Below are 55,437 nucleotides of genomic sequence, written 5' to 3'. Positions count from 1 at the left end.
GACGATGATCCGGAGCAAAGGGCGGCCGCCCTGAAATTCGGTGAAGGCATCGGCAGGGATTATCGTGGATTTCTCTCGCTTCTGAACCTCTTGGAACTGGATTGGGCGCTGCGCGCACGGTTCGGCTTCAAGAAAAAGGACGTTGTCGAGGCAATCGGCAAGTTGACACGCGTCAGGGGATTGGACATCGAGAACCAGACCCTCGTTATCAAGGCCCTGAGGGCCGTGGAAACGCGAAACGCCGATTTTGCCGATGCCTTGATCGGCTACCGCGCCGCGGATGAGGGATGCCCGGCGACCAAGACATTTGACCGGCACGCGTTCAAGACCGTGCCAGGTATGGAGCTTCTTTCATGAGCGAATCCGCCCGCCTGATATCGCCGGAAAAGCGGGGCGAAGACCTTGATATCACGTTGCGCCCGCAATCGCTGGATGAGTTCACCGGCCAGGCGGAAGCGCGCGCCAATCTCAAGGTCTTTATCGAGGCGGCGAAAAACCGCGGCGAAGCGCTGGACCATGTGCTCTTCGTCGGTCCGCCCGGCCTCGGCAAGACGACGCTGGCGCAGATCATGGCCAAAGAACTCGGCGTCAACTTTCGCTCGACGTCGGGCCCGGTGATCGCCAAGGCCGGCGATCTCGCTGCCCTGCTGACCAATCTCGAGGAGCGCGACGTGCTCTTCATCGACGAAATCCATCGGCTCAATCCCGCCGTCGAGGAAATCCTCTATCCGGCCATGGAAGATTTCCAGCTTGACCTCATCATCGGGGAAGGCCCTGCCGCTCGCTCGGTGAAGATCGACCTGTCGAAATTCACGCTGGTGGCGGCCACCACCCGCCTCGGCCTGTTGACGACGCCGCTGCGCGACCGGTTTGGCATTCCGGTGCGCCTGAGCTTCTACACCGTCGAGGAGCTGGAACTGATCGTGCGCCGTGGCGCCCGGCTGATGAACCTGCCGATCACCGAGGAAGGCGCCCGCGAGATCGCAAGACGCGCCCGCGGCACCCCGCGCATCGCCGGCCGGCTGCTGCGGCGCGTGCGCGACTTCGCCGAGGTGGCAAGGGCGGAAGCCGTCACCCGCGAAATCGCCGACGAGGCGCTGACCCGCCTGCTGGTCGACAATGTCGGCTTCGACCAGCTCGACAAACGTTACCTCAACATGATCGCCATCAATTTCGGCGGCGGCCCGGTCGGCATCGAAACCATCGCCGCCGGCCTTTCCGAGCCGCGCGACGCGATCGAGGACATCATCGAGCCCTACATGATCCAGCAGGGTTTCATTCAGCGCACACCACGCGGCCGTGTTCTGACCGCAATCGCGTGGAAACATCTGGGAATGCAACCGCCCAAGGATATGGAGGCTGCACAGTTCCGGCTGTTCCAGGAGGACAACTGAGTGATCACCCGCCGCGGATTTTTCAAGGTTCTGGGCGGCGGTGTCGCAGGCGTTATGTCGCTCGGTGGTTACGCCTTCGCCTATGAACCGCTCGCGCGGCTTGCCATCACCCGCTACCAGCTGACGCCGCCCGGATGGACGCCGGGGCTCAAGCTCCGCGTCGTTGCGCTCGCCGATCTCCATGCCTGCGAACCCTGGATGTCGGCAAGCCGCATTGCCGCGATCTGCCACAGGGCGAATGAACTGGAGGGCGACGTCACCGTCCTGCTCGGCGATTATGCCGCCGGCATGAACATGGTGACGCAGTACGTGCATTCGAGCCAATGGTCGAAGGCGCTCGCCACTTTGCAGGCCCCTCTCGGCGTCCATGCGGTCATGGGCAACCATGATTGGTGGGAGGACAGGACCGCCCAGAAGAACGGCGGGATGGAGACATTCGGACACCGAGCCCTCGCCGACGTCGGCATCCCGGTCTATGGCAACCGCGCCGTTCGGCTCGAAAAAGATGGCCGCGGCTTTTGGCTCGCAGGCCTCGAAGATCAGCTGGCGCTGCTGCCGGGCCGGAAGTGGGGCCGCACGCATATGCTCGGCCTCGATGATCTCGAGGGAACGATGGCTCAGGTTACGGACGATGCGCCCGTCATCCTGCTCGCCCATGAGCCCGATATCTTTCCGCGCGTGCCCGAACGTGTCTCGCTGACGCTTTCGGGCCACACGCATGGCGGACAGATCCGCCTCCTCGGCCGTTCGCCGATCGTCCCCTCGCGTTACGGCAACCGCTATGCCTATGGCCATATGGCCGAGGAGGGGCGTAATATCATCGTGTCCGGTGGCCTCGGCTGCTCCATTGCACCGGTCCGCTTCGGCGTGCCGCCGGAAATTGTCGTGATCGATCTTGGATAAGAATGGCATGGCCAAGCGCACTCTCATCCGCCTGAATGCGGGCGCTGAGCGTTTCAACTATCGCATCGCCGGCCTCGGCTTTCGCGACGGCCACGTGCTCGTCCATCGCGCCGTGCATGAGCCCTTCTGGACCTTTCCAGGCGGCAGGGCGGAAATCGGCGAGACGTCGGAGGAAACGCTCAAACGGGAGATGGTGGAGGAACTGGGCGTTGAGGTGACCGTCCATCGGCTGTTGTGGATTGTCGAGAATTTTTTCCGCTACGAACGGCGCGACTGGCATGAACTCGGTCTCTATTACCTGATGGACCTCCCGCCGGAATTCCCCTTTTTGTCCGGCGAGATCATCCATCGGGTCGAGGACGGCGACAACCATCTCGAGTTCAAATGGGTGCCGGCAACGCGTAGTGCCCTGACCGCACTCGACATCCCGCCCTATTTCATCGCCGATCAAATCGAGGCCCTACCCGTTGCGCCACGTCATCTCGTCTGGCGGGACGGCGATCTCGACGGCAAAGACTGATGCAAGCAGTTGAAAATGTTACAGCGTCCTTGCGCGCCTCAAAAGGCGCCCGGGCGCTGTAGCCAAAAGCGCTTAAAGAGGAGATGCGCCAATGCCGACCTTCGATCCTGTCAGGCCATTCCGCAAACTTGCCTATAACAACGCCCTTGCCAACCGCCGGCTGCTGCAGGCCTGCGCGACATTGAAGCCTGGAGAATTCGAAGCGCCACGCACCAGCTTCTTCCCCTCGATCAAGGAAACCTTGAACCATATCATCACGGTCGACTGGTTCTATGTCGACGGCCTGGAAGGCGGCACGCTCGGGCTCAAGGCCTTCGAGATCGACGAACCATTCGATGACGTCTCCTCGCTGGCGCAAGCGCAGGCGAAGGTCGATCAGCGCCTGGTGGCGCTTTGCGAGGCCCTGACGCCGGACAGGCTCGCCTCGACCGTCAGCCTCCATCGCGGCGCCCGCATCCAGCAGGAGCGGATGGAGGACGTGCTCGGGCATCTCTTCCAGCATCAGACCCATCATCGCGGCCAGGTGCATGCGATGCTCTCTGGCACCAGCGTCGCTCCGCCACAGCTCGATGAATTCATCGTTGCCGACGATGCACGGTTTCGCGGCAACGAACTCGCCGACCTCGGCTGGAGCGAAGAGAGGCTGATGCGCTGACGTCATGACAAAGCGCGCTTAGCGCGTCCTATCGGACGCGCGACGCTTTAATTCTGCAGCCGCCTCCTCAACCCGTCGATGATCGTCTTGGTAAGAAGGTCGTAATTCTCGTCGAAATGATGGTCGCCGGGCAGTTCGATCACTTCGGCGCCGCTCTCCTTCACCGCCGGACAGGCGACATCGTCATCGTCGTCCTTGCCGTAGATGCACTGCACGAGCTTCGGATCGATGTTCTTCAGATCGCTGACGGGATCGCCTCCGGCCCCATCCGTTTTCTGGCCGAGCCAACCGAGAACGGAAATGACGTAGTCGACTTCGTGTGACAGCGACAGCAGCGACAATTGCACCACCGCCGACTTTTCAGCCGGCTTGAGGAGCTGATAGGTGGCCGGCACGACATCGGCGCCGAAGGAATAGCCGACGAGCAGCACATGCTTCACCTTCCACTGCTTGCGGTAGAAATCGATGATCTTCGAAAGATCGGCGGCGGTCTCCTCCGGCTTACGCTCCGACCAGAAATAGTGAAGCGAATCGACGCCGACGACCGGAATGCCTTCCTTCTGCAGCGTGCCGCCGACCTCCTTGTCGATGTCGCGCCAACCGCCGTCGCCGGAATAGATCACCGCCATCGTATCGAAGGCCGGCGTTGTCTCGAGCACCGCCAGCGGCAGGCCGAGCGGATTGCCGAAGGCGCCGGAGGCGGTGACGAGATCGTCGAGCGTATCGGCAAATACCGTCTGCGCATCGTCGGTGGATTCGCGGATCTCGATCTCGGCATGGGCCTTCTTCAGCGCTTCGGCATGCGCCCTGCCATCCTTGTCGGCATTGGGCGTAAAGACGGCGACGATCGGATCCGGCAGAGCGCCGTCGCTGAGGCCATACATGGTGCGTTGGCCGACGACCTGCTTGGAAGCCGGCGTGCAAAGTCCCTGGGCGAGTGGAATGCCGGCCTTCGGATCGACAGCAAGCGTCTGGCCGATCGTCGCATCCGGCGTCTGCGCGGCAATCGCCAGCGCTAAGGCCCCGCCCTCGCCGATGCCGGCGACGATCGGCAGGTGATAGGCACTGTTGCCGGTCGCGCGCTGCACCTGCTGGCTCAGCGATTCGATGTCCGAGACCATGTAGACGCAGCCGTCATTGAGGCTGACGTCGTACCGGTTGAGCGCCTGGATATAGGAGGGGAAGTCGACGCCGATGACGACGGCGCCTTCGGCGACCAGCCTGTCGGCTTCGGCCTTCTCATAGTCGCCCCAGCCGGCCGCATCCGAGATCAGCATCACCGTGCCCTTCACCTCCCCTTCCGGCAGGAAGATGTGCGGCGACGGGATGAGCCCGGCTTCGAAGCTCTGTGTGGTCTCTTCGGCAGCATCAGCCGGTGCGGCCGCGAGCATGCAGGCGCATGCCGTGGCAAGAAGGATTGTCCTGATCATTTTCTCACTACCCCTTTCAATCCGCCCCCGATCAGAAATGTCGCGTCCATCAACGCGATCATCGGATTGCCCCCTCCGGAGACCGCAAGATAGCGCGGTTGCCAGTGCGGATGAAACTTGGATTTGAATGCCCGAAGGCCTTTGAAGTTATAGAAGCGCTCGCCGTGTTCGAAAACGGTGCTGCCGATGCGGTCCCAGACGGGCGCCGCCTCGCGTTTCGACATGCCGGAGAGAGGCGCCATGCCGAGATTGAAGTGGGTGAAACCCTGCCCTCGCAGATATTCCATGATCTGCACGAAGAGAAAGTCCATCGAGCCCTTCGGCGCATCCGGCGAGAAGCGCATGAGATCGATCGTGCCCTCCTGTCTGGATTCGGTCACGAGGATATTGGCGAAGGCGACGATCCTGCCGTCCTTTTTCAGGATGCCGACCGGCTGCGAGGAGACGTAATCGGCATCGAAGGCGCCGAGAGAAAAGCCCTTTTCCTTGGCATTGTGATGCTCGAGCCAGGCCGTGGAAACGGCGGAAAGGTCATCGATGACCGAGCGCACGTCTTCAGGTTCGACGACGGCGAATTCCAGCCCGTCGCGCTGGGCGCGGCTCGCCGTCTGGCGAAGGTTCGCCCATTTGCCGCCCTTCATCTCGAAGGTCCTGAGATCGGCCACCGCCAGTTCGCCGAGCTTGAAGGCGCGCAAGCCGGCATCGGCGCAATGCGACAGCAGCGCCGGCGATATCTGGTAGAACACGGCCCGGCAGCCGGCGGCGCGCGCCGCTTCGACGAAACGCCAGACGAGTTCCTGCACGGCGTGATGGTCGCCGACCGGATCGAACAGCGCGATCCAGGAGCGGCCCTGCCGGCCATACATGATGAAAGCGTCGCCGTTTTCCGAGAACATGATGCTCTTGTCGCCCATGCGCACCAGATTGGCGTCGGCATTACCCTGCTTCATGACGATCTCGACGGCACGCGCCAGGGCCTCGTCCGTCGCCTGCTCCGGCCGGAAGCTCGCCGGCCGGAGCAGGCTGAAGACGGCGATCGCCGACGAGATGATGGTGATTCCGAGAACGGCGCGTAAGCCCCGCGGCGCCTCGGCGGTAAATTCGAACTGCCACCAGAGCTGGTTGCTGTATTCGACGTCGCGATAGACGAAGAGCAGGATGACGACGGCGCCGACGACGATCACAGCGATCGCCATCAGCCAGGACGCCGTCAGCGCCTGGTTGAGCAGCGAGGCCTGGCGGGTAAAGAGCCGGCGGCTGACGAAGAGCCCGAAGATGAGGAAGGCGAGAAACGCGGCTTCGACAAGCGCGATCGCCTTCAACAGCGACAAAGTCAAGGCGGCAAGCGCCGAGAACACGGCCACCCACCAGGCGCCGTCGAGCCGCTGGCCGAGGCCGCGGGCGGCGACGACGAGTGCCAGCCCCAGCAGGCTGGAGAGGAAATGCGCCCCTTCGACCATCGGCAGTGGCAGATAGTTGGAGAGGAATTCGAGGTTCTGGTCCGGCGTCGGCGTGACGCTCGAAAACACCAGCATGACGCCGAGCAGCAGCGCGAGAGCCGACAGCAGCTGCGGCATCAGCCGTCCGCCGATGCGCCGCATGCTGGAGGCGGCCGGATGGTCGACGAAACGACGCAGCTCCGCCGCCGAGACCGCGAGCACCGCGATCAGCAGCGGCAGCACATGGTAAACCAGCCGGTAGAGCACCAGTGATCCGAGCACCGCATCGATGTTCACCGCGCTGCCGAGCGACGCGATGATCACGGTCTCGAACACGCCGAGGCCGGCCGGAACGTGACTGAGCACGCCGAGACCGACGGCGATCGCATAGACGGCGAGGAAGACCGGCCAGCCGATGGCCGTCTGCGGCAGCAGCACATAGAGTACTGATGCCGAGGCTGCGATATCGAAGGCTGTGACGAGGAACTGCCGCGACCAGGTACGCGAATCCGGCAGGCGGATTGCCACGGGCCCGAGATCGAGCACGCGCCCATCGCGGCCGATGATCATCACCGCGCCCAGAATGGCGACGATCGAACCGGCGATCAGCCGCAGAAGGAAGGGGCTCACGCCGACGAGCGGGCCGATCTCATCGGCGATGACGATGAGGGCGATCGCCGCGACGCCCGCAAGACCCAATCCGAAGGACAGCGTGACGAAGGCGATGATGCGGCCGATATCCTCCGGCGAGAGCCCGAGGCGCGTATAGGCGCGGTAGCGGATGGCACCCCCCGAAAGCGCGCCGAAACCGGCGGTATTGCCGACGGCATAGGCACTGAACGCCGTCAGCGCCACATGCGGAAAGGGCAGCTTCTTGCCGATATATTCTATGGCGTTGAGATCGTAGAAGATCAGCGCGAGGAAACTGAGCGCCGTGAAGAACAACGCAAGCAGGATCGCGCTCGGCCTGGTCGCGGCCAGCGCACCGACGACGTCGTCATAGCGCACCTCGTTGGTGAGCTGCATGATCGCGTAACCGACGAGGCAGAAAACCACCAGTGACGCGGCTGCCAGCAGCGGAGTTCTGTACCGTCTGAATAGCCCGCCAAAAGAAAATCCGCCCGATTCTTCCATATTTTCCAAATTGCCATGACCCGACATCTCGTACCTGTCGCAACTGCTAGCGTGGCGGGAATCATTTTTGAAAGGCGTAACATAGGAGGCATGGAAGCTCTATGAAGCCATGCCGCCGCTACCCGCCCCGCCCGTTGCGCCTCAATTATCCTCAATTGGGGCGAATTTGCGCAGGCGGGCGTCACGGTGCATTGCATTTTTGTAAGCTTCGAAAGAACTTGGCCCTGCGATGGGATTTGAGATCCGGGAGAACAATTCGATATGCAGGATGGTCCGGCCTTCATAATGCTTGTCCTCGGCCGCCTGCTGCTAGGCGGCCTCTATGTCGCTGGCGGCATTCATCATTTTTTCGTCATCGTGCCGCTGACCGAGGCGATCGAAGCCCGCGGCATTCCTTTCGCGAAATGGGTGCTGCTCTCGGGCAGCCTGTTCCAGATCGCGGCCGGCCTCCTGTTGATGCTGGGGCTTTTCGTCACGGCAGCGGCATTCGGTCTCATCATCTTCACGCTGGCCGCCACCGTCATGCTGCTGAACTTCTGGGATATGCAGGGAACGGCGCGCGACAGCGCAATCAATACCTGGAAAACCAACATGGCGATCATTGGCGGCCTGCTGATCGCAGCCGCCGGCGCGATGTGAGGGTTTACGCCGCCGGCTCGCTGCCCGCCCGTGCATGCGCGGCATAGCGCCCCACGGCAGCATCGACCTCCGCGTCGCGATCGCCCGCCACCTGCACGGTCGGCACGGCGAATTCGATGCCGTTTTCCTGGAAGGCATTGCGGATCATCGCCAGCGCATTGCGGCGGATGACGAATTGCTCGCCGGGTTTCGTCATCATCGACTGAATTATCGCCCAGCCGAAAGTGAAAGAAGACGAAGTCGCACAGCGCCGGTACCAGAACAATGCGACCGTCGGCCCGGGCATGATCGCAGCGGTGATACCTGCCGTTCTTCCTCCACCCTCGGCAGCCCGATGAGATCGACGACCAGCACGCCGCCGAAGCAGATCGTAAAGCGCCGGACGAGGAGCGCAACGACGCAGACGATCGCGATGCTCTGGCTGAGCGGTGGCCAGCTGAGGCTGAGAAGTGTCAGTACCGTTGCCGCCGCGAAGATCAATGCCGGGATGAGGCGCGGCGCGAGATGCAAGCCCGCCATCTGCGCCGCCTGACGGCCTCGGCTATGACGGCGCGCGCTACGGCGCCACGCGTCTTTTCGAGAGCCGCAGGGCGCTGTAGCACTTTCATTGGTTCAGGATTTCGCGGCTGGCTTTTCCACGTGGCCGCCGAAGCCCGCGCGCATCGCCGACAGCACCTTGTTGGCGAATTCGTCATTGTCGCGCGAGGAGAAGCGACCGTAGAGCGCAGCGCTCAGCACCGGCGTCGGCACGCTCTCGTCGATTGCCGCCATGATCGTCCAGCGGCCTTCGCCGCTGTCCGAGACGCGGCCGGCATATTTCGAAAGTGCGGGATCGGCATGCAGCGCATCGGCCGTGAGATCGAGCAGCCAGGAGGTGATGACGCTGCCGCGGCGCCAGACTTCGGCGACATCCTGCAGGTTGAAATCATACTGGAAATGTTCCGGATGGGCGAGCGGCGCAGTCTCCGCATCGGCCACGTGCGAGGCAGCGCCGATATTGGCGTGTTTCAGAATATTGATACCTTCGGCATAGGCAGCCATCAGGCCGTATTCGATGCCGTTATGTACCATCTTGACGAAATGTCCGGCGCCATGTGGACCGCAATGCAGGTAACCCTGCTCCGCAGTGCTGGCAGCAGCCGCTTCGGCGCTCCGGTTCGGCGAGGCTTCCGTCTTGCCGACGCCGGGCGCCAGCGTCGCGAAGATCGGGGAAAGGTGTTCGACGATGCCTTTCTCGCCGCCGATCATCAGGCAATAACCGCGCTCGAGGCCAAAGACGCCGCCGCTTGTGCCGACATCGACATAGTGGATGCCCTTGGTGATGAGGTCGGCGCCGCGGCGGATGTCGTCATGATAATAGGAGTTTCCACCGTCGATGACGATATCGCCATTCTCAAGCAGCGGCACCAGGCTCGCCAGTACCTTGTCGACGATCGCTGCCGGCAGCATCAGCCAGATCGCGCGCGGATGGGCGAGCTTCGAGACGAACTCCTCGAGCGAGGCACTGCCGGTCGCGCCGAGGCCTGCGAGCGCGGCAACGCTTTCCGGTCTGGCGTCGTAGACGACGCATTCGTGACCGCCTCGCATCAAGCGCTGGACCATATAATTGCCCATGCGGCCCAAACCAACCATGCCAAGCTGCATAATGAATCTCCTGGAAACCGAAATGAAGTATCGAATCCGGAAATTAGCACCCGCAGTGTGACAGGCAAGCGAAGTCTCGGTGATATTGGCGAATGCGACGATTGCGCCGCCGATCTTCTTGACACCGCCGCACGCGTTCAAACATCAGGCGCGCTGGCCGGCTCACCCTTCATTTCGCTTAGGAACATGCCTTCGCGCAGATTGATGCCGTATTCGACGAAAGCCTTCATGCAGCAAAGCATCTGCGTCCAGCCTTCGCAGTTGAGATAGGTGCCGCGCCGGCCGGCCTCGTCCTCGCGCCAGCCGGTCTCGGCGATGGTCACCAGCGTGCCGCCATCTTCCAGCGGCTTGAAGTTCATCTCCACCAGCGTCTTATAGGTCGTCTTGTCTTCGCCGGTGCCGCCATCCCAGCGCAGCACGATGCGGCTTTCCGGCACGAGTTCGACGACCTCGACCGGCGCATCCTTCCACCAAGTCACCGTCGTGCCCATCACGAGCGGTGCGCTCGCTCCGCCGATCGTGGTGAAATAGCTGCTGAGCTTCGTTGGGTTGACGACAGCATCGAACACCTCTGCAACGGGGCGGCCGACACGGCCCGAAACGCGGATTCCGAGAGACATGACACTTCTCCTCTTCTCCAGTGTGTCTGTTCCATTGTCCTTGGCGCCATTATGTTATAAAAATATAACATGTCAAGCGAATCAACCGACGACCCAGTCTTCAAGGCGCTGGCGCATCATCGCCGCCGCGAAATCCTCGATCTGCTCAAGGATGCCCCCCGAACCACAGGGACCCTTTGCGAGATGTTTCCGCAGATGGACCGCTGCACGGTAATGCAGCATCTGAAGGTTCTGGAGGAGGCCGACTTGGTCATCGCCAGGAAGGAAGGCCGCGAGCGCTGGAACCACCTGAACAGCCTGCCGATCAAGCACATCTATGACCGCTGGATCAGCGCCTATGCCGGCCATTCCCTGTCGATTCTCGACCGGCTGAAAGGCGACCTCGAGGGCCAGCCCGAATAATGATCCGGCCGCCCAACAGCTTGCTGCCCGGCCGGCCGAAGCCTTATGCTGGCCAAAACATCATGGGATCAGGCAGATGACGATATCGGGGACCGGCATACGCCGCATGCGGCTGCTGCGCAGCATGAAGCAGGGACACCTCGCCGAACTCCTCGGCGTCAACCAGGCGACGGTCTCGCGCTGGGAGCGCGACCAGCTCGCCCTCTCGCCCGAACAGGCAATCAAGCTGGAACGGATTTTCGCCTCACCGCGACATACGGCAGTCGATGCGGCGCTAAAGCGGCTGGTCGAGGATTCCGTCCGGCCGGTGCATCTGATCTGCGACCGCACCCACCGGCTGCTCTCCGCCTCTCGCCGGCGGCAGGCGGAGTGGCGGGCGCCGCTCGGCGCCTTTCTCGGCTGTTCTCTGTTCTCCTACGCCTCCGCCGAAATCGCCGCCGCCGAGCAGTCGCTCGAAGAGCGCGGCTGGCATGAGGGCAGGCTATCGTCGCTGACCCTCGATACCGGCGCCAACGGCAATGCGCTGCTGCCGATCGCCGCCGGCCGCGTCACCTGGGAACGGATCATGCTTTCCGACGGCAGCGCCGGCCGCCTTGTTACGACCATCTGCTGAGCCTCAAGCTTTCCTGCACGCCTATGCATAATTTATGCGTTGTCCGGAAACGTCAGTCTTTATAGCGTCCCCTGCCGAACGGTCAGGAGACGATGTGATGACGATATTGGTAACGGGAAGTGCTGGCCATCTCGGCGAGGCGCTGATGCGAACCTTGAGGGCCGAAAGCCGCTGGGTGCGCGGCATCGATATCAAGCCCTCGGCTTTCACCGACATGGTCGGCTCGATCAGTGATCGCGCCTTCGTCCGGCAGGCGATGTCTGGCATCAGCCACGTCATCCATGCCGCGACGCTGCACAAGCCGCATGTGGCAACCCACGACAATCGCGATTTCCTCGACACCAATATCGCCGGCACACTCAACCTGCTCGAAGAAGCGGCCGCCGCAGGCGTTGCAAGCTTCGTCTTCACCAGCACCACCAGCACCTTCGGCGCGGCATTGACGCCGGCTGCCGGCGAACCGGCGGCATGGGTGACCGAGGACGTGCTTCCCGTCGCGAAAAACATCTACGGCGTGACGAAACTCGCTGCCGAAGGTCTGTGCGAACTCTTCGCCCGCAAATCCGGCCTACCGGTGGTCATTCTCAGGACGTCGCGTTTCTTTCCTGAAAACGACGACGATCCTGACATTCGCAGCGGCTATTCGGCAGAGAACGCCCAGGCCAATGAGCTTCTTCACCGCCGCGTCGATATCGCCGACGTGGTCGGTGCCCATCTGCAGGCGCTCGAAAAGGCGCCGGCAATCGGCTTTGGCCGCTACATCATCTCCGCCACAACGCCGTTTTCGGCAAATGATCTTGCCGCGATCCGGCGCGATGCGCCTCACGTCGTCGAACGACTGTTCCCGGGTGCAGGCGCCCTTTACGCATCCCGCGGATGGGAGATGTTTCCTTCACTCGACCGTGTCTATGTCAACGAACGCGCAAGACGGGAACTCGGCTGGCAGCCGCGATATGATTTCCGTTTCGTGCTCGATTGCCTGCGCGACAACAGGGAGTGGCGAAGCCCTTTGGCGCTGAATGTCGGCTCCAAGGGCTACCACGATGAGGTCTTCGCCGAGGGGCCTTATCCAGTCGGATAGAGCAGTGAGGCTGATGGCACCATGTTCGTCAGCGACGAATACGGGCAAGCCGATCGCGCCGAAGGGCGTCGTCGATCCCTCGCTGACGCCGGCGACGCTGACGCCCTCATCGACCTCAACGACAAGGCCGATCTCGCCCGCTTCGGTCTGCGCAACGGCGCACCGAACGACCAGAACAATCTATCGGAAAAATGGGAAGCCATGGGTCTGGTGAGCGTTCTCGACCCGAACCTGCCGGACGACTACTTCCTGTTCGTCGCCAATGACAACGACTTCTTGACGCAGGATGGTTTCCAGGTGGGTGCAGCTTACAAGGCAGACGGCGGTGCCGACGTCGACACCATGTTCCAGGTCACCCTTCCAGGCCTGAAGAAATAGCGGACGTGCTGAAACGGACGAACGCGCGAGCCGACATTCGTCGTCATCGCGATGATAAAAGAAAAGGTGCGATCCACGACCACCGATGGATGTTTACGATCCTGGGTGCCTACAAACGTAGGTGGGCGCCGTGTGTCCAGGCCCACGGGCCTGGCCAGGGACAGCTCCCTTTGGATCGAGTATGGCCCCAGGGATTGTGGTTCCTGTCGAGAGGCGCAGACCGCATGGCGATATATAAGGTCGTTTGTGCTGACGCGCCAGTGGTGACGAAAGGCCACCCCTATTTATTTGGGATCAATTGAGTTCCGGGGCAGACCGGCCGTTCAGCTTGTCGGTGATGCCGCGAATGCGGCTCGACACTTCACTCAGCGCCGCCGCAAGATTTTCCTCGGTGCGGGCGGTCGCTGCAAGCACCGTATCGCGGTTGCCGCGCAGCGACTCGAGTTCGGATTCCAATCCAGCGACGCGGCGCGTGAGTTCGGAAATTTCATCCACAACCATGATGCCGGCCATGACGGTGATCCTGAGATCGCCGATTTCGCCGAACTGATCCTTGAGATGGCCGACATAGCCGTCGAAGCGGTTGGCGAGATCGGTCAGGTGATCCTCCTGCCCTTCTTCGCAGGCCATACGATAGGCCTTGCCGTCGATCGTTACCGTCACCTGCGCCATGCCAAACTCTCTCTCATCAGCGATCCAGAACTGCGCGGATCGTTTCCATCGCCGTCACCAGCCGCCGCGATACCTCGCGATTGACCTCTTCCAGCCGGTTGGCGCGGAATTCGGCCTGGTCGAGCTCCTGCGCCAGCCGCGAACGGTCGGCGTGCACACGCCGCACCTCGCCCTCGATCTCGCCCTGCTCGCGCTGCCGCTCGACGCGCATGTCGACGGCGTTTTCGAGGCTCGATATCGCCTGTCTCAATTCGTTGAGCGCTGCTTCCATGGTTTTGCCTGTGGGCATCATGTCTTTCCGATTCCCGCGCAGGATCCGCGAATCGGCACGCCGCGCCGATCCTGCGATTTCAAAAGGATATGCAGCTCGCCGACGGCCCGTCAATAAATCCTGTCACTTGCCCACCGGCCTATCCTGTGGATGAGCGTTTTACATAGGCTCGTCACAGCAGATTCGTCATTTGTACAATCGCGCGATCAAATGTCAAAAATCGCCGCTGCTTGCCCGGATTTGGCCTGCCATTTATTGACTTGCCCGTCCCAACTGCTATGTCTCTGCCGCTTTCACTCGATGGTCTTGGAGGCTCGAGGCCATCCCCCGACACCCGGAACTTGCGGAAAAGCCATGACCTCTCCCGAACAACACGACCGGATGGCGAATGCGATCCGTTTTCTCGCCATGGACGCCGTCGAAAAGGCGAACTCCGGCCACCCGGGCATGCCGATGGGCATGGCTGACGTGGCAACGGTCCTGTTCACCAAATATCTGCGCTTCGATCCCAAGAAGCCGCACTGGCCGAACCGCGATCGCTTCGTGCTGTCGGCCGGCCATGGCTCGATGCTGCTCTATTCGCTGCTGTATCTGACCGGCTACCCCGACATGACGGTCGAAGATCTGAAGCAGTTCCGTCAGGTCGGCTCGAAGACCGCCGGCCATCCGGAATATGGTCACGCGACCGGCATCGAAACGACGACCGGCCCGCTCGGCCAGGGCATTGCCAATGCCGTCGGCATGGCGATTGCCGAGCGCAAGCTGCGCGAGGAGTTCGGCTCCGATCTGCAGGACCACTACACCTATGTCATCAATGGCGACGGCTGCCTGATGGAAGGCATCAGCCATGAGGCGATCGCGCTTGCCGGCCACTTGAAGCTGAACAAGCTGATCCTGTTCTGGGACAACAATTCGATCACCATCGACGGCGCCGTCTCGCTGTCGGACTCGACTGACCAGATCGCCCGCTTCAAGGCCGTTCACTGGAACACCATCGAGATCGACGGTCACGATCAGGCCGCTATCGCTGACGCGATCGAAGCCGCCCACAAGTCCGACCGCCCGACCTTCATTGCCTGCAAGACCGTCATCGGCTTCGGCGCCCCGAACAAGCAGGGCACCCACAAGGTCCACGGCAACCCGCTCGGCGCCGAGGAAATCGCCGCCACCCGCAAGGCGCTGAACTGGGATTACGAGCCCTTCGTCATCCCCTCCGACGTCCTGGACGCATGGCGCGCGGCCGGCACCCGCTCTGACAATATCGTCAAGGCGTGGGAGGAAACCCTCGCCAAAGCCGCCGCCAAGGCCGAATTTACCCGCCGCATGGCAGGCGAGCTGCCGGAAGGCTTCGACGCCGCGATCAGCGCATATAAGAAGAAGCTCGCCGAGACCAAGCCGACGGTTGCGACCCGCAAGGCTTCGGAAGACGCGCTCGAGGTCATCAACGGCTTCCTGCCGGAAACGCTCGGCGGCTCCGCCGACCTGACGCCGTCGAACAACACCAAGACCAGCCAGATGCACTCGATCACGCCGACGGATTTCGCCGGTCGCTACGTGCATTGGGGCATCCGCGAGCATGGCATGGCGTCTGCCATGAACGGCATTGCGCTGCATGGCGGCCTCATCCCCTATAGCGGCGGCTTCCTGATCTTCTCGGACTATTGCCGCCCGCCGATCCGCCTTGCTTCGCTGATGGGCATCCGCGTCATTCACGTCCTGACGCATGACTCGATCGGCGTCGGCGAAGACGGCCCGACGCACCAGCCCGTCGAACAGCTCGCCGGTCTGCGAGCCATCCCAAACCTGATGGTCTTCCGTCCGGCCGACGCCACGGAAACGGCGGAATGCTGGCAAATCGCCATCAAAACGCACAACCGTCCTTCAGGCCTTGCTCTGACGCGCCAGAACCTGCTTGCAGCCCGCACCGAATACAGCGAAAAGAACCTGTGCGAACAGGGTGCTTACACGCTGGCCGGCAATGCCGACGCCAAGGTGACGATCTTCGCGTCCGGCTCCGAAGTCGAAATCGCCGTTGCAGCCCGTACGGCACTCGAAGCCAAGGGTGTCACCGTCCGCGTCGTATCGGTTCCCTGCACGGAACTCTTCTTCGAGCAGCCGGAAGCCTATCGCAGGGAGATCCTCGGCAACTCGCCGGTCAAGATCGCCGTCGAAGCCGCCGTTCGCGAAGGCTGGGATGCGTTCATCGGCCCGGAAGGCACCTTCATCGGCATGAAGAGCTTCGGCGCTTCCGGCCCGGTCAAGGACGTTTACAAGCATTTCGGCATCACCGCCGACGCCGTCGTTGCGGCCGCGGAAGCAAAGCTTTAATGAGGGCGCCTTGGGGCGCTCTCCATCTCCTCAATCCAGGCCCTCACTATCGGGCCCTACTCTATCGGGAGTGAATGAACATGACAGTCAAGGTTGCCATCAACGGTTTCGGCCGCATCGGCCGCAACGTCCTGCGCGCGATCGTCGAATCCGGCCGCACCGACATCGAAGTCGTCGCCATCAACGACCTCGGCCCGGTCGAAACCAACGCCCACCTGCTGCGCTACGACTCGATCCACGGCCGTTTCCCGGCAACCGTGAAGGTCGAAGGTGACACGATCATCGTCGGCAACGGCAAGCCGATCAAGGTTACGGCGATCAAGGATCCGGCAACGCTGCCGCACCGCGAACTCGGCGTCGACATCGCCATGGAATGCACCGGCATCTTCACCGCCCGCGACAAGGCTGCCGCCCACCTGACGGCCGGCGCCAAGCGCGTCATCGTCTCGGCGCCTGCCGATGGTGCCGACCTGACGGTCGTCTTCGGCGTCAACCATGACCAGCTCACCAAGGAGCACATGGTCATCTCCAACGCATCCTGCACCACCAACTGCCTGGTGCCGGTCGTGAAGGTTCTCGACGACGCCGTCGGCATCGACCACGGCTTCATGACGACCATCCACTCCTATACCGGCGACCAGCCGACGCTCGACACGATGCACAAGGACCTGTATCGCGCCCGTGCTGCTGCCCTCTCGATGATCCCGACCTCGACGGGCGCTGCAAAGGCCGTTGGCCTCGTCATGCCGCACCTCAAGGGCAAGCTCGACGGCACCTCGATCCGCGTTCCGACCCCGAACGTTTCCGTCGTCGACTTCAAGTTCGTCGCCAAGAAGGCAACCAGCGTCGGCGAAATCAACGAAGCCATCAAGGCTGCGGCAGACGGCAAGCTGAAGGGCATCCTCGGCTACACCGACGAGCCGCTCGTCTCCCGTGACTTCAACCACGACAGCCACTCCTCGATCTTCGCAACCGATCAGACCAAGGTCATGGAAGGCAACTTCGTGCGCGTCCTGTCCTGGTACGACAACGAGTGGGGCTTCTCCAGCCGCATGTCCGACACCGCCGTCGCGTTTGCCAAGCTGATCTAAGAGCCTGACTATCGACTATCGCAAGCGGCCCGGGAAACCGGGCCGTTTTGTCATACGCGCTCGTGCCGCATGATTTCCCATTTCCAGCACCGGATCTGGTAGGATAGGCGGCCTTGGGCATTCGACATGCACAGACTGCCAGTACCGCCTCGGTTCCGAAGCCGGCTATGGCGTCATCGATAACCCCTGCAGCCGCATCGTCGTCTGGGGGAGATAAAGAGAGATGGATGGATTACTTTACCGTTGAAATCGCCGGCCGCGCCGTTGCCAGTTTTCGCTCGGAAAATCACGAGGAAGCGACGCATTTCTTCGAGGCTGAAGACTTTCGCGACGATCTGACCATCCTGGAATCCGAAGGCAAGCCTCTTTGGGACCGCAAAGCGGCCCTGAGCTTGCGCAAGGCAACGGCTGAGGAAGCAAGCGAAGTCGAGCACGCCTATGAATTCGACGACGATCCCGAACGGACGATCGAGGACGAGTTCGTCGTTTTCCTGGTCCCGGTCGCGGATCTGACCGACGAGGGCGAAGACACGCAAGACTGAGCGAGTTGGCAATCCGCTGGCCAAGCGTGCTAGATTGAGGACATGCACAGCGCTGCACAATGGCTAAAATGAGCCAAGTAGAGGTGATAAATGGCAGAGGCACAAAAACGCTTGTCCCACACCACCCTCAAACGGCGGCAGCGGTTTCACCCCAAGCGGGACGTCAGACCTGCCGTGCTGGCAAAGGCTAATCGTCTGGTCATCTGGGTTGCCGCGTTCATTGGCCTCTCGTTTCTCGCCGTCGTCATACTTCAGGCAGTGTTGGGATAGCAGAGCAAGGGCCGGCCGGCCGCTTCTGACACAAGACTACAGCCGGCTGCTCTCGGCCGGCATTTTCCTACCCGATATCGAAAAATCTCAGCGTGGATTTCCTCGCTCTCCGCATCCGCGCGTGTAATCCAGTCTTCCCGTCATTGGACAAGGCAAACGCGCCGCGTGGCAGGAGCGTGTCTTATGCTGTTGCCATTCGCAGATACCGGCAGGAAAAATCCGTGCCTGTCTCTTTTGCCCTGCTCTCGCCTGATTTTCCTATACATTCTTTATAGAGACTTTCTCCCGTAGCATTCCGTGTCGGTTGGCCGTCCGGCAGCCGTTCAGCAGCATGAAGCAGCATCGCGACGAGGTTAAGCCGCAAGGCCTACCCTTCTCTGGCGTTTTGCCGTTTACTGATGGATTGCCGCGCGTGACGGAGGGGGTTGAATAAAGGCGGATCGGCCGGGGCGGCCGTGTTCGCGAAGCAGTCGATGGAAAGGGGTGGGCATGGAAGCGTTCTATATCGTGGTGCTGGTTTCGACGGCGCTCGTGCTTCTTGCCGCTTTTTCGAGCCTGCTCGCCTTCCGCTTCGGCGCCCCCCTGCTGCTGCTCTTCCTGATGATCGGCCTTGCTGCCGGCGTCGATGGCCTCGGCATCGAGTTCAGCAACAATTATCTCGCCTATATTCTCGGCTCCATCGCCCTGGCCATCATCCTGTTCGATTCCGGCTTCGGCACGCCGATACAGGCCTTCCGGCTCGCGGCCGTGCCCTCTCTGGCGCTCGCCTCGGTCGGTGTGCTGATCACCGCCTCGCTCTTTGCTTTCGCCGCCATGTGGCTTTTGAACTTCACCTGGCTGGAAGGACTGCTGCTGGGCTCGATCGTCGCGTCGACGGATGCCGCCGCCGTCTTCTTCCTGCTGCGCATCGGCGGCATCAACATCCGCGACAAGGTGCGCTCGACGCTGGAAGTCGAATCCGGCACCAACGACCCGATGGCGATCTTCCTCACCATCGCCCTCGTCGAGGTGCTGGCGAGCGGCGAACGTTATGCCGGCATCAATATCGGCATGCTCGCCATGTTCGTGCAGCAGATGGGCCTCGGCGTCATCCTCGGCCTGCTCGGCGGAATGATGATCGTGTTGATCGTCAGCAAGCTCGATACCGATCGCGGCCTGACGCCGATCTTCGTGCTGGCGCTCGCCCTTCTCGTCTTCTCCTTCACCGGCGCTGTCGGCGGCAGCGGCTTCCTCGCCGTCTATGTCGCCGGTATCTATGCCGGAAACCGCAAGATGCACGCGATCGGCACCATCAAGCGTTTCCAGGACGGCATGACGTGGCTGGCGCAGATCATCATGTTCCTGGTGCTCGGCCTGCTTGCCACGCCGTCGCAATTCCCTGCGATCATCGTGCCGGCCATCCTGCTCGCCCTCTTCCTGATCTTCGTCGCCCGGCCGTTGGCGATCTGGCTGTCGCTGCTTCCCTTCGATTACACGCAGCAGGAAATCGGCTTCGTTGCCTGGGTCGGCCTGCGCGGCGCCGTCTCCATCCTGCTTGCCATCATGCCGATCCTCGGGGGGCTTGAGAACGGCCAGATCTATTTCAATACGGCTTTCATCATCGTGCTGGTCTCGCTGCTCGTCCAAGGCTGGACGATCAAACCCGTCGCCAAGAAGCTCGGGCTGATCATTCCACCGCGCATCGGTGCCGTCGACAAGGTCGAGGTCGACCTGCCGGGCGCAGCGCACCACGAACTGCTCTCCTACCGCGTCATCAAGGACAGCCCGGTGCTGCGCGGCGAGCGCATTCCGCGCTGGGCGACACCCTCCCTCGTCATCCGCGACGGCAAATCGATGCGCTACCAATATGCCGGGCGGCTGCGCGAGCACGATCTCGTCTATCTATTCATCGTCCCGAGTTATTCCCGCCTGCTCGACCGGCTTTTCGCCAGCCGTGCTCCGGTCGATGACGACGATGCCGAATTCTTCGGGGCCTTCGCGCTCTCTCCCGCCCGCCCTGCCGCGGATCTCGACGCCGCCTATGGCCCCGGCCTGCTCAACGAATCCGAAAAGGGCCTGACGATCGCCGAATTGATGCGGCAGCGCCTCGGCGGCAAGGCCGATTATGCCGACCGCGTCCGCCTCGGCTCGATCATCCTCATCGTCCGCGATCTCGATGAGCACGACCACATCACCTCCGTCGGCATGTCGCTCGAAGCAGTCGAACCGGCAATTACGCTGCCGATCTTCCTCAATCTCAAGGACATTATCCAGCGCATCCGCGACCGACTGAACGGACGCCGGAACCGGGAAACCGCAGCCTCCGAAAGCACGCAGAAACCGCCGGCCGGACGCGACGAAGGCACACGCGAAAACGGCCGCTGAACGCCTTGCGTCTCGAATGATCCTTGCTATGTTCGGCGCAACTTTCGCCAACCACGACAGGATCCTCCCCATGCCTTCTTTCAAGACCCTCGACGATCTTTCCGACATCCGCGGCAAGCGCGTTCTCGTCCGCGTCGACCTCAACGTCCCGGTGAAAGACGGCAAGGTCACCGATGTGACGCGCATCGAGCGTGTGGCGCCGACGATCCTGGAATTGTCCGAAAAGGGTGCCAAGGTGATCCTGCTGGCCCATTTTGGCCGGCCGAAGGATGGCCCTTCGCCGGAGCTGTCGCTGTCGCTGATCGCCCCTTCCGTCGAGGAAGTCCTTGATCATGCCGTGCTGACGGCCTCCGACTGCATCGGTGAAGCCGCCGCCTCCGCGGTTGCCGCGATGAATGACGGCGATATCCTGCTTCTGGAAAACACCCGCTTCCACAAGGGCGAGGAAAACAACGACCCCGACTTCACCAAGGCGCTTGCCGCCAATGGCGACATCTATGTCAACGACGCCTTTTCGGCCGCCCACCGCGCCCATGCCTCGACCGAGGGTCTTGCCCACCACCTGCCGGCCTATGCCGGCCGCACCATGCAGGCCGAGCTGGAGGCGCTGGAGAAGGGCCTCGGTGATCCCGCTCGCCCTGTCGTCGCGATCGTCGGCGGCGCCAAGGTCTCCACCAAGATCGACCTGTTGATGAACCTCGTGAAGAAGGTCGATGCGCTCGTCATCGGCGGCGGCATGGCCAATACCTTCATCGCCGCCCGCGGCACCAATGTCGGCAAGTCGCTTTGCGAACATGATCTCGCCGAAACCGCCAAGCAGATCATGATCGAGGCCGCGACCGCCGGCTGCGCCATTATCCTGCCCGAGGATGGCGTGATTGCCCGCGAGTTCAAGGCGGGTGCCGCCAACGAGACGGTCGATATCAACGCCATTCCTGCCGATGCCATGGTGCTCGATGTCGGCCCGAAATCCGTCGAGGCCGTCAACGCCTGGATCGAGCGCGCCGCAACCGTGGTCTGGAACGGCCCGCTCGGCGCCTTTGAGATCGCACCCTTCGATGCTGCGACGGTCGCTGCTGCGAAATTCGCCGCTGGTCGCACGGTAGCCGGCAAGCTCACCTCCGTTGCCGGCGGCGGCGACACCGTCTCGGCACTCAACCATGCCGGCGTTGCCGACGATTTCACCTATGTCTCGACCGCCGGCGGCGCCTTCCTCGAATGGATGGAAGGCAAAGAGCTTCCCGGCGTCGCCGTCCTCAACGCTGCAAGGTAATCGGCAAGACTGATTTCGCAGATTTTACATGTGGATAGACCGTGGAAGAAAAACAGCTTCCGCGGTCTTTTGCTCAGAGGACGAAAAAAATCCCAACTTTCAAACGATTGAATTGAATTCAATCGTTTCAATGACTTAGCCTTCCATTTTCCTCGCTATAAACTTCTGTTATCCGCGTTCTATATTCCTGAAGTGCCGATGTTTATTGTTGTGGAGAGAACGAAAATGAGCGAACGACTGGAAGACATTGCAGTGCAGATGGTTACGGGTGGCCGGGGACTGCTCGCCGCCGATGAATCGACCTCCACCATCAAGAAGCGTTTCGACGCGATCAATCTCGAATCGACCGAAACCAGCCGGCGCGACTATCGCGAAATGCTCTTCCGCTCCGACGAGGCGATGAAGAAATATATCTCCGGCGTCATCCTCTTCGAAGAGACCCTGTTCCAGAAGGCCGCAGACGGCACGCCTTTCGTCGATATCATCCGCGCAGCCGGCGCCATCCCCGGCATCAAGGTCGATACCGGCGCCAAGCCGATGGCCAAGTATCCCGCTGAAACCATCACCGAAGGCCTCGACGGCCTCGGCGAGCGCCTTGCCAGATATTATGAAGCCGGCGCCCGCTTCGCCAAGTGGCGCGGCGTCATCGCCATCTCGCCGACCTTGCCGACCCGCGGTTCCGTCCGCGCCAACGCTCAGGCGCTTGCTCGTTATGCCGCACTTTGCCAGGAAGCCGGGATCGTTCCGATCGTCGAGCCGGAATGCTTGATGGACGGCAAACCGGGCGACCACAATATCGACCGCTGCGCCGAAGTAACCGAATCCACGCTGCGCATCGTTTTCGAGGAACTGGCCGAGGCCCGCGTCAACCTCGAAGGCATGATCCTCAAGCCGAACATGGTGATCGACGGCAAGAATGCCCGCAAGGCCTCGGTCGCCGAAGTTGCCGAGCGCACCGTCAAGGTGCTGAAGGCGACCGTTCCGCCCGCCGTTCCCGGCATCGCCTTCCTCTCCGGCGGCCAGACGACCGAAGAAGCGACAGCCCATCTTTCGGCGATCAATGCCGGCGGCGACCTGCCCTGGTTCGTCACCTTCTCCTACGGCCGCGCCCTGCAGGACAGCGCGCTCCGGGCCTGGAACGGCAAGCAGGAAAACGTCGCTGCCGGCCAACGCGAGTTCACCCACCGCGCCGAGATGAACAGCCTCGCCGCCAAGGGCAACTGGAAGAAAGACCTGGAAAAGGCCGCCTGAGTTTTTGCTCCGGGATTCCGGGCGGAGTGGCAACCACAACGTTGCCGCTCTTGTCCAAATCCCTTCGCCTCCCTCATTCCTGTGCTTGTCACAGGAATCCAGTGCGCCCAAGTCCTTGGGCGCGAAAGACTTTTCCCCTGAAGTATTGATTCATTGACCGCGCAGACGCGCGGTGGCTGGATTCCTGTGACAGGCACAGGAATGAAGGGAGTCCGGGGAGATGCTCTCCTCCGCCAACGAGCCTCTGGGGAAATCAGCCCAGCGCACATCCTTCTCATTGTCACGGCGACAAGAAACCGCTTCGTTCCGCGAAAAACCGTGATTACTCATAGCGCCCTGTCACAACAGGAGCCGCCATGAACACCCTCTCCTACGTCACCGTCGATGTCTTCACCTCCACCCGCTTCGAGGGCAATCCGCTTGCCGTCATTTCCGATGCGCGCGGTCTGAGCGATGTGGCGATGCAAAAGATCGCCACCGAGTTCAACTATTCCGAAGTCACCTTCGTCCTGCCGCCGGAAGACCCGCAAAATTCCGCCCGCGTGCGAATCTTCACCCCGACGATGGAAATACCCTTTGCCGGCCATCCGAATGTCGGCACAGCCTATGTGCTCGGCCAGCAGGTGGAGATATTCGGCAAGCCGGTCGGCGATACGCTGCGTTTCGAGGAAAAGGCCGGCATCGTCGAAGTCAGCCTGAAACGCAGCGGCGGAAAGGTTTCTGCTGCCGCCATCCGCGCGCCGCAGCCGCTGACGATCGGCGCCACCATAGCCGCGCAAACCATCGCCGGCTGTGTCTCGCTCGACCCCAGCGTCATCGTCAACACCACACATGCCCCGGCCTTTGCATCCGTCGGCCTGAACTTCGCCATCGCAGAGCTGAACGGGCTCGAAGCGCTGGCCGGCGCCCGCCCGAACCTTGCCGGGTTCCAGGCAGCTGCCGGCCGCCAGGCGACCAGCGGCCACGATTTCTCGCTCTTCCTTTATGTGAGGACAGTCGAAAATCCATGGAATATTCGCGCCCGCATGTTCGCGCCTCTCGACAATGTGCCCGAAGATCCGGCAACGGGCAGCGCTTCGGCGGCGCTCGGCGCCTATCTCGTCTCGCTTGCGCCGGAGGCCGATATGAACGTCCGCATCACCATTGAACAGGGCGTCGAAATGGGCCGCCGCAGCGTCATCACCCTTGATGTTCTGAAATCCAACGGCATCGTCACCGATGTCGTCATTTCGGGAAGCTGTGTTTCCGTCATGCGCGGCGAAATTGGCTTGCAAGACTGACGGTCGCAGGTCGGACCGCAATCCAAGGATTACATCAGGAAGTCGCGCGAAAGCAGAGCCACTGCCCAGACGGCGAAAGCGATCAGCGCGAGCTTCCAGAAATCCATCCGCCGCCTGAGGCCGGGAAGCCCGAGCGGTTTGATCACCTGTATCGCCATGGCAAGGATGAGCAGCAAGGCTATCAGCTTTGTCATGCTTTATTTTTTCCGTTTTTCGGAATGTCACAGGACGGACATTTTTCCGCGCGAACAAGAGGATCTCGACACGCCGTAAAGACATTCCGGGGCACAATCAATCATCTTGAGGCTGGGCTGACGCAGGTCCTGCCTTATGTCATTGCAAATCGCTAAGACTGAGTCTGGGGAAATGAAGAGAAATCTGCTGTCCGTCGCCGCGCTGCTTTTTGGCACGCTCTTCCTTTTCATGGGCAACGGCCTGCAGGGCATACTGCTTCCCGTGCGCGGCAATCTTGAAGGCTACGCAACGACGACGCTCGGCCTGCTCGGCACCTCCTGGGCGGGGGGCTTCGTCATCGGCTGCCTGGTTGCACCGAAGATCGTGCGCCGCGTCGGCCATGTGCGTGCCTTTTCCGGCTTCATCTCGATCATCGCCATCATCGCGCTGGTCAGCGGTATCATTATCGATCCGATCTGGTGGGTGGTCCTGCGCGCCGTCACCGGCTTCTCCACCGCCGGCACGTCGATGATCATTGAAAGCTGGCTGAACGAGCGCGCCAGCAACGAGAGCCGCGGCATGATCTTCTCGCTCTATATCGGCATCACACTCATCGGCGTCGTCGGCGGCCAGATGATGATCCCGCTCGAGGATGTGCGTACGCCGGTGCTGTTCATGATTTGCGGCATCTTCTATTGCATCGCGATGCTGCCGACGACGCTGTCGACCGCCGCTTCGCCGCAGCCGCTGAAGGCGGTGCGCCTCGATCTGCCGGCGCTCTATCGCAACTCGCCGGTCTCCTGCCTCGGCATCCTGCTCGTCGGCATCGCCAACGGTGCCTACGGCACGCTCGCCCCTGTATTCGGCGCCGGCGCCGGCCTCTCCGACGCCAGCATCGCCGTCATGATGAGCGCTACCATCTTCGCCGGGGCGGTGATGCAGCTGCCGGCCGGCCGGCTTTCCGATCGCATCGACCGGCGTTACGTGCTCGCCGCCATGTCGGGGATCGCCGCCCTTGCCGGCCTGCTGATCTTCCTGCTCCACCCGACGTCCCCCGCTTTGCTGATCGGGCTCGTCGTCCTTTACGGTGCCGTGGCGAATACGCTCTATCCGATCGCCGTCGCCCACGCGAACGACTTCGCGGCGTCGGAGGATTTCGTCAAGGTCTCGGGCGGCTTGCTGCTGCTCTATGGCATCGGCACGGTGATCGGCCCGACGCTCAGCGGTCCCGTCATGTCGGCGATCACGCCGCATGCGCTTTTCCTCGTCACCGCCATCGCCCATGTGATGATCACCGTTTATGCCATCATCAGGAGCCGCATCCGCGCCGCGGTCCCGGCCAGCGACCGCGACGCCTACACCACGATCCCGACCGGCACCTCGCCGATGCTGACACCGCAAAGCATGTCGCTTGCCGATCGCGGCGCCGGCATACCTCCCGAAACCGGAAAGTCTCCCGAAAGCGGCGATCCTGCTGTAAAGTTCGGCTAGAGCAAATTCCGGAAAAAGTGTGCAGCGACTTTGCGTTCCGGAATTGCGTAAAAATGCCACGCAGCGAACGGAGGACGAACCATGAGCTTCATCGATGATGACCGGCCGCAGAAGAAAGTCGCCCACGAGATCGGCGCCGATCTCTCCATGCTTTCAGTCGACGAATTGAGGGCGCGGATGGAATTGCTGAAGACGGAGATCGCCCGTCTCGAAGCCGAGGCCGCCCGCAAAGCCTCCGGGCGGCAGGCGGCGGAAAGCTTCTTCCGTTCGTGATCCGATAAAAACCCCGAAAAACAAGGCTGTAGGCGGCCAAAATAGCCCGCCTCAAGTCTTACTTCGGCACAATGTTAATAAAATATTAAGCTTTATAAGGTATTACTGTATTCATCCGGATTTCCTCTGGATCTCAGACAGTTTTCCAAGCGGTGAATTGGTCTGATTTTTCTCCCTGTTTTACCTTGAGAGCCGCGTTTGCGGCTCTTCTTTTTCCCATCGCCGGCGCACTTCCACGAAACTGTGGAGATTAACCCTTTCTTAAGAAACGTCTTGCGCATTTGGGCTAATGATACCATCTTAAAGTCATAAAGACCCGGCCGGGAAACTTTTCCATCGGAACCGGCGTTACCTGAATATATGTAGCTGCGTGCGAACAGGGACTATTGCGATGTCGGAAGTTGGATTGAACACGATCAGTTTTGCAGGTCGCGCCGCTGCATCTTCGCAGTTCAAGGCACTTTATGCGGAAGGCATGTCGCTGGTCGAAGAGACTGCCGCCTATCTCGACGGTCAGGGCCGCGCCGCTTCCAAGGTTCTGCCGCGGATGGCCTCGGTTCTCTACGCCGCGGAATCGATGCGTCTCACCACTCGCCTGATGCAAATGGCCTCCTGGCTGCTGCTGCAGCGCGCCGTCAACAATGGCGAAATGTCCCGCGACCAGGTGCTCGCCGAAAAGAACAAGGTTCGCCTCGACGGCTTCAACGTCGATCGCGCCGCACCCGGCTGGGGTGACCTGCCGGAATCCTTCCGCGACCTCGTTGAACGCTCGCTGCGTTTGCAGAACCGCATTGCCTTGCTCGACCGCGAGATCTACCGCCCGTCCGAAGCCGTGATCGTTCACGATAATCAGAACAGCGTCCAAGCCCAGCTTTCCCTGCTGCAGACCGCCTTCGGCAACAACTGACCAGATCTGCAAGAATTCGAATACAAACCGGCTGCGTCTCACGCGGCCGGTTTTTATTTGCCGCTGAAGGCCGGCATCCCTACAGCGTCCTTTGCGCGTCCGAAAAGACGCGCGGCACCATAAGCCGTTGCAAACGCAAAAAAGCCCGGCGAAACCGGGCTCTCTTCGAATTCCGTCGAGCAAAAGCGATTAGAGGCCGAGGCCGCCGAAACGCTTGTTGAACTTGGAAACGCGGCCACCGCGGTCCATGAGCTGCTGGTTGCCGCCGGTCCAGGCCGGATGCGACTTGGAATCGATTTCGAGGTTCATGACAGCGCCTTCCGAACCCCAGGTCGAGCGGGTTTCGTACTCAGTGCCATCGGTCATGACCACCTTGATCATGTGATATTCGGGATGGATGCCTGCCTTCATAACAATCTTCCTGCGATACCGGAGTTCAATTTGCCGCATGCAGTTGCGGCCAACGAACCGATTGAATAAATGAAGCCGCAGTCGGATGGCTACGGCTTCCCATTAGGATGCGGTGCCTATACATGAAGGACGCCGGGATAACAAGAGCCAACAGGCCGCATTGCGCGGGTCCTGCGGGCGATCGGAGACGAATTGGCAGAGCAGGCACGGGCTGAGGAAAACAAGAAGCGATCGCTGCGATCGCTCGGCAGGCTGACGCCCTATCTCATGCGTTATCGCGGCCTGGTGGCCGGTGCGCTGATCTCGCTGGCACTTGCCGCCATCACCTCGCTGGCGCTGCCGCTCGCCGTGCGTCGCATGATCGATCACGGCTTCACCCAATCCGACGGCCGCTTCATCAACAGCTACTTCGCCATGCTGATGGTCATGGCCATCGTGCTCGCGGTCGCCAGCGCGCTGCGCTATTATTTCGTCATCACCATCGGCGAGCGCATCGTTGCCGATCTTCGCCGCGATGTCTTTTCCCATGTGACCAGGCTGTCGCCCTCCTTCTTCGACGTCAACCAATCCGGCGAGATCGTCTCGCGGCTGACCGCCGATACGACGCAGATCAAGTCCGCCGTCGGCGCCACCGCCTCGGTGGCGCTCAGGAACCTCATCCTCTGTATCGGCGCCATGGGCATGATGATCGTCACCTCGCCGAAGCTTTCGAGCCTCGTCATCGGAGCGATCCCGCTGATCGTCTTCCCGCTCGTCGCCTTCGGCCGCTCGGTGCGCAAGCGCTCGCGCGCCGCCCAGGATACGCTCGCCGATGCCTCCGCCTTCGCCAATGAGACGATCGCCGCGACCCGCACCGTCCAGGCCTTCAACGGAGAGGATGCCGCAGCGACGCGTTACGGCACCGCCGTCGAATCCGCCTACGAGGCCGCCCGCGCCGCCATCCGCTCGCGCGCGCTGCTAACCGGGATCGCCATCACGCTGATCTTCGGCAGCGTCGTTGCCGTGCTCTGGGTCGGCGCCCACAGCGTGCTCGCCGGCACGCTTTCGGCCGGCACGCTCGGCCAGTTCCTGCTCTATGCCGTCATCTCCGCCGGTTCGCTGGGCGCGCTGTCGGAGGTCTGGGGTGAACTCTCGCAGGCAGCCGGTGCCGCAGACCGGCTGACCGAGCTTCTCGACGAGGTCTCGCCGATCGCAGCGCCCGCCAGCCCTGAGCCGCTTCCCTCGCCCAGCCGCGGCCGCGTCGAATTTTCCGGCGTGCATTTTGCCTATCCCTCGCGCCCCGGCAAATCGGCGCTGCACGGTTTAAGCTTCGCGGTCACGCCAGGTGAGACCGTCGCCATCGTCGGCCCTTCCGGTGCCGGCAAGAGCACCGTCTTTTCGCTGCTGCTGCGCTTCTACGATCCGCAGCAGGGTAGCGTGAAGATCGATGGTGTCGATGCGCAGCTGACGACGCCCGACGAGTTGCGCCAGCGCATCGCCATCGTGCCGCAGGACGTCACCATCTTTGCCGCCTCGATCCATGACAACATCGCCTTCGGCCGTCCCGGCGCCTCGCGTGACGAGGTCCGTGCCGCAGCGCTTGCCGCACAGGCCGACGAATTCATCGCCCGGCTGGACCAGGGTTATGAGACCGAGGTCGGCGAACGCGGCATCACGCTCTCCGGCGGCCAGCGACAGCGCATTGCCATTGCCCGCGCCATCCTGAAGAACGCGCCCGTGTTGCTGCTCGATGAGGCGACCTCTGCGCTTGACGCCGAAAGCGAGACGCTGGTTCAGAAGGCGCTCGACGGCCTGGTGGACGGCCGCACGACGCTCGTCATCGCCCATCGCCTGGCAACCGTGCTGAAGGCCGACCGCATTCTCGTCATGGATCAGGGCCGGGTCGTCGAAGAGGGCACGCATCAGAGCCTGATCCGTCACGGCGGCATCTATGCGCGGCTGGCGCGGCTGCAATTCGACGCCGCCAACGAGGATGTGCTCGCCGCCGCGAAATAGCCCGCGCGCACTTCTCCCGCCAACAGAGACTAAAGTCTGAACCCGCCGCGTCTCTCTGCGGTTGTCTTTCGCGCGTCCTGCCCTAACCTCTTCATTCCCCGGGGTGGGGATATTGCTGCTGAAATCCTTGGGAGGAGATAGGAATGGCGCTTTCCGATATGACGCGACGTACGGGCCTTGCGCTCGGTTTCGGTGTGCTTGCGGCCCTTGCCGTCGGCGCGTCTGCCACTGCTGCGGATTTTCCTGATCGCGCGATCACCATGGTCGTGCCCTTCGCGGCCGGCGGCTCGACCGACGTCGTCGCCCGCATCGTCGCGCAGAAGATGTCGGAGGATCTCGGCCAGCAGGTGATCGTCCAGAACGTCGCCGGCGCCGGCGGCAATCTCGGCGCCGGTAACGTCGCCCGCGCCGAACCGGACGGCTACACCATCCTGATGGGCACGGTCGCGACCCACGCACTCAATCCGCTGATCCTGAAATCGACGCCATATGACGCCGAAAAGGATTTCGCACCGATCTCGCTGCTCGTCGTCGTACCGAATGTGCTGGTCGTCAATCCGGAGCTGCCGGCAAAGACCGTGCAGGAGCTGGTCGCGCTGCTGAAGGCCGAGCCCGACAAATACAGCTACGCCTCGTCGGGCAACGGCACGCCGCTGCACCTTTCCGGCGAACTCTTCAAGTCCATGGCGGGTGTCAGCATGCAGCACATCCCCTATAAGGGCGCCGGCCCGGCATTGAACGACGTCATCGGCAACCAGGTGCCGATCATGTTCGATAACCTGCCCTCCTCGTCGAGCCACATCAAAGCCGGCACTCTGCGGGCGCTGGCGGTGACCACGGCCGAGCGCGCGCCCTCCTTCCCCGACGTACCGACCGTCGCCGAGTCAGGCATTCCAGGTTACGAGACCTACACCTGGAACGCGCTTTTCGCCCCGGCCAAGACGCCGAGCGAGGTCGTGATGCGCCTCAACGCCTCGGCTAAAAAGGCGCTCGCCGACCCAGCCGTCGCCGAACGCATGAAGGAATTCAGCGCCACCATCGTCGGCTCGACGCCGGAGGAACTCGCCGCGCATGTGAAGGCCGAGCTCGCCAAATGGGGACCGGTCGTCAAGGGCGCGAACATCCAGATGGAGTGATGCCAAAGCATGATGCGAAAAGTGTGAGCGGTTTTCGGATGACATCATGCTCTATTCTTTAATTGAGAACCGGAATCAGATTTCAGGCTGGCCCGGCCTGAAATCATCCTGCTCCCGGGGCATAGGCGCCGGCGTATTCATTCGCTTGCGTCCAATGGAAACGGTGACAATTGGACGCTAAGCAACCCAATCCTGATTAAGGCAGTGGAAAAGCTCGCCATTTTGATCTAGCCTCCACTAAGCTGATGGTTGCAATTCAGCGTTTTGGGATTTCGGGAGACATCTATGTATAAATTCGAAGTCTATAAGGATAAGGCCGGCGAGTTCCGCTTCCGCTTCAAGGCATCGAACGGGGAAACCATGTTCCTGTCCGAAGGCTACAAGGCGAAGGCGTCCGCCGTGAGTGCCATCGAATCCATCAAGAAGAACACGCCAAGCGCCGAGGTCGTCGACCAGACGAAGGCCGAATCCTGAGCAGACCGGCAGCGGCGGCGTGATTGCCGCCCTGCCCTTTCGCGCCCGTAAGCAGCGCCGGCGCCCTTGAGCTCGGCTCGCTTGCTTGCGATTTTCGGCGCCATTTTTCTTTTTCGCATATTTTTTTGAAAGCCATGTCGAAACGACCGGTGGCCGCGCCTCATTGTTTCGGAACGGCCCCGCCGCTCCGCCGGGCTTCGCGGCTTTCGGGATCTCGATCCCCGATACCGGGAGGCTCGGATCAACGTCAGCAACGAGATCAGGAGTTTTCCATGCAATATGCTCTCATCATTCGCGAAGCCGCCGAGGATTTCGCCCGCCGTAGCGATCCCGCCTATCGCGACGGCTGGGTCGCCTACAGCCAGGCGCTCGCCCAGGCAGGGATCATGACTGGCGGCGCCGGGCTGACAGGCCCCGAAACCGGCACGATCGTGCGCCGCAAGGCGAGGAACACGATGTCCAGGACGGCCCTTATCCGGACGGCAAGGAACAGCTCGGCGGCTTCTATCTGATCGACGTCCCCGACATGGACACCGCGCTCGAATGGGCAACCCGGGTTCCGATCTCCGACAAGGGTTCGGTCGAGGTGCGCCCGCGCCTGCAGATGTGAGGTGGTCATGCCGCCCGATGCCGGACGCGCTGCCGAAAAGGTGGCGCGTCAGTCCTACGGCAAGCTGATCGCCTTTCTCGCCGCCCGCTCGCGCGACGTGCCGGCGGCAGAAGATGCATTGTCGGAAGCGCTGGCTTCGGCGCTTCGCGTCTGGCCGGAACGCGGCGTTCCCGGCAACCCGGAAGCCTGGCTGCTGGTGGCTGCCCGCCGCAACCTCATGCAGGCGGCCCGTCACCGCACCGTCGAGGCCAATGCGCAAACGACGATATCGGTCGCCTTCGAGGAGGCGGAGGAACGCATGAACGCGGCCGGCAGCGCCATCTTTCCCGATGAGCGGCTGAAGCTGCTCTTCGCCTGCACCCATCCCGCCATCGACAGCTCCGTGCATACGGCGCTGATGCTGCAGACCGTGCTCGGCATCGAGGCAAAAACCATCGCCCGATCGTTCGTCGTCTCACCGGAGGCGATGAGCCAGCGGCTGGTGCGGGCCAAGGTGAAGATCCGTGATGCCGGCATTCCCTTCGCCGTCCCGCCTCGCCCCGCCTTACCCGGGCGGCTTGCGGCGGTGCTCTCGGCGATCTACGCGGCTTACGGTCTTGGCTGGGACGGTCTCGACGGCGAGGAAGAGCGCCATTCGCTCGCCGGCGAGGCGATCTGGCTCGGTCGTGCGCTTCTGGCAGTGCTTCCGGACGAACCGGAAGCGATCGGCCTGCTGTCGCTGATGCTCCACTGCGAAGCCCGCCGCAGCGCCCGGCGCGACGATAGCGGCCGATATGTGCCGCTGGGCGAGCAGGACGCGGCCGCGTGGAACGCGATCATGATGGACGAGGCGGATGCACTGCTGCGCAAGGCCGGTGGCTTCGACCGTTTCGGCCCCTTCCAGTGTCAGGCGGCGATCCAGTCCGTGCATGCGGCGCGCCGGCTGTCAGGAACGACAGACTGGCAGGCGCTGACGACACTCTATGCGGCGCTGGTGATGATGAAGCCGATGCTGGGTGCACGCGTCAGCCAGGCTGCGGTGATCGGCAGGGCCTCGAGCGCCGCTGCCGGGCTGGAGCAGCTCGACAAGCTCGATCCGCGCGACATCGCAAGCTACCAGCCCTACTGGGCGGTGCGTGCCTTTCTCCTGACCCAGGTTGGCGATCATACCGCGGCAGCCGATGCCTATATGACAGCAATCGGCCTCAGCGACAGCCCCGCCGTGCGCGATTTCCTCGCCGGCCGGCTAAAGGACGCGCGGCAGGCGATATGATGTTAATCACTTCTCGGTCAGCTTCAGCTCGATGCGGCGGTTGGTAGAGCGCGCATCCGGTGTATCGCCAGGCGCGATCGGCTGGAACTCGCCGAAGCCGGCGGCAACCAGCCGGTCGGCCGGCACGCCCTGTGCAATCAGGAATTTGACAACCGAAATCGCGCGCGCCGAGGAGAGTTCCCAATTGTCGCGATAGCGGCCAGTTCCGCCAAGCGGCACATTGTCGGTATGGCCATCGACGCGCAGCACCCAGTTGATCTCGGGCGGAATTTCCTTGGCGAGATCGAGAAGGGCGCTAGCAAGCTTCGCCATCTCGGTCTGCCCCTCCGGGTTGAGATCGGCGCCGCCCGAGGGAAACAGCACTTCCGATTGGAAGACGAACCGGTCGCCGACGATGCGGATATTCTCGCGGTCCGAGAGGATCTCGCGCAGGCGGCCGAAGAAGTCGGAACGGTAGCGGTTCAGCTCCTGGACGCGTGCGGCGAGCGCCACGTTGAGGCGGCTGCCGAGGTCGGCGATCTTGGTCTGCGAGACCCGGTCTTTCTCCTCCGACGCCTGAAGGGCTGCTTCGACGGCGGCAATCTGGCTGCGAAGCGCTGCGATCTGCTGGTTCAGCAATTCGACCTGGCTGAGCGCCCGCTCGCTCACCTGCTTCTGCTCGTCGAGCTCCTGCGTCATCGAGCCGATCCGCTTCTGTGCCGCATCCTGACCGCCCGAACCGGCATTCAGCAGCGCCTGCAGCCGCGACCGGTCACCTTCGGCGCTGGCAAGCGAGGCCTGCAGATTGGCGACCGAATCCTGGAGATCCTGGTTGCTGCCCTTTTCGAGCGCGAGAAGCTGCGTCAATTCGTTGATCTGGCTGTTGAGGCGATTGAGCACCTCATCGCGTCCAGTGATCTCGCGGCTGAGGATGAACTGCCCGACGACGAAGACCGTCAGCAGGAACATGATGGAAATGAGCAGCGTCGACAGCGCGTCGACGAAGCCCGGCCAGTAATCCACCGTGCGTTCGCGGCGCCGGTTGCGGGCAAGAGCCATGGCTTACTTGCCCTCGCTCTTTTCTGCCTGGCTGGCACGGTCGCGCAAACGCTCGCCGGCGCGGTCCTGCACGCCGATGCGTTCGGCAAGCCGGTCCAGCGTGCGGCGCATGGCCTTGGCCTCGTCCTGCTGTGCCTCGATCCAGTCGCGCAGCATCTGCTGTTCGTTGCGCATGTTCTTGACGAGGCCCTGAATACCTTCGGCAAGGCTTGCCATGGCAGCGACGGAGCGCTGGCTTCCGGCGCCGCCCTCTTCGGAGACCTTGCGCAGATAATCGGAGAGCGCGCGCATGTCGTCCGAGGAAGCGCCGGAAACGGCCTCGAGAGCCGGAGCAAGATCGGAGCCGACATCCGTGACCGAGGACAGCCAGTTTTCCAGCTCCATGTAGAAGCGGTTCTGCGCGCGGCCGGCCTGCAGGTCGAGGAAGCCGAGAATGAGCGAACCGGAAAGGCCGAGCAGCGAAGAGGAGAAGGCCTGGCCCATGCCCGAAAGCGGCATCGAGAGCCCTTCCTTAAGCGCCGAGAGCACGTCCCCCGTGCCGTTCGAGCCGGCATCGAGCGACTGGATGACGATGCTAATCGAACCGATCGTGCCGATGAGGCCCCAGAAGGTGCCGAGCAGGCCGAGGAAGACCAAGAGGCCGATCAGGTAGCGCGAAACGTCGCGCGATTCGTCGAGGCGGGTGGCGATCGAATCGAGGATCGAGCGCAGCGCCGTCGTCGACAGCGCCACTGAGGACTTGCGGCTGCCGAGCAGCGCCCGCATTGGCGCAAGCAGCCGCGGATTGCGGTTGACCTTGTCGGCGCTGCCGGCGGCGCGGAACGAATTGAACCACCGCACCTCGGGGCGAAGCGCCAGTACGTGGTTGAAAACAAGGATGATTCCGACCGCGAGAACGCCGACGATCAGGCCGTTGAGGCCCGGATTGTGCATGAAGGCGGTCTGCGTCTGGCGGAAGAGGATGGCGGCGATAAAACCGACGATGACGAGGAAAAGCAGCATCGTCCAGAGGAAGGGCATGGGGCTCGAAAGCCTGTGGGCATAAGTGCCCGCCGTCTTTTCGGTGGAGCCGATCTCCGCCACATTCACATTTTCCATAGGTTACGCAGCCTCCGGATTCCCTGCTGGCGGAGACTAGAGCAACATTGTGCCGAATTGAAGTATGCCGGGGAGAAAACCGTGACTTTACAACAGCCAGATTTTCGTTCGATCACTTGGCGGGAACCGGCCGCTTGACGACTTCGATCAACGCCTTGTGGATGAGCTCGTTGCCGGCGACGATCGTGCCGCTCTCGAGCATCGTTGCGCCGCCGTCCCAGTCGGTGGCGAAACCGCCGGCTTCGCGGATGAGCAGGATGCCGGCGGCCATGTCCCAGGGCGCAAGCTCCGCTTCCCAGAAACCGTCGAAACGACCGGCCGCGACATAGGCAAGATCGAGCGTCGGCGAGCCCAGGCGCCGGATGCCCGCCACTTCGCCCATCACGTGGCGAAGCTCGACCAGGAACTTGCCGTGATTGCGCTTGCCCAGCGCCGGCACACCGCAGCCGATAACGCAATCCGACAGCGCCCGGCGCGCAGCGACCCGCAGCCGCCGGTCGTTGAGGAAGGCGCCGCCGCCGCGCTCGGCAGTATAGAGCTCGTCGGTCGCCGGATTGAAGACGACGGCGGCAACGATCTCGCCATTGCGTTCGAGCGCGATCGAGACAGCGAAGGCCGGGATGCCGTGCAAAAAGTTCGTCGTGCCGTCGAGCGGGTCGACGATCCAGCGATGCGCGCCGTCGGTGCCGTTGATTTCCTCGCTTTCCTCGCCGAGGAAGCCATAGGTCGGACGCGCCTTGAGCAGCTCTTCCCTGACGATCTTTTCGGCCTTGCGGTCGGCGGTGGAAACGAAATCGCCCGGTCCCTTCACGGAAACCTGCAGGTTCTGCACTTCGCCGAAATCACGTCCCAGCGACTTTCCTGCCTTGAGGGCAGCCTGAACCATGACATTGAGAAGAGCTGAACGGGCCATCGGCGCATTTTTCCTTGGGACTGATACGGGGCGCGCGCGCTGCCAGGGGCGGGAAGTGTCCCTGAACATGCATGACAGGCAGCGCTGCGAAGATTGGAGGCCTCAAGACCACAAAATCAGGGAAATTTCAAGGGGAGGCACGCATGGCTGCCCTGCGGCGCCAAAAACCGCCGGTTATGCTGAACGGATAAATCGGCGACATCTTCCGAGGCCGTCCATTTTCTTGCGTTCCGTTGAAACGATCTCAGAACTTCTGCTGCGTCATCAGCACTTCGCGAGCGATCTGGTCGAGCGGTAGGACACGGTCGACGCCGCCCTTGGCGATCGCCTCCTTCGGCATGCCGAAGACAACCGAACTCGCCTCGTCCTGCGCCACCGTGTAGGCCCCGGCCTGATGCATTTCCAGCATGCCGCGCGCGCCGTCGTCGCCCATGCCTGTCATGATGATGCCCATGGCGTTCGAGCCGGCCGAGCGCGCCGCCGAGCGGAAGAGCACGTCGACGGAAGGCCGGTGTCGCGACACCAGCGGCCCGGTCTTGACGCTCACATAGTAGCGCGCACCTTGGCGTTCGAGCAGCATATGTTTGTCGCCTGGCGCGATCAGCACATGGCCGCGCAGCACCGGATCGCCATCGACGGCTTCCTTGACCTCGACCTCGCAGAGCCCGTTCAGCCGCTTGGCGAAGGCGGCAGTGAATTTCTCCGGCATATGCTGGACGATCACCATGCCAGGCGCATTGGCCGGCAGTTCCTCCAGGAACTCACGCAGCGCTTCGGTGCCGCCGGTGGAGGCGCCGACGCAGACGACCATCTCGGTCGTCTTCGCCATGGCCCGTCCCGTCGGCGGCGGCAGCATCACATCTGCCGTTAGCTTCTTGGCCGGCCCTTCCACTGAGGCCGAGCGGATGGTTCCTGCGGCGCGGCGGACGTTGGAAAGCCGTGCATGCGAAGCGCTCTTGACGACTTCGCGAATACGCATCGCGTCGTCGGAAAGGCTGTCGGCGGCGCCGATCTTCGATTTCAGGATGACGTCGACGGCACCGGCCTCCAGCGCCTGGAGCAGCGTTTCCGATCCCGCCTCCGTCAGCGACGAACACATCACGACAGGGATCGGCCGTTGCGACATCAACTTGCGCAGGAAGGTGATGCCATCCATGCGCGGCATCTCGACATCGAGCGTGATGACATCGGGGATCTCTTCCTGCAGCTTCCGCGCCGCCATGAAGGGGTCGGATGCAACCGCCATGATCTCGATATCGGGATCCTGCTCCAGCACATGCGTCAGCGTCTGGCGGATGCTGGCGGAATCGTCGATGATGAGAACGCGGATTTTCTTAGCCATGAATGCCCCTAATGCATGCCGTCCAGAAGTGCGCAGCGGTTTTGGGATGACGCGATGCGCTTTAGATACGCTGAAACACCGTATTCGAGACCTGCTTCAACGGCAGATCGAAGCCGGTGATTGATTCAGAATGGCCGATAAACATATAGCCGCCCTTCGCCAGGCAATCACAGAGGCGGTTGAGAACACCGGCCTGAGTCTGCTTGTCGAAGTAGATTAGCACGTTGCGGCAGAAGATAACGTGCATCGGCTCGCCGATCGCGTATTTCTCGTCCATCAGGTTCATGCGGGCAAAACCGATCTTGCTGCGCAATCTCGGCGTGATGCGCACCTCCCGCCGACCCGGCTGCTTGGCCGTCAGCACATATTTGCGCTGCAGATCGCGCGGCACAGGCGCGATCAAATCTTCTGGGTAGATGCCCCGCCGCGCCGTCTGCAGCACGTCGGTGGAAAGGTCGGTCGCCAGCACGCTGTAGGAGACGTCGTTGCGGCCTTCGGCGAATTCTGCCAGCACCATCGCCATCGTGTAGGGTTCCGCCCCCGTCGAGCAGGCCGAACTCCAGGTGCGGATGGTCCGCACGCCGCTGTTGGCGATCGCCGGCAACGCCACGCTCTGCAGATAGTCGAAATGCTTGGCTTCGCGGAAGAAGTCGGTCTTATTCGTCGTCACGACGTCGATCAGGTAGACGGTTTCCTGGGCGAGGCCATCGTCATTGAACAGGAAGTCGCAATAATCGTCGAAGGTCGCGTGGTTGGTTGCACGAAGGCGGCGTCTCAGCCGCCCTTCGAGCATCGTCAGCTTGGTCGGCGGCATCTTGATGCCGCTATAGTCGTAAATGAACCGGGCAAGCTTGTCGAAATTGCGCTTGCTGATCCGGTCGCCCGGCAATTGGGTTTCCACCGCTGCTGCCATACCCATAGAACGCAGTACTCCAGGTTGATACGCGGTCAGGCCGCTGATTGCAGTGCCGAGGCGTCCTCGCGCGACAGCAGCCGTGCAAGATCGATGATGACGACGAAGCCGTTTTCACGGCGAACGACGCCGGCGATATAGTCCGAGCGCCAGCGCACGCCGATATCAGGCGCCGCCTCGATCTGCTCGCGCCGGAACGGTGTGACCTCGAAGACGCGGTCGGCGACGAGGCCAAGCGTCAGCAGCCGGCTTTCCATCGGCACATCGAGGACGAGCACGCGCGTGTGCGGCGTCGGCACGGTCTTCGTCATGCCGAGCTTCAAGCGAAGATCGATCGTCGGCACGCCCTGCCCGCGCACATCGCGCAGGCCGAGCAGATAGTCAGGACCATTCGGAATCTTGAAAGCTTCCGCATAGTCGAGGATTTCCCGCACGACCTCAACCGGCACGGCGAAGATCTCGTCGCCGAGGCTGAAGGTCACGAATTGCGCTTCCAGAGATGTCGTGGCCATGATCATGCACTTTCCTTGAACTCGGCGTCCCCATCATCGGGACCGCCCATGGAGAGATCGAGAGCGAAGCCTTTCGCCCGCGCCTGCTGGCCGGCGACGCTATTGGCAGCCGGCTTCTTGGGCGCAGGCTTGCGGGCGGCAGCGGCCGGAGCCTGGCTACGGACAGTCGTCCTGGCGGCCGGTGCGCGCTCACGGCGCCCGCCTGCCATGTCGACCTTGAAGAAGGCGATCGATGTCTGCAGTTCTTCCGCCTGGGAGGCCAGTTCCTCTGAGGTTGCCGACATCTGCTCGGAGGCCCCGGCATTCTGCTGCGTTACCTTGTCGAGTTGCTGGATCGCTTCGTTGATTTGCGAAGCGCCGATATCCTGTTCGCGGCAGGCAGCGCTGATCTCGGAGACCAACTCCGCCGTCTTGCGGATATCGGGCACCAGCCGGCCGAGCATGTCGCCCGCTTCCTGGGCGGCTTTGACAGTATCACCGGACATCGCGCCGATTTCCGCAGCCGCCGACTGGCTGCGCTCGGCAAGCTTGCGCACCTCGGAGGCAACGACCGCGAAGCCCTTGCCGTGCTCGCCGGCACGTGCCGCTTCCACGGCGGCATTGAGAGCCAGCAGATCGGTCTGACGGGCGATCTCCTGGACGATGCCGATCTTCTGGGCAATCGTGCGCATCGCATCGACAGCGCGAGAGACGGCTTCGCCGCTCATCTCCGCGTCCTTGGCCGACTGGCGGGCGATCTTTTCTGTCTGTGCAGCGTTATCGGCGTTCTGCTTGATGTTGGCGGCCATTTCTTCCATCGAGGCGGAAGCCTCTTCGGCCGAAGCCGCCTGTTCGGTGGCGCCCTGCGACACCTGTTCGGAGCTCGAGGACAGTTCCTGGCTGCCGGCCGAGACATTCTCAGCGGCGGCGATCGCATCGGCAACGACGCCGCGCAGGCGCTCAACCATCTGCTCCAGCGCGATGCCGAGCATATCCTTCTCCGAAAGGGGCTTCGGAGAGACAGTCAGGTCGCCGTTCGAGATCTGGTTGGCGATCGTTGCGGTAGTGCGCAGGTTCGCCGTCATCCGGCTCATCGAATGGACGAGATCGCGGATCTCGTCGTTGCTCTTGTGCTCGATAGTCTGTTCGAGGTCGCCGATGCTGACGGCATCGGCAAGGTTGACGGCGCGCTTCAAGCCGCGCGAAATGTTGAGCAGGATCCAGATCGCTGCTGCCGACGAGACGATGATCAGGCCGATCGTCATCATGACCAGCAGATTGCGCGAGTGCGCATACTGGTCGTTGGTGGCGGCGTCGGTTTCGGCGACATTGCCGGTCACCGTGTCGTTCAGCTTGGTGAGGATGCCGAGTAGCTGGGTAGTCACCTGCTGGCCTTCGCCCATCGAGATGACGCCGGCCTGAGTGTTGGACTCCGTCGTGTTCTGCGTGGCGAGACCGGCGACGCGATCCTGCAGCGCTGTCCACTTGCCGTAGAGATCGCCGAACTGGCCCATGCCATTCCTGATATCAGGGTCTTCCGAAGCAGCGAGGCGAGCCTGCAATGTCTTGATCTGCTCGCGCTGCTGCGAGATCTCATCGACATAACCGGCGATCTTGGTCGGATCGGTGTTGATGATCGCATCCTTTTCGGCGCGGATCGAGCGCATCACGGCATCGGAGAGATCGCCGGAATCGCGCAGATTGGCGACCGGACCGGCAACCATGATCGAGATCTCGCTGTTCAGCGACGAGAGATTATAGATCGAAAGACCGGCCATCGCACAGGTCAGGAGAACGATGAAACCGAACACTAGGCTCAGTTTTAATTTGATTGTGAAGCGCATTTCAAACCCCCGTTAGTACCGCGGCGGATATTCCGCCAGATCGCACATCGTGCCGTCGTAAAAACGCTTCATGCGTCACCGGCGGAGCCGGCATGACCAGGTGCGTCCATGCACCGGTTCAATCGAGGGCCGCTATCCACCGCGGCCCCCCGCTTCGGCATCGGAAAAGCCCTATGCGCTTTCACGGAACTCGTCATCGGTCGTATCGGGACCGCCCATCGACATATCGAGGGCAAAGCCCTTCACGCGGGCCTGCTGGCCGGCGACCGTATTGGCAGGCGCCTTGCCAGCCGGTTTGCGCGGTGCGGCCGGAGCCCGGTTGCGAACGGTGAGTTTTGTAGCCGGTGCGCGCTCGCGGCGCCCGCCTGCCATGTCGACCCTGAAGAAAGCAATTGACGTCTGCAGCTCTTCAGCCTGGGAGGCGAGTTCCTCCGAGGTTGCCGACATCTGCTCGGAGGCGCCGGCATTCTGCTGCGTCACCTTGTCGAGCTGCTGGATTGCCTCGTTGATCTGGGCCGCCCCGATATCCTGTTCACGGCAGGCAGCACTGATCTCGGAAACCAGCTCGGCCGTCTTGCGGATATCCGGCACCAGCCGGCCGAGCATATCGCCCGCTTCCTGGGCCGCCGTCACCGTATCGCTCGACATTGAGCTTATCTCGGCGGCAGCCGACTGGCTGCGTTCAGCAAGCTTGCGCACCTCCGAGGCGACCACCGCGAAACCCTTGCCGTGTTCACCGGCGCGTGCTGCTTCCACAGCCGCATTGAGAGCCAAGAGATCGGTCTGGCGAGCGATTTCCTGGACGATGCCGATCTTCTGGGCGATCGTCCGCATGGCGTCGACCGCACGGGAGACGGCTTCGCCGCTGGCTTCCGCATCCTTGGCCGACTGCCGGGCAATCTTTTCGGTCTGGGCGGCGTTATCGGCGTTCTGCTTGATGTTGGAAGCCATCTCTTCCATCGAGGCCGAGGCCTCTTCGGCGGAAGCCGCCTGTTCCGTGGCGCCCTGCGACACCTGCTCGGAGCTTGCCGAAAGCTCCTGGCTGCCGGATGAGACGTTCTCGGCGGCCGAGATCGCATCGGCGACGACGCCGCGCAGGCGCTCGACCATCTGTTCGAGCGCGATGCCCAGTGCATCCTTGTCGGAGAGCGGCTTTGGAGACACCGTCAGGTCGCCGTTCGCGATCTGATCGGCGATGCCGGCGGTGGTGCGCAGGTTGGAGATCATGCTCTGCATCGCGATGCCGAGCGTGTCCTTGTCCGAGAGCGGCTTGGCATCGGTGCTGAGGTCGCCCATGGCGATCTGATCGGCAAGTGCTGCCGTGGCGCGCAGGTTGGCAGTCATGGCATTGACCGTATCGATGAGATCCTTGATCTCGTCGTTGGTTTTGACATCGACCTTCTGGTTGAGGTCGCCGATTGCGACGGCGTTTGCGACGGTCGTAATCTTCCGCAGACCGTTGTTGATGCCGAGCGTGATCCACAGTGCAGCGCCGAGAGCCACGAGCACGGCGATGCCGGAAGCGGTGCTGAGGATCAGCTTCGTCGAGTTGTAAAGATCCGTGTTCGCCTGATCGGTCGCCTTCATGCCCTTGCGCTGGATCTCGATGAGTGCGGCAATCGCATCACCCATGTCGTTCGTCATCGTGCGTAGGTCACCGAGCGACAGCGCCAGTGCACCGGCCTGATCTCCCCTGGCGTCGAGCTGCTGCAGTTCTGCGGATCTGTCGCGGAATTTCGCACCGATCGTCTGCAGCTTTTCCCAATAGGGCTTGCCTTCAGGCGAAGCGATGGCGTGGCCGGCGTCGACGGCATCGAACATCGCCTGCAAGTTCTGGTCGGCTTCCTTGTAGAAACCGGCAGCTGCATCGGGATCCGCGGAAAGCAGAGCGTTCTTCTGAGCGCGGATGGCGTTGACTTCGGCAACATTAGCGCTCAGCGCCAGTTCCAGGCGGCGCATCGGGCCGTCGATCATATTGCCGCTTGCCTCGTTCAAGGTGCCGAGGCTGAGGCTTCCATAAACCGCGATGCCGATCAGCAGCAGCGTCATGATGCCGAAGGCAAGACCCAGTTTGAGCTTGATGGTGAAACGCATATGATACCCCTATTTGCGGTAAAAACGAATGGATAGCGACACGTCCCATCGGTGGGGCGTCGAGCTTGAAAGTGATGTGTCTGAAAAGGGGGAAAGCGACTACATTCACTTCCCGGCAGCCGGACATCTATCGATCGCAGCGCCAACGCCTACATGCGTTGGGGGATATTCCCGTCTCGGGCCGCCGGAGCAGCCCGAGGGATCACTTTGAGGCGAAGGCGCTCAAGCGCTTTCCCCAGGAGACGCTTATGCGCTCTCCCTGAACTCGTCGTCGCTGGCGTCTGGACCACCCATCGACATATCGAGAGCAAAGCCTTTGAGACGCTGCTGTTGAGCCAAAATCGTCTGGCCGCGGCCTTGGCTCTGGGCCTGCGGGACAGCTTTACGGACAGCGGCCGGGGCCTTCACCTTGGCCGAAGCTTTTGGCTGCGCTTTGTTGGCGCCGGACCGCACGCTGCCTGCCGTATCAACCTTGAAGAAGGCGATCGACGTCTGCAGCTCTTCGGCCTGGGAGGCGAGTTCCTCGGAAGTTGCCGACATCTGCTCGGAGGCGCCGGCGTTCTGCTGCGTCACCTTGTCGAGCTGCTGGATCGCTTCGTTGATCTGCGAGGCGCCGATATCCTGTTCGCGGCAGGCGGCACTGATTTCGGAAACCAGTTCCGCCGTCTTGCGGATGTCGGGCACCAGCCGGCCGAGCATGTCGCCGGCATCGGCGGCAGCCTTCACCGTATCGCTCGACATCGAGCTGATTTCGGCCGCCGCCGACTGGCTGCGTTCGGCAAGCTTGCGCACCTCGGAGGCGACGACCGCAAAACCCTTGCCATGTTCACCGGCACGAGCGGCTTCGACGGCAGCATTCAGAGCCAGCAGATCGGTCTGGCGGGCGATTTCCTGGACGATGCCGATCTTCTGGGCAATCGTGCGCATGGCGTCGACAGCACGCGTCACCGCTTCACCACTCATCTCCGCGTCCTTGGCCGATTGGCGGGCGATCTTTTCTGTCTGGGCAGCGTTATCGGCGTTCTGCTTGATGTTGGCGGCCATCTGTTCCATCGAGGCGGAAGCCTCTTCGGCCGACGCTGCCTGTTCGGTTGCGCCCTGCGATACCTGTTCCGAACTCGCCGAAAGTTCCTGGCTGCCGGAAGAGACGTTGTCGGCGGCCGACAGTGCGTCGGCAACGACGCCGCGCAGGCGTTCGATCATAGTATTGACGTTGCCCAGAAGTTCGCCGATTTCGTCACGGCTGGTGATGTCGGCCATCTTCGTCAGATCGCCTTCCGACACTTCGCGCACCACGATATTGGCCCGGCTAAGACCCTTGCTGATCGTGCTGGCGATCCAGAACGCGGTGACGGCAGCAATCAGCAGGGCGACGGCGGCGACCGCAACCATCATTGTGCGCGTCGTCGTGTACTGCGCTTCGGCGCCATCGTCGGCAGCCTTCATACGCTGCTTTTCAAGTGCCAGGACTTCACTGAGCGTCGAGTCGATGTCGTTGGCAGCGACCCGCGCCGTCGTGACGGAAACGGCATTCGCGCCTTCGGCATTGCCGGCCTTCATATATTCCCGGATCTGATCGTCGGCTGCCGTGAAGGTCTTGGAAAGTTCGGCGATGCGCGCCCAGCGCGCCTTGCCTTCTTCCGTGGCGAGTTCCAACACCTGGTTGAAGGCGTCGGTGAAGTCCTTGCGGGCCTGATTGCTCTTCGCGATTGCGCCGGCCGTCTCCTCGGCGGTACGGGCGGTGAGCAGGTTCTTCTGCTGGCGGATCTCCTCGAGCTGGGCAATGTTGATCTGCTGCGCCAGATCGAGGCGGGCTGCCGGGCCGGCGAGAAGCTTATCGATCGTGTCGTTGAGCGATCCAAGGCTGAAGATGCCGTAAGCGGCGGTGCCTACGAGCATCAGAATGATGAAGGTGAACGCGGTCACCAGTTTCGTCTTGATTGTCAGTCGCATTGTCCAAACCCCTCGTTGAATTCATCCAGCGTCAATTGACGGCTCCCGCCGCATCGTGCCTCGATGAAAAGATCGCCTGCAGATTGGGGAGAATGATGAATTCTCCGCCCCTCTTCACCAGGCAGTTGATGTAGTCGGCGCGCCAGCGCATGCCGACGCTCGGTGGCGCTTCGCTGGCGGACTTTGCAAGCGTCGTCACCTCGTTCACCTTGTCTGTCCTGAGGCCGACGAGCGTCTGCTCGCCCTGCAGATCGATCTCGATGACGATGAAGCGGCTGTCGATCGTCGCCTCTGCTGCTTCCATCCCGAAGGCGAGACGCAGATCGGCGAGCGGAATGACCTTGCCCCGAAAGTTGATGACGCTGGCGACGAAGGGCTGGCTGCCCGGCACCGCGGTCTCTGGAAGCAGGTCCAGGATTTCCTGGACGATGACCGCTTCCAGCGCGAAGGTTTCGCCGTTGAGATCGAAGGTCAGGACCTCGACTTCCTCGGCATAGTTCCAGTGATTGTCAAATCGTTCGGCTGCTGCTGTTGCACTCATCCTGCTACGCGCAATTGCGCCTCCTGTTGCTGACCCGCGGCCACCAGGTGCCCGACGTCGAGAATGAGAGCGACGCTGCCGTCGCCGAGAATGGTGGCGCCCGAGAAGGTCGCGACGTTATTGTGCAGTTTCGACATCGACTTGATGACCGTCTGGTGGTCGCCGATGATCTGGTCGACGACCAGGCCGACGCGCTCCGTGCCGGTCGAGATGACGACGACCTTCTGATGCACATCGGGCTTGGTGCCGGTGCGGAAGAGGTCGCGCAGGCGCAGGAACGGCACCAGGCTGTCGCGCAGCGAGATGAAGCTGCGGCCGCGCGAGCGAAGATCTTCCTCGAGCGACAGTTCGAGGCATTCCTCGACCGCCGAAAGCGGGATGACGTAGCGGCCGGAACCGACGCGCACCAGCAGGCCGTCGATGATAGCGAGCGTCAGAGGGATGCGCAGCGACACTTCCGAACCCTGTCCCGGCACGCTGACGATGTCGATCGCGCCGCGGAGCGCCTCGACCGTCTTCTTGACCACGTCCATGCCGACCCCGCGGCCGGACAGATTGGTGATCGCGGCTGCCGTCGAGAAGCCGGGGGCGAAGATCAGCTGCAGCAGCTCGGAGTCGGAAAGCGGCTGGCCGGGCTGGATGAGGCCGGAGGATTCCGCTTTGGCGCGAACCCGTTCGCGATTGATCCCGCGGCCGTCGTCCTTGATCGCGATGATCACCTCGCCGCCGGCCTGACGGGCCGAAAGCGTCACCGTGCCGGCTTCGTTCTTGCCGGAGGCAAGGCGGTCGGCAGGCATTTCGAGGCCGTGATCGATCGAGTTGCGCACCAGATGCACCAGCGGATCGGCCAGACGTTCGATAACGGTTTTGTCGACTTCGGTGCTCTCGCCCTCCGTCACCAGTTCGATCACCTTGCCGGTCTCGCGAGCGAGATCGTGGACGAGGCGGCGGAAGCGGGAGAAGAGGGTGGCGACCGGCACCATGCGCAGCACCATCATGGTGTCGCGCAATTCGCCGGAGAGGCGTTCAATTTCTTCGGAGACGGAGCGCAACGCGATATCGGTACTGGCGCTGGCGAGCTGGCTGAGGCGCGATTGCGCGATGACGAGCTCGCCGACACGGTCCATCAACTCGTCCAGGCGTTCGGCAGGGACGCGGACATTCTCGGCCGCCTTCGCCTGGCTGACGGCGGCGGGCGCCTCTCGCTTGGCCGGAACCGCCTCGACAGGACGGAATTCCGGGACGGCGGACGGCGGAACGGGCGGCGCCGATGCCGCCGCGACCGGGGCGGGCACTGCCCTTTCCTCGACCGGTGCGGCGGGTGCTGCGGGTGCCGCTGCCGCGCCGTCGATCTCCTCGACGCTAAGTTCCATGTCGTCGAGCACGAAGATGAAGACGTCGTCGATCGCCGAGCGGTCCTGCTCGCTGGTCAGCGTCACGTCCCAGGAAATGTGGAGTTCCGTCGGAGTGAGCTCGTCGAGGGGCGGAATGGCCGAGGTGTTGGCGCGCACGTTGCATTCGCCGAGATCGCGCAGCTCGTCCAGCAGGCCGAGCGGGTTGGTGCCGTTGGCCATCGAATTGGCGGGCAGGCTGAAGCGGATGCGCCAGCTGTTTTTCTTTTTCGCCGTTGCCTCGCGAATGGCGGCGGGGGTGGGAGCAGCCGCCGCTGCTGGCGCCGCTTCCTTGCCGCCGACGGCAGCCTGCAGCTGCGCCAGAAGCTTATGCCCGGTATCGCCGTGATCGGCGTCCGGCTGGTCGACCAGAGCACGCATGTGGTCCTGGGCGGCGAGAACGGCGGCCACGAGTTCGCTGGTCGCCGCGACCTCGCCCTTGCGGACACGGTCGAAGGCTGTTTCGCAATGATGGGTGAAGGCGGCGAGCGCTTCGAAACCGAACATCGCGCCGGAGCCCTTGAGCGTGTGGAGCCCGCGGAACACGGCGTCGACGAGATCCTTATTGTCGAGCTGATGGGTCAGGTCGAGAAGACCGGCCTCGATCGCTTCGAGGCATTCAGCGGCTTCGGTGCGGAATACGGCGACAGGATCGAGCGTACTCATCGTCCGAGAACCTTCTTGACGATCTTGACCAGGCTTTCCGGGTCGAACGGCTTGGTCAGCCAGCCCGTCGCGCCGGCGGCCTTGGCGCGCGCCTTGAGGTCAGCGTCCGATTCCGTCGTCAGGAAGATGATCGGAACGCCGGCCTGCGCCGGCAGCTTGCGCAGTTCCTCGATCATCGTCAGCCCGTCCATGACAGGCATATTGAGATCGGTCACGATCAGATCGAAGCTGCTTCCCTTGGCCGTTGCGAGGCCCTCTGCCCCGTTGACCGCCTCGGTGACGCTATAGCCGGCATTGGTCAGCGTGACTTTGGTGGTCAGACGAATGCTGGCGGAATCGTCGACAGTCAGGATATTTGCACTCATAACGTCACCTCTTTATGCAACCAGAAATTTGCGTCTTCTCGATCGAAGGATTCGATGAAACCGGCGCGCTCAAGTACCTTCAGCACCGAGCCGCTGGCCGGAGAAGAAAGTTTGAACGTCTTTCCCTTGGCCTTTGCTTGGCGGCGCGAGGATTCGATAAGTTGAACGAAACTCAGATCCGCTTCCGCGCCTTCGGGAATGTTGATGGTGATTGTATCATTACTATGAAATTCATCAGTAAACTTTGAGTATAGTTCGGACATGTTACGAATAGTGAGCACTTCCGGGAAATTTATAGATTCGTAATATTGTTTCTGAGTATCCAATGCAGCCTCCTGGGCCAGAAAAATACTTGATGACCCTAAAAGGACTCTCACGGCAGCGTTAATGCAGAGTAAACAGCGGTTGTAGGAAACTGCCGTATAGCACGTTCCGCGACTCCCAATTCTCATCCGGGATAAGTTGTATTTTTCCCTCAAAATTTAGAAATAAATAAAATAAAAACAATATGTTGAATCATAAAGCCGAGCGTTAGGCTTTCACCGACACACCATCAACATCTTTCGTTAATCACAACGCTGGCGAGTCCCGGCGCGTTTACCGGACGTTTCCATCCTGCCCGTAAAAATAGAGTCGAATTGCCTGTATATTAAGAAAAGGTATAAAAGTGGCACACGCTCTGGTATCACCGAACGCTGCAGCCTACACATCAGGGCGGGACATCAGCCAGACCCTGGAATCTGCTCGGAGCCAGGTCGAGGAACGTTTCCTCGAAGGCGGCACCGTGCTGCTCTCGGTGATGGATGTCCTCAACCGTCTGTTGAACTCGCTCGAGAGCGTCACCACAACGCTCGACAACAAGGAGGCGAGCGACACCAGCGCCGATCTCCGCGCCACGGTGGAGAGCCTGATGGCGCTGCCCGTCACCGAGGAAAACCGGCAGCAGGCGCTCGTTTCGCTGGCGCATACCGGCAGGGAACTGCGCAAGCACGTCGCCGACATGCAGGAGACGATGCGTTATCTCAGAACCTTCGCGGTGACCGTGAAGATCACCGGTGCCGGCCTTGCCGAATTCGCCGGCTTCGCTCAGGAGATCCTGGAGCGCATCTATTCCGGCACCGATGAGGTCAACCGTTTCGCCACGCACCTCGACAGTCTCGATAAGGAGGTCAAGCTCGCCGCCTCCTTTGGCGCCGGTGTTTCCAAGGGCTATGCCGATACCGTTCCGGCCGTCGCGGCAGCGCTCCGCGATGATGCCGCCAAGATCGCCGGACATCGCAAGGATCTCGGCGTCATCGCCCGCGAGGTCGGCGCAATTGCCCGCGCCGTCCAAAGCAAGGTCGCCTCGACCCTGTCTGCCCTGCAGATCGGCGATATCACCCGCCAGCGCATCGAGCATGTGCAGGCCACCTTTTCGCTGCTTGAAGATTTTTTTGCCGGCGAGGATGGCGCGAGGCTCGATGCCGACGCGCGCCAGCGCCTCCAGAACGTCATTCACCATCTGACAGCGGCGCAGATGAGCGACATGTGCGCAAATTTCCAGCGGGATTCCGAAAACGTCGTCAAGACGATCGCGAGTTTCGACCACGACATGCGGGAGATTCTCAAGCTGCGCGATCAGATGAGCGGTGAGGGTGGCGAGGCCGGCGGCAACTTCATGCGCGCGCTGGAATCCAGCGTTTCAGCCGCCCATGAAATCGTCAAGCAGGTCGACACGGCAAGCCGCCAGGCTGACCAGGTAAGCCAGTCGACGATCGGTACGGCCGCCAAGCTCTCCGAAGCGATCGGCAACATCCGCGCCGTCAAGACCGACATTCACTATATGGCTTTGAATACCAACCTGCGCTGCAGCCGGCTCGGCGAGGAAGGCAAGTCGATCAACGTCGTCACCGCCGAGCTGCGCATCTTCGCCGGCAAGCTCGACGATTCCGCCGACGCCATCGTCAACGGCCTGCCGGCGCTCGAAGCTGCGGCCGGGCGCGTCGCCCCCGCCACGGATGCCGGAGCCGGCAATCTCGGAGAAAGCCTGACCTCGGCCGTCGGCAACATCCGCTCTGCAGCCAACGTGATGGAAAACGAGTTGAAGGTGCTCGCCGAGAACGGTCGCGAGGTCGCCAACAAGATCAGCCTATTGATCGGCAAGCTCGATTTCCAGCATAATCTCGGCGAAGTCCTTGCCGGCTGCGCCGATATGCTCGAAGGGGTCGCCGGCACCGATGTCGCCGACATCTCCGATCTCGCCGAGACGATCGCGCCGCTCGACCGCAAGATCTTCAAGCACTATACGATGGTCCAGGAGCGCAGCATTCATCGCGGCATCATTCCGGCGAGCGAGGACAGCACCTCCGCTCCCGCCGAAACCGCCAAAGCCGAAAACGATGAAGACCTCTTCGCCGATGCGCTTTTTTAGGTTGGAACGCGACAGCGCCGCACGTCTTTTCAGACGCGCAAAGGATGTTGTAGCAGCATAATGCCCAAATCGATTCAGATTTAAGGGATTATGCAATAGCCCGTCCGCCTCGTCGGCCGGGTCGCCAAGCGGTCGCTATCGCCGCCGGAACTTGTTGGCGGCGTCGATCGCCGCCTTCTGCTGGGTGTCCTCGATGCCGAGATAGAAATCCTCGAGCGCCGGATCGGCGAGCCCGGCCCGGCGTGAGAGCACGTACCACTTCGCCGCCTCGATCGGATTGGGCGCCGTGCCGATCGCGTTGATATAGAGATGGGCGAGCTTGTTCTGCGCGGCGACATTGCCGCCATTGGCGGCAAGTTTCAGCCATTCGAAGCCCTTGACGTAATCCTTCGGCCCGCCGACGCCGTTGACCAGCCAGATGCCGAGATCAAGCTGGGCCGTGTCGAAGCCGGCGCGCGCCGCGCGTGCCATCCATTCGCGAGCGAGCTTCTTCTTTTCCTCCGGCAGGTCCTTCAGCGTCGCATAGATCTGCGCCACGGCATATTGCGAGTCGGCAATGCCCTGCTCGGCCGATTTCTCATAGAATGGCAGCGCCAGCCTCAGTCCCTTCTCGCCGGGATTGTCGGCGATGAGAAGCTGTGCCCAGTTGAATTCCGCCGAAGGATTGCCGGCTTCGGCCGCCTTGTGCATGTAGTCGTCGGCCTTGACCTTGTCGCGCGGCACGCCCTCGCCTTCCATCAGGATCAGCGCATATTTGAACATCGCCGCCGCATCGCCGCCTTCGGCCGCCTTGCCGTACCAGAAGGCAGCGCTTTTCACGTCCTTCTTGACGCCGAGGCCCTGCGAGAGGATTTCGCCGATCAGCGTCTGCGCCGCCGGATCGCCGAGCTGGGCGCGCGGCAGCGCCTTGTCCATTGCCGTCAGGTAATAACCGCGCTGGAAGGCGCCGTAGGCCTCGTCGATCGGCCCCTTGTAATCCTTCTCCGGCGGCAGGTCCGGCAGCTTCGCGCCCATGCGGTCGAATACGCCGACACCATCGGAAGGTTGCACGCCCGGGCTGGAAGGCCGGTCGGTGCGGAAGGTCGAAGCCGGCCCCGTGTCCGGCTGGCTGATGACGCTGTCCGGCGCCTGCGCCAAGGCAACATTCGGCCCGGCCGCAAGGAAGGTGGCCATGCCGGCGAGGAGATATTTCAAAAGACGGGCGGGCGGGATCGGCATGAGCGCGATTTCAATCCTCAAACCGTGGCGCTTTTTCGTCAAGCAACGCATTGATCTCGGCAACGACGGACGGCGCCCGGGCGGGCTCGCCGAAGACCGCCAGCCGCATCGCCACGAACTCCGCTCCGGTCTCGGCGACGGCGAGCGCCGAAGCCGGATCGGTACCGCCCATGACGATGCAGGGAATCTCGATCATCGAGGCCCACCATTCGCCGAGCGCCAGGTTCTTCGGATGCGCCTCCGGCTTGATGTCCCCGTCGAGCTTGCCGAAGAAGATATAGTCCGGCCTGACTTCGCCGATCTCCAGCGCGTGGTGGCGGTCAGCCGCGTTGCCGCCGCCGACGATCAGCTTCGGCGCATGTTTGTCGATCGCCTCCGAAAGGGCCTCCGCATTGCCGGAAAGGTGCAGGCCGTCGGCCTTCGCCCGGCCTGCGACACGGCTGTCGCCTGCTATCAGCGCGGCGGCGCCAGCGTCCTGGATCAACGGCACCAGCTTTTCGGCATGTTTCTGGAAGGTGCCGTCGTCGCGCCCGTATTGCGGCACGATCACCGAGGCGACATCGCCGCCCTTCAGCGCGTCGGCGACGATCTTTGCCTGTTCATCGGCATCGGCGATATCAGGTGCGATGAGCACAAGGCGGCAGCGGTTTTCCGGTTCGGTCATGGGGTCTTTCCGTTTCCTGCGAATTCCCCTTCGAAATGAGGGATCCGCACTCGTTTTGTGTGAGTAGTTCCGTTAGACGAGGCTTGCAAGAGGAGGACGTCGAAAGCATGCCGCAGGATTTTTCATTCTACTACGCCGCCGTGCCCGCCGTTCTGCTGGTGGGCCTCGCAAAGGGCGGTATGGGCGACGCTTTGTCGCTGATCGGCTTGCCCTTCCTCGCCCTCGTCGTCTCGCCGGTCGAGGCGGCGGCGATCCTGCTGCCGATCCTGGTCTTCATGGACGTCATCTCGCTCGTCATCTGGCGCAAGCATGGCGACTGGACGACGCTGAAGATCATGCTGCCGGGCGCCGTCTTCGGCATTGCGCTAGGCTGGGCGACCTCGGCGCTGGTTCCGGGCAACATGCTGCGCATCGTCATCGGCGCGGTGACAATCCTCTTCTGCCTGCGCTATTTCTGGAGCAATTTCGGCCCAGGCGCCGGCAAGGTGGCCCCACCGCGCGGCCAGCGGTCGGTAGCAGCCAGCCTCTGGGGCACATTCTCCGGTTACGGCAGCTTCGTCGCCCATGCCGGCGGCGCACCCTTCCAGATCTATGCCCTGCCGCTCAAATTGCAGCCACGCGAATATACCGGCACCAGCGTGCGCTTCTTCGCGATCCTCAACGCCATCAAGCTGGTCCCCTATTTCGCGCTCGGCCAACTCGGCACCCAGAACCTTGCGACCTCCGCAACGCTTCTGCCCTTCGCCCCGCTCGCCACCATTGCCGGCGCCTGGTGCGTGCGCCGGATGAAGCCACAGATCTTCTACCCCTTCATGTATGCAATGGCTCTGATCGCCGCCTTCCTGATCCTGCGCGAGGGCCTTGGCTGGTAAGCGGCCCTATAGCGCCGCGCGTCTTTTCAAGAGCGCAAATGACGCTGTAGCACTTTGAATGGCTGCACGCTGCAATGCACAATTTCCTTGCTGGCACGGCCTGTTTGACGTAGCGTTGCCGCCATGTCGAACACAGACCCGTTCTCTGCGATTGCCGATCCGAACCGGCGGTTTCTGCTGGAGGAATTGCGTCGCGCGCCACGGACGGTCAATGAGCTCGCCGAAGGCCTGCCGATCAGCCGTCCTGCTGTTTCGCAGCACCTGAAGGCGCTTCTCGACAGCAATCTCGTTTCCGTGACCTCGGAAGGCACCAAACGCATCTACACGGTCAACAACCGCGGCTTCGACAAGCTCAATTTGTGGCTGGATCAGTTCTGGGCCTGATGCACGTTCCCATGAGATTTGGGAATACGATGCAAATCACAAGGAATGCGATGTGAGATGTGGCGACCCAAAAGCGCCAGCCACGATGCCGGATGCATCGGACTGGCGCAAATATGGTGTCAAATCACCGGTTCTTGCAAATTTTTGGTGGAATGGATGGATTTACCTTGTTGCGCAAGATGATCGCCCGGCGACCCTTGGGAAGACTAGTGGACGGATGACTTAAGACGCTGAATCTCGTCCTTGATGCGCAGCTTGCGGCGCTTGCATTCGGCAAGTTCCGTATCGGAAATAGAGGGAGATGTTCTGAGCGCGTGCAACTCCTCCTCGAGAGCGACATGCTTTTTCTGGAGTGACTCAAGATGAGCTTGAACAGTCATATGACCCTTCCTTCCTCTTACCCTCCCCGGCCAACATCGTCGGGGATCAAGGTGTCAACGGGCGGGACTGTGACACATTTTTGAAGGCTTGTCGAAGGCCAAAAGATGAAGACTGGATGGCAATTTCATGATCAAGACTAACTAGCCGTTACCTGTATTTGGTGATAGGAGCTTGCGGAAATCATCGCCAGATCGGACAAGGTCCAGGGACGATAACGGGGAATGCATATGGCCGATCAGGAACAGGCGGAAATCAGGCTCACGGTGGCGCGTCTGCGCCAGGAGCACGAGGATTTCGACGCCGCGATCAACGCCATGATCCAGACCGGATGCGATGCTCTGCGGATCCAGCGCATGAAAAAGAAGAAGCTCGTTATCAAGGACAAGCTCTCCAAGCTGGAAGATCAGATCATCCCTGACATCATCGCCTGAGAGGGAATAGCAGCAACGATGACAGACAGACCACCCGTCGCCATCATCATGGGCAGCCAGTCCGACTGGGAGACCATGAAAAACGCCGCCGACACGCTGGAGGCGCTGGAAATTCCCTATGACGCGCGCATCATTTCAGCGCACCGCACAGTCGACCGGCTGGTCAATTTCGCCAAGGGCGCACGCGCGGAGGGCTTCAAGGTCATCATCGCCGGCGCCGGCGGCGCCGCCCATCTGCCGGGTATGACCGCCGCGATGACGCCGCTGCCGGTCTTCGGCGTGCCGGTCCAGTCGAAAGCCCTGTCCGGCCAGGACAGCCTCCTTTCCATCGTGCAGATGCCGGCCGGTATTCCTGTCGGTACGCTCGCCATCGGCAAGGCCGGCGCGGTCAACGCCGCCCTTCTCGCCGCCGCGGTGCTTGCCCTTTCCGACGAAGAAATTGCCGACCGGCTCGACGAATGGCGCGAGCGCCAGAGTGCTGCCGTCGCCGAATACCCGATGGACGATCTATGACGGCAAGAACGATCGGCATTATCGGCGGCGGCCAGCTCGGCCGCATGCTGGCCATTGCCGCCGCCAAGTTGAATTTTCGCACGGTCATCCTCGAGCCGCAGGCAGACTGCCCGGCCGCCCAGCTCGCCAACCGGCAGATTACCGCCGCCTATGACGATCCGGCGGCACTGGCCGAACTCGCCGATATTTCTGACGTCGTCACCTACGAATTCGAGAACGTGCCCGTTGCAGCCGCCGAAACGCTGTCGGCGCGCGTGCCCGTCTATCCGCCGCCGAAGGCGCTGGAAGCCGCCCAGGACCGTCTCGTCGAAAAACGCTTTCTCAACGGCTGTGGCATAACCACTGCCCGCTTCCATGCGATCGACAGCCAGGCCGATCTCGAGGCGGTACTGAAGGATTTCGGCGGCCAGGGCGTGCTGAAGACCCGCCGTCTCGGTTATGATGGCAAGGGCCAGAAGGTTTTCCGCTCGGCCGCAGACAGCCCGGATGGCGCCTATGCGGCACTTGGCGGCGTGCCGCTCATCCTCGAAAGCTTCGTCGCCTTCGAGCGAGAGGTCTCGATCATCGCTGCCCGCGCTACCGACGGTACGGTCGTCTGCTTCGATCCCGCCGAGAATGTCCACCGCAGCGGTATCCTCCACACCTCGACGGTTCCCGCCGCGATCTCCGCGCCGGCGGCGGACGCCGCGCGGCAATCGGCCGAGAAAATCCTTGCCGCATTGAACTATGTCGGCGTCATCGGCATCGAATTCTTCGTGCTTGCCGATGGCGGTCTGATTGCCAACGAGATGGCGCCGCGTGTCCACAACTCCGGTCACTGGACGGAAGCCGCCTGCGTCGTCAGCCAGTTCGAGCAGCATATCCGCGCCGTTGCCGGCCTGCCGCTCGGCAATGCCGAGCGCCATTCCGACTGCGTCATGCAGAACCTGATCGGCGACGATATCCTTGCCGTTCCCGACTGGCTGCGGCGCCCCGATACGCTGGTTCATCTCTATGGC

At 62.1% G+C, this 55,437-nt stretch carries 55 protein-coding genes, 1 other RNA gene and 3 pseudogenes (2 of these 59 only partly in view); 32 read left to right on the top strand and 27 right to left on the bottom strand.

Going from position 1 to position 55,437, the window contains the following annotated elements:
• The 5 genes from OIU37_RS30560 to OIU37_RS30540 all read left to right on the top strand — a co-directional run.
• A protein-coding gene (locus OIU37_RS30560) for a PIN domain-containing protein (RefSeq protein WP_171605597.1) crosses the window boundary here: on the top strand, positions 1–357 show its 3' portion. The gene continues 48 nt to the left of window position 1, outside the view; only the last 357 of its 405 coding nucleotides appear in the window; its start codon lies beyond the left edge, outside the window; its stop codon occupies positions 355–357.
• Positions 354–1,394, top strand: a complete 1,041-nt coding sequence (gene ruvB / locus OIU37_RS30555; protein ID WP_240604431.1) for a Holliday junction branch migration DNA helicase RuvB — start codon at positions 354–356, stop codon at positions 1,392–1,394. The genes OIU37_RS30560 and ruvB overlap by 4 nt, the downstream gene beginning before the upstream one ends.
• Complete coding sequence (locus OIU37_RS30550) at positions 1,395–2,297, top strand: metallophosphoesterase (protein ID WP_264259656.1); 903 nt, start codon at positions 1,395–1,397, stop codon at positions 2,295–2,297. It begins immediately after the preceding gene.
• 7 nt (positions 2,298–2,304) lie between these two features.
• Positions 2,305–2,817: an NUDIX hydrolase gene (locus tag OIU37_RS30545; RefSeq protein WP_264259655.1), complete on the top strand. Its 513-nt coding sequence runs from the start codon at positions 2,305–2,307 to the stop codon at positions 2,815–2,817.
• A gap of 91 nt (positions 2,818–2,908) precedes the next feature.
• Positions 2,909–3,472 (top strand): DinB family protein, encoded by a 564-nt coding sequence (locus OIU37_RS30540; protein WP_264259653.1) that lies wholly within the window; start codon positions 2,909–2,911, stop codon positions 3,470–3,472.
• 47 nt (positions 3,473–3,519) lie between these two features.
• Here the strand turns inward: OIU37_RS30540 and OIU37_RS30535 are convergent, their stop codons facing one another.
• Both OIU37_RS30535 and mprF read right to left on the bottom strand, forming a co-directional pair.
• Positions 3,520–4,902 (bottom strand): virulence factor family protein, encoded by a 1,383-nt coding sequence (locus tag OIU37_RS30535; protein WP_264259651.1) that lies wholly within the window; start codon positions 4,900–4,902, stop codon positions 3,520–3,522.
• Positions 4,899–7,502, bottom strand: coding sequence for a bifunctional lysylphosphatidylglycerol flippase/synthetase MprF (mprF, locus tag OIU37_RS30530; protein WP_264259648.1), 2,604 nt, complete (start codon positions 7,500–7,502; stop codon positions 4,899–4,901). Before mprF ends, OIU37_RS30535 begins: the two co-directional genes overlap by 4 nt.
• A 234-nt stretch (positions 7,503–7,736) precedes the next feature.
• On the opposite strand from mprF, the gene OIU37_RS30525 reads away from it, so the two are divergent.
• Entirely contained in the window at positions 7,737–8,114 is a 378-nt protein-coding gene (locus OIU37_RS30525; RefSeq protein ID WP_182209263.1) for a DoxX family membrane protein, read from the top strand.
• Between the two features lie 4 nt (positions 8,115–8,118).
• Here the strand turns inward: OIU37_RS30525 and OIU37_RS30520 are convergent, their stop codons facing one another.
• From OIU37_RS30520 to OIU37_RS30505, 4 genes and pseudogenes are all read right to left on the bottom strand, one after another.
• A complete protein-coding gene (locus OIU37_RS30520) occupies positions 8,119–8,313 on the bottom strand; it encodes a hypothetical protein (RefSeq protein WP_264259712.1) in 195 nt (64 codons plus the stop codon).
• A pseudogene (locus OIU37_RS30515) lies at positions 8,311–8,654 on the bottom strand (mechanosensitive ion channel protein); the annotation flags it as partial. The pseudogene OIU37_RS30515 and the gene OIU37_RS30520, both read right to left, overlap by 3 nt.
• Positions 8,655–8,726: 72 nt before the next feature.
• Positions 8,727–9,758 (bottom strand): phosphogluconate dehydrogenase (NAD(+)-dependent, decarboxylating), encoded by a 1,032-nt coding sequence (gene gnd / locus OIU37_RS30510; protein WP_171605590.1) that lies wholly within the window; start codon positions 9,756–9,758, stop codon positions 8,727–8,729.
• Between the two features lie 137 nt (positions 9,759–9,895).
• Positions 9,896–10,378, bottom strand: coding sequence for an SRPBCC domain-containing protein (locus tag OIU37_RS30505; protein ID WP_171605589.1), 483 nt, complete (start codon positions 10,376–10,378; stop codon positions 9,896–9,898).
• Positions 10,379–10,447: 69 nt separating this feature from the next.
• Between OIU37_RS30505 and OIU37_RS30500 the strand changes: the two genes are divergently transcribed.
• The 4 genes and pseudogenes from OIU37_RS30500 to OIU37_RS30485 form a co-directional block, all read left to right on the top strand.
• Entirely contained in the window at positions 10,448–10,780 is a 333-nt protein-coding gene (locus OIU37_RS30500) for a helix-turn-helix transcriptional regulator (RefSeq protein WP_171605588.1), read from the top strand.
• 76 nt (positions 10,781–10,856) lie between these two features.
• Positions 10,857–11,393, top strand: coding sequence for a helix-turn-helix transcriptional regulator (locus OIU37_RS30495; RefSeq protein ID WP_171605587.1), 537 nt, complete (start codon positions 10,857–10,859; stop codon positions 11,391–11,393).
• 97 nt (positions 11,394–11,490) lie between these two features.
• The gene (locus tag OIU37_RS30490; protein WP_264259646.1) at positions 11,491–12,474 is read left to right on the top strand and encodes an NAD(P)-dependent oxidoreductase; all 984 of its coding nucleotides are present in this window, start codon (positions 11,491–11,493) and stop codon (positions 12,472–12,474) included.
• A gap of 37 nt (positions 12,475–12,511) precedes the next feature.
• Positions 12,512–12,852 (top strand): annotated as a pseudogene (locus OIU37_RS30485) (hypothetical protein); the annotation flags it as partial.
• Positions 12,853–12,918: 66 nt separating this feature from the next.
• On the opposite strand, the gene ssrS reads toward OIU37_RS30485, so the two are convergent.
• The 3 genes from ssrS to OIU37_RS30470 all read right to left on the bottom strand — a co-directional run bounded on the left by ssrS (position 12,919) and on the right by OIU37_RS30470 (position 13,816).
• Positions 12,919–13,077: non-coding RNA, 6S RNA (ssrS, locus tag OIU37_RS30480), on the bottom strand.
• Positions 13,078–13,146: 69 nt separating this feature from the next.
• Complete coding sequence (locus OIU37_RS30475; RefSeq protein WP_027668249.1) at positions 13,147–13,524, bottom strand: cell division protein ZapA; 378 nt, start codon at positions 13,522–13,524, stop codon at positions 13,147–13,149.
• Between the two features lie 16 nt (positions 13,525–13,540).
• Positions 13,541–13,816, bottom strand: coding sequence for a DUF4164 domain-containing protein (locus OIU37_RS30470; RefSeq protein ID WP_012758879.1), 276 nt, complete (start codon positions 13,814–13,816; stop codon positions 13,541–13,543).
• A 333-nt stretch (positions 13,817–14,149) separates the two neighbouring features.
• On the opposite strand from OIU37_RS30470, the gene tkt reads away from it, so the two are divergent.
• The 8 genes from tkt (at position 14,150) to OIU37_RS30430 (ending at position 24,194) form a co-directional block, all read left to right on the top strand.
• Positions 14,150–16,123: a transketolase gene (gene tkt, locus OIU37_RS30465; RefSeq protein ID WP_171605585.1), complete on the top strand. Its 1,974-nt coding sequence runs from the start codon at positions 14,150–14,152 to the stop codon at positions 16,121–16,123.
• Between the two features lie 80 nt (positions 16,124–16,203).
• Entirely contained in the window at positions 16,204–17,214 is a 1,011-nt protein-coding gene (gene gap / locus OIU37_RS30460) for a type I glyceraldehyde-3-phosphate dehydrogenase (protein ID WP_182209258.1), read from the top strand.
• Positions 17,215–17,441: 227 nt separating this feature from the next.
• On the top strand, positions 17,442–17,756 hold the full coding sequence (locus OIU37_RS30455) for a hypothetical protein (RefSeq protein ID WP_171605583.1): 315 nt from the start codon (positions 17,442–17,444) through the stop codon (positions 17,754–17,756).
• 90 nt (positions 17,757–17,846) lie between these two features.
• Complete coding sequence (locus tag OIU37_RS30450) at positions 17,847–18,026, top strand: hypothetical protein (RefSeq protein ID WP_171605582.1); 180 nt, start codon at positions 17,847–17,849, stop codon at positions 18,024–18,026.
• A gap of 489 nt (positions 18,027–18,515) precedes the next feature.
• Entirely contained in the window at positions 18,516–20,390 is a 1,875-nt protein-coding gene (locus OIU37_RS30445) for a potassium/proton antiporter (protein ID WP_264259641.1), read from the top strand.
• Between the two features lie 70 nt (positions 20,391–20,460).
• Positions 20,461–21,663 carry a phosphoglycerate kinase gene (gene pgk, locus OIU37_RS30440; RefSeq protein ID WP_264259639.1) on the top strand — a complete coding sequence of 401 codons (1,203 nt, stop codon included), beginning with the start codon at positions 20,461–20,463 and terminating at the stop codon, positions 21,661–21,663.
• A 225-nt stretch (positions 21,664–21,888) separates the two neighbouring features.
• Positions 21,889–22,914 carry a class I fructose-bisphosphate aldolase gene (locus OIU37_RS30435; protein WP_240604440.1) on the top strand — a complete coding sequence of 342 codons (1,026 nt, stop codon included), beginning with the start codon at positions 21,889–21,891 and terminating at the stop codon, positions 22,912–22,914.
• A gap of 356 nt (positions 22,915–23,270) precedes the next feature.
• Positions 23,271–24,194, top strand: coding sequence for a PhzF family phenazine biosynthesis protein (locus OIU37_RS30430; RefSeq protein ID WP_264259637.1), 924 nt, complete (start codon positions 23,271–23,273; stop codon positions 24,192–24,194).
• 29 nt (positions 24,195–24,223) lie between these two features.
• On the opposite strand, the gene OIU37_RS30425 is transcribed toward OIU37_RS30430, so the two are convergent.
• Positions 24,224–24,388, bottom strand: a complete 165-nt coding sequence (locus tag OIU37_RS30425) for a hypothetical protein (protein WP_003542801.1) — start codon at positions 24,386–24,388, stop codon at positions 24,224–24,226.
• A gap of 172 nt (positions 24,389–24,560) precedes the next feature.
• Here OIU37_RS30425 and OIU37_RS30420 point away from each other — a divergent pair, with 172 nt between their 5' ends.
• The 3 genes from OIU37_RS30420 to OIU37_RS30410 all read left to right on the top strand — a co-directional run bounded on the left by OIU37_RS30420 (position 24,561) and on the right by OIU37_RS30410 (position 27,039).
• The gene (locus tag OIU37_RS30420; RefSeq protein WP_264259636.1) at positions 24,561–25,859 is read left to right on the top strand and encodes an MFS transporter; all 1,299 of its coding nucleotides are present in this window, start codon (positions 24,561–24,563) and stop codon (positions 25,857–25,859) included.
• Positions 25,860–25,940: 81 nt separating this feature from the next.
• Entirely contained in the window at positions 25,941–26,132 is a 192-nt protein-coding gene (locus OIU37_RS30415) for a DUF1192 domain-containing protein (protein WP_264259635.1), read from the top strand.
• Positions 26,133–26,523: 391 nt separating this feature from the next.
• Entirely contained in the window at positions 26,524–27,039 is a 516-nt protein-coding gene (locus tag OIU37_RS30410; protein ID WP_003542804.1) for a DUF1465 family protein, read from the top strand.
• 189 nt (positions 27,040–27,228) lie between these two features.
• Here OIU37_RS30410 and rpmE read toward each other — a convergent pair whose 3' ends face one another.
• Positions 27,229–27,450, bottom strand: a complete 222-nt coding sequence (rpmE, locus tag OIU37_RS30405) for a 50S ribosomal protein L31 (RefSeq protein ID WP_003542805.1) — start codon at positions 27,448–27,450, stop codon at positions 27,229–27,231.
• 192 nt (positions 27,451–27,642) lie between these two features.
• On the opposite strand from rpmE, the gene OIU37_RS30400 reads away from it, so the two are divergent.
• The 5 genes and pseudogenes from OIU37_RS30400 (at position 27,643) to OIU37_RS30380 (ending at position 32,917) form a co-directional block, all read left to right on the top strand.
• On the top strand, positions 27,643–29,445 hold the full coding sequence (locus OIU37_RS30400; RefSeq protein ID WP_182209252.1) for an ABC transporter transmembrane domain-containing protein: 1,803 nt from the start codon (positions 27,643–27,645) through the stop codon (positions 29,443–29,445).
• A 143-nt stretch (positions 29,446–29,588) separates the two neighbouring features.
• On the top strand, positions 29,589–30,581 hold the full coding sequence (locus OIU37_RS30395; RefSeq protein WP_180696326.1) for a tripartite tricarboxylate transporter substrate binding protein: 993 nt from the start codon (positions 29,589–29,591) through the stop codon (positions 30,579–30,581).
• Positions 30,582–30,866: 285 nt separating this feature from the next.
• Complete coding sequence (locus OIU37_RS30390) at positions 30,867–31,055, top strand: YegP family protein (protein WP_064651210.1); 189 nt, start codon at positions 30,867–30,869, stop codon at positions 31,053–31,055.
• Between the two features lie 272 nt (positions 31,056–31,327).
• Positions 31,328–31,665, top strand: a pseudogene (locus OIU37_RS30385) (YciI family protein).
• A 7-nt stretch (positions 31,666–31,672) separates the two neighbouring features.
• Positions 31,673–32,917, top strand: a complete 1,245-nt coding sequence (locus tag OIU37_RS30380; RefSeq protein ID WP_264259631.1) for an RNA polymerase sigma factor — start codon at positions 31,673–31,675, stop codon at positions 32,915–32,917.
• A 6-nt stretch (positions 32,918–32,923) separates the two neighbouring features.
• Here the strand turns inward: OIU37_RS30380 and OIU37_RS30375 are convergent, their stop codons facing one another.
• The 13 genes from OIU37_RS30375 to OIU37_RS30315 form a co-directional block, all read right to left on the bottom strand.
• The gene (locus tag OIU37_RS30375) at positions 32,924–33,955 is read right to left on the bottom strand and encodes a peptidoglycan -binding protein (RefSeq protein WP_138333406.1); all 1,032 of its coding nucleotides are present in this window, start codon (positions 33,953–33,955) and stop codon (positions 32,924–32,926) included.
• Between the two features lie 3 nt (positions 33,956–33,958).
• Positions 33,959–35,053, bottom strand: coding sequence for a flagellar motor protein MotA (locus tag OIU37_RS30370; RefSeq protein ID WP_264259627.1), 1,095 nt, complete (start codon positions 35,051–35,053; stop codon positions 33,959–33,961).
• Positions 35,054–35,165: 112 nt separating this feature from the next.
• Complete coding sequence (locus tag OIU37_RS30365; RefSeq protein ID WP_264259626.1) at positions 35,166–35,966, bottom strand: inositol monophosphatase family protein; 801 nt, start codon at positions 35,964–35,966, stop codon at positions 35,166–35,168.
• Between the two features lie 244 nt (positions 35,967–36,210).
• Positions 36,211–37,308, bottom strand: a complete 1,098-nt coding sequence (locus OIU37_RS30360) for a chemotaxis response regulator protein-glutamate methylesterase (protein ID WP_164048041.1) — start codon at positions 37,306–37,308, stop codon at positions 36,211–36,213.
• A 61-nt stretch (positions 37,309–37,369) separates the two neighbouring features.
• Entirely contained in the window at positions 37,370–38,227 is an 858-nt protein-coding gene (locus OIU37_RS30355; protein WP_264259625.1) for a protein-glutamate O-methyltransferase CheR, read from the bottom strand.
• A 29-nt stretch (positions 38,228–38,256) separates the two neighbouring features.
• Positions 38,257–38,739 carry a chemotaxis protein CheW gene (locus OIU37_RS30350; RefSeq protein WP_003542818.1) on the bottom strand — a complete coding sequence of 161 codons (483 nt, stop codon included), beginning with the start codon at positions 38,737–38,739 and terminating at the stop codon, positions 38,257–38,259.
• Positions 38,736–40,556, bottom strand: a complete 1,821-nt coding sequence (locus OIU37_RS30345) for a methyl-accepting chemotaxis protein (RefSeq protein ID WP_264259623.1) — start codon at positions 40,554–40,556, stop codon at positions 38,736–38,738. Before OIU37_RS30345 ends, OIU37_RS30350 begins: the two co-directional genes overlap by 4 nt.
• Before the next feature lie 171 nt (positions 40,557–40,727).
• Entirely contained in the window at positions 40,728–42,650 is a 1,923-nt protein-coding gene (locus OIU37_RS30340; protein ID WP_180696320.1) for a methyl-accepting chemotaxis protein, read from the bottom strand.
• A 246-nt stretch (positions 42,651–42,896) separates the two neighbouring features.
• The gene (locus OIU37_RS30335) at positions 42,897–44,603 is read right to left on the bottom strand and encodes a methyl-accepting chemotaxis protein (RefSeq protein ID WP_180696319.1); all 1,707 of its coding nucleotides are present in this window, start codon (positions 44,601–44,603) and stop codon (positions 42,897–42,899) included.
• A 31-nt stretch (positions 44,604–44,634) separates the two neighbouring features.
• On the bottom strand, positions 44,635–45,144 hold the full coding sequence (locus tag OIU37_RS30330; RefSeq protein ID WP_129419575.1) for a chemotaxis protein CheW: 510 nt from the start codon (positions 45,142–45,144) through the stop codon (positions 44,635–44,637).
• Complete coding sequence (locus tag OIU37_RS30325) at positions 45,141–47,201, bottom strand: chemotaxis protein CheA (RefSeq protein ID WP_180696318.1); 2,061 nt, start codon at positions 47,199–47,201, stop codon at positions 45,141–45,143. Before OIU37_RS30325 ends, OIU37_RS30330 begins: the two co-directional genes overlap by 4 nt.
• On the bottom strand, positions 47,198–47,566 hold the full coding sequence (locus OIU37_RS30320; RefSeq protein WP_003552634.1) for a response regulator: 369 nt from the start codon (positions 47,564–47,566) through the stop codon (positions 47,198–47,200). Before OIU37_RS30320 ends, OIU37_RS30325 begins: the two co-directional genes overlap by 4 nt.
• Positions 47,563–47,892 (bottom strand): STAS domain-containing protein, encoded by a 330-nt coding sequence (locus OIU37_RS30315; protein ID WP_180696317.1) that lies wholly within the window; start codon positions 47,890–47,892, stop codon positions 47,563–47,565. The genes OIU37_RS30320 and OIU37_RS30315 overlap by 4 nt, the downstream gene beginning before the upstream one ends.
• A gap of 341 nt (positions 47,893–48,233) precedes the next feature.
• Here OIU37_RS30315 and OIU37_RS30310 point away from each other — a divergent pair, with 341 nt between their 5' ends.
• Positions 48,234–49,976, top strand: coding sequence for a chemotaxis protein (locus OIU37_RS30310; protein ID WP_171605559.1), 1,743 nt, complete (start codon positions 48,234–48,236; stop codon positions 49,974–49,976).
• Positions 49,977–50,111: 135 nt separating this feature from the next.
• Here OIU37_RS30310 and OIU37_RS30305 read toward each other — a convergent pair whose 3' ends face one another.
• Positions 50,112–51,194: a tetratricopeptide repeat protein gene (locus tag OIU37_RS30305; RefSeq protein WP_264259621.1), complete on the bottom strand. Its 1,083-nt coding sequence runs from the start codon at positions 51,192–51,194 to the stop codon at positions 50,112–50,114.
• A gap of 10 nt (positions 51,195–51,204) precedes the next feature.
• Positions 51,205–51,858, bottom strand: coding sequence for a thiamine phosphate synthase (locus tag OIU37_RS30300; protein ID WP_171605557.1), 654 nt, complete (start codon positions 51,856–51,858; stop codon positions 51,205–51,207).
• A gap of 107 nt (positions 51,859–51,965) precedes the next feature.
• Between OIU37_RS30300 and OIU37_RS30295 the strand changes: the two genes are divergently transcribed.
• Together OIU37_RS30295 and OIU37_RS30290 are read left to right on the top strand one after the other, a co-directional pair.
• On the top strand, positions 51,966–52,730 hold the full coding sequence (locus OIU37_RS30295) for a sulfite exporter TauE/SafE family protein (RefSeq protein WP_180696316.1): 765 nt from the start codon (positions 51,966–51,968) through the stop codon (positions 52,728–52,730).
• Between the two features lie 123 nt (positions 52,731–52,853).
• Positions 52,854–53,114, top strand: a complete 261-nt coding sequence (locus OIU37_RS30290; protein ID WP_003542830.1) for a helix-turn-helix transcriptional regulator — start codon at positions 52,854–52,856, stop codon at positions 53,112–53,114.
• A 206-nt stretch (positions 53,115–53,320) separates the two neighbouring features.
• On the opposite strand, the gene OIU37_RS30285 is transcribed toward OIU37_RS30290, so the two are convergent.
• On the bottom strand, positions 53,321–53,494 hold the full coding sequence (locus OIU37_RS30285) for a YdcH family protein (RefSeq protein WP_003542831.1): 174 nt from the start codon (positions 53,492–53,494) through the stop codon (positions 53,321–53,323).
• Positions 53,495–53,722: 228 nt separating this feature from the next.
• Between OIU37_RS30285 and OIU37_RS30280 the strand changes: the two genes are divergently transcribed.
• The 3 genes in view from OIU37_RS30280 to OIU37_RS30270 are tightly spaced (at most 18 nt apart) and all read left to right on the top strand, a layout consistent with a single transcriptional unit that may run on beyond the window.
• Positions 53,723–53,926: a YdcH family protein gene (locus OIU37_RS30280; RefSeq protein WP_171605555.1), complete on the top strand. Its 204-nt coding sequence runs from the start codon at positions 53,723–53,725 to the stop codon at positions 53,924–53,926.
• Positions 53,927–53,944: 18 nt separating this feature from the next.
• Positions 53,945–54,439, top strand: coding sequence for a 5-(carboxyamino)imidazole ribonucleotide mutase (gene purE / locus OIU37_RS30275; RefSeq protein ID WP_011653459.1), 495 nt, complete (start codon positions 53,945–53,947; stop codon positions 54,437–54,439).
• Positions 54,436–55,437: the 5' portion of a 5-(carboxyamino)imidazole ribonucleotide synthase gene (locus tag OIU37_RS30270; RefSeq protein WP_180696315.1), read on the top strand. The gene runs 75 nt beyond the window's last position; only the first 1,002 of its 1,077 coding nucleotides appear in the window; it begins with the start codon at positions 54,436–54,438; its stop codon lies beyond the right edge, outside the window. The genes purE and OIU37_RS30270 overlap by 4 nt, the downstream gene beginning before the upstream one ends.

The sequence above is a fragment of the Rhizobium sp. BT-226 genome, from assembly GCF_025847085.2.
Taxonomy (GTDB): Bacteria; Pseudomonadota; Alphaproteobacteria; order Rhizobiales; family Rhizobiaceae; genus Rhizobium; species Rhizobium sophorae.
This window is presented reverse-complemented; position numbering and strand designations above follow the sequence as displayed.

Excerpts from the sequence above, each read along its gene's own strand:
- ruvB (WP_240604431.1), top strand. The coding sequence starts at position 354 with ATGAGCGAATCCGCCCGCCTGATATCGCCGGAAAAGCGGGGCGAAGAC.
- OIU37_RS30545 (WP_264259655.1), top strand. The coding sequence starts at position 2,305 with ATGGCCAAGCGCACTCTCATCCGCCTGAATGCGGGCGCTGAGCGTTTC.
- OIU37_RS30540 (WP_264259653.1), top strand. The coding sequence starts at position 2,909 with ATGCCGACCTTCGATCCTGTCAGGCCATTCCGCAAACTTGCCTATAAC.
- OIU37_RS30535 (WP_264259651.1), bottom strand. The coding sequence starts at position 4,902 with ATGATCAGGACAATCCTTCTTGCCACGGCATGCGCCTGCATGCTCGCG.
- mprF (WP_264259648.1), bottom strand. The coding sequence starts at position 7,502 with ATGTCGGGTCATGGCAATTTGGAAAATATGGAAGAATCGGGCGGATTT.
- OIU37_RS30525 (WP_182209263.1), top strand. The coding sequence starts at position 7,737 with ATGCAGGATGGTCCGGCCTTCATAATGCTTGTCCTCGGCCGCCTGCTG.
- OIU37_RS30520 (WP_264259712.1), bottom strand. The coding sequence starts at position 8,313 with ATGATGACGAAACCCGGCGAGCAATTCGTCATCCGCCGCAATGCGCTG.
- gnd (WP_171605590.1), bottom strand. The coding sequence starts at position 9,758 with ATGCAGCTTGGCATGGTTGGTTTGGGCCGCATGGGCAATTATATGGTC.
- OIU37_RS30505 (WP_171605589.1), bottom strand. The coding sequence starts at position 10,378 with ATGTCTCTCGGAATCCGCGTTTCGGGCCGTGTCGGCCGCCCCGTTGCA.
- OIU37_RS30500 (WP_171605588.1), top strand. The coding sequence starts at position 10,448 with ATGTCAAGCGAATCAACCGACGACCCAGTCTTCAAGGCGCTGGCGCAT.
- OIU37_RS30495 (WP_171605587.1), top strand. The coding sequence starts at position 10,857 with ATGACGATATCGGGGACCGGCATACGCCGCATGCGGCTGCTGCGCAGC.
- OIU37_RS30490 (WP_264259646.1), top strand. The coding sequence starts at position 11,491 with ATGACGATATTGGTAACGGGAAGTGCTGGCCATCTCGGCGAGGCGCTG.
- OIU37_RS30475 (WP_027668249.1), bottom strand. The coding sequence starts at position 13,524 with ATGGCGCAGGTGACGGTAACGATCGACGGCAAGGCCTATCGTATGGCC.
- OIU37_RS30470 (WP_012758879.1), bottom strand. The coding sequence starts at position 13,816 with ATGATGCCCACAGGCAAAACCATGGAAGCAGCGCTCAACGAATTGAGA.
- tkt (WP_171605585.1), top strand. The coding sequence starts at position 14,150 with ATGACCTCTCCCGAACAACACGACCGGATGGCGAATGCGATCCGTTTT.
- gap (WP_182209258.1), top strand. The coding sequence starts at position 16,204 with ATGACAGTCAAGGTTGCCATCAACGGTTTCGGCCGCATCGGCCGCAAC.
- OIU37_RS30455 (WP_171605583.1), top strand. The coding sequence starts at position 17,442 with ATGGATTACTTTACCGTTGAAATCGCCGGCCGCGCCGTTGCCAGTTTT.
- OIU37_RS30450 (WP_171605582.1), top strand. The coding sequence starts at position 17,847 with ATGGCAGAGGCACAAAAACGCTTGTCCCACACCACCCTCAAACGGCGG.
- OIU37_RS30445 (WP_264259641.1), top strand. The coding sequence starts at position 18,516 with ATGGAAGCGTTCTATATCGTGGTGCTGGTTTCGACGGCGCTCGTGCTT.
- pgk (WP_264259639.1), top strand. The coding sequence starts at position 20,461 with ATGCCTTCTTTCAAGACCCTCGACGATCTTTCCGACATCCGCGGCAAG.
- OIU37_RS30435 (WP_240604440.1), top strand. The coding sequence starts at position 21,889 with ATGAGCGAACGACTGGAAGACATTGCAGTGCAGATGGTTACGGGTGGC.
- OIU37_RS30430 (WP_264259637.1), top strand. The coding sequence starts at position 23,271 with ATGAACACCCTCTCCTACGTCACCGTCGATGTCTTCACCTCCACCCGC.
- OIU37_RS30425 (WP_003542801.1), bottom strand. The coding sequence starts at position 24,388 with ATGACAAAGCTGATAGCCTTGCTGCTCATCCTTGCCATGGCGATACAG.
- OIU37_RS30420 (WP_264259636.1), top strand. The coding sequence starts at position 24,561 with ATGAAGAGAAATCTGCTGTCCGTCGCCGCGCTGCTTTTTGGCACGCTC.
- OIU37_RS30415 (WP_264259635.1), top strand. The coding sequence starts at position 25,941 with ATGAGCTTCATCGATGATGACCGGCCGCAGAAGAAAGTCGCCCACGAG.
- OIU37_RS30410 (WP_003542804.1), top strand. The coding sequence starts at position 26,524 with ATGTCGGAAGTTGGATTGAACACGATCAGTTTTGCAGGTCGCGCCGCT.
- rpmE (WP_003542805.1), bottom strand. The coding sequence starts at position 27,450 with ATGAAGGCAGGCATCCATCCCGAATATCACATGATCAAGGTGGTCATG.
- OIU37_RS30395 (WP_180696326.1), top strand. The coding sequence starts at position 29,589 with ATGGCGCTTTCCGATATGACGCGACGTACGGGCCTTGCGCTCGGTTTC.
- OIU37_RS30390 (WP_064651210.1), top strand. The coding sequence starts at position 30,867 with ATGTATAAATTCGAAGTCTATAAGGATAAGGCCGGCGAGTTCCGCTTC.
- OIU37_RS30380 (WP_264259631.1), top strand. The coding sequence starts at position 31,673 with ATGCCGCCCGATGCCGGACGCGCTGCCGAAAAGGTGGCGCGTCAGTCC.
- OIU37_RS30375 (WP_138333406.1), bottom strand. The coding sequence starts at position 33,955 with ATGGCTCTTGCCCGCAACCGGCGCCGCGAACGCACGGTGGATTACTGG.
- OIU37_RS30370 (WP_264259627.1), bottom strand. The coding sequence starts at position 35,053 with ATGGAAAATGTGAATGTGGCGGAGATCGGCTCCACCGAAAAGACGGCG.
- OIU37_RS30365 (WP_264259626.1), bottom strand. The coding sequence starts at position 35,966 with ATGGCCCGTTCAGCTCTTCTCAATGTCATGGTTCAGGCTGCCCTCAAG.
- OIU37_RS30360 (WP_164048041.1), bottom strand. The coding sequence starts at position 37,308 with ATGGCTAAGAAAATCCGCGTTCTCATCATCGACGATTCCGCCAGCATC.
- OIU37_RS30355 (WP_264259625.1), bottom strand. The coding sequence starts at position 38,227 with ATGGGTATGGCAGCAGCGGTGGAAACCCAATTGCCGGGCGACCGGATC.
- OIU37_RS30350 (WP_003542818.1), bottom strand. The coding sequence starts at position 38,739 with ATGATCATGGCCACGACATCTCTGGAAGCGCAATTCGTGACCTTCAGC.
- OIU37_RS30345 (WP_264259623.1), bottom strand. The coding sequence starts at position 40,556 with ATGCGCTTCACAATCAAATTAAAACTGAGCCTAGTGTTCGGTTTCATC.
- OIU37_RS30340 (WP_180696320.1), bottom strand. The coding sequence starts at position 42,650 with ATGCGTTTCACCATCAAGCTCAAACTGGGTCTTGCCTTCGGCATCATG.
- OIU37_RS30335 (WP_180696319.1), bottom strand. The coding sequence starts at position 44,603 with ATGCGACTGACAATCAAGACGAAACTGGTGACCGCGTTCACCTTCATC.
- OIU37_RS30330 (WP_129419575.1), bottom strand. The coding sequence starts at position 45,144 with ATGAGTGCAACAGCAGCAGCCGAACGATTTGACAATCACTGGAACTAT.
- OIU37_RS30325 (WP_180696318.1), bottom strand. The coding sequence starts at position 47,201 with ATGAGTACGCTCGATCCTGTCGCCGTATTCCGCACCGAAGCCGCTGAA.
- OIU37_RS30320 (WP_003552634.1), bottom strand. The coding sequence starts at position 47,566 with ATGAGTGCAAATATCCTGACTGTCGACGATTCCGCCAGCATTCGTCTG.
- OIU37_RS30305 (WP_264259621.1), bottom strand. The coding sequence starts at position 51,194 with ATGCCGATCCCGCCCGCCCGTCTTTTGAAATATCTCCTCGCCGGCATG.
- OIU37_RS30300 (WP_171605557.1), bottom strand. The coding sequence starts at position 51,858 with ATGACCGAACCGGAAAACCGCTGCCGCCTTGTGCTCATCGCACCTGAT.
- OIU37_RS30295 (WP_180696316.1), top strand. The coding sequence starts at position 51,966 with ATGCCGCAGGATTTTTCATTCTACTACGCCGCCGTGCCCGCCGTTCTG.
- OIU37_RS30290 (WP_003542830.1), top strand. The coding sequence starts at position 52,854 with ATGTCGAACACAGACCCGTTCTCTGCGATTGCCGATCCGAACCGGCGG.
- OIU37_RS30285 (WP_003542831.1), bottom strand. The coding sequence starts at position 53,494 with ATGACTGTTCAAGCTCATCTTGAGTCACTCCAGAAAAAGCATGTCGCT.
- OIU37_RS30280 (WP_171605555.1), top strand. The coding sequence starts at position 53,723 with ATGGCCGATCAGGAACAGGCGGAAATCAGGCTCACGGTGGCGCGTCTG.
- purE (WP_011653459.1), top strand. The coding sequence starts at position 53,945 with ATGACAGACAGACCACCCGTCGCCATCATCATGGGCAGCCAGTCCGAC.